The following is a 55,424-nucleotide window of genomic DNA, read 5'->3' as shown; positions in this document are numbered from 1 at the left end:
TACCTTGGCCACCTCCTCCACCACCTGTGCGCGACGCATCAGCAACTGATGGATGGTGGAATCGATCTCGTCGATCTCGCGGCGCAAATCGTCCAGGGTGGGTTTCGCAGGCATGGAGGGCCGGGCATGGTCCTTTAAGGGGCGGATAGTATTAGGCGGGATGACCACCCGAAATCAAAGGAAACATTGCCGCGCGGCGCCCGCCCGCACCCGGCCCGGCACCTCGGGCCCGGTACGGGCGGGCCGTCCGGGTTCCCGGTCACGCGCGCCTTGGGCGGATTTTCCAAACGCCGCCCCCAAAGGGGCGGGCCCGGACGATCTGTAACCCTGCTGAGGGCCGCCCGGCCCTGCGCCGGTGCGATATCGTGGCTGAGCAGCCCCTTCGTGCGCCGGCCGCGCACATCGCCTGGCGGATCGGGGATGATGGTGTGCCGCCCGGCGCCCGGCCGCATCGGTGGCCCGGCATGGGCCTGTGCGGGTCTGCCATGCGTGTCCGGGGGGCAGAGGGTGTGGCTGGCTCCACCTTGCATTGCTGCGGTGCGGCTAAGGAAATTTCGTATAGTCCATACAGAAGGTTATAAATGAACTTTTCCCCTTGTTCGCCATCCGGAATGGATGCACAGTTTTTTTACGGTTCGGTGGCGATCGGATGACAAACAGCCCCCCAGCGCATTCCCCATCCGGATTGTCGCCGGACCGGCCCTTTTCCTTGGACCCCGCGCGTTCCCTTCGGGGGCGCGCCCTGTAATGGGAGGCCGTGACGTGATCCAACCCAAACGCGCCTATGCCGAAATGGCCGGCAATCTGCGTCAGGCGCGTCAGCGCCTGGAAAGGCTGGAATATGTATCGACGGCCCTGATGGGATTGTCGCTGGCCCTGCTTGTGGGGGCGGCGATGATGTGAGGGCGGGCGGTCTCTCCGTGCCGCCCGCCCGATTGCCCTGTTCCGCGTATTTTCTGCTAACCTGTACGGCCCCGGCATCGTCCGGGGCCGTTTCTTATTCCATATCCTTGATCAGTCCTGCCATTCGAAGAACGGGAAGTGAAGCCGTGCGATACCTGTCCTGGATCCTGACCCTGCCGCTGACGGCCGTGGCCATTTCGTTCGCCGTCAGCAACATGATGCCGGTGCAGCTTGGCCTGTGGCCTTTCGTCGGCACGGTGGAGGTGCCGGCCTTCGCGCTGGTCCTGGTCACGCTGGTTGTTGGCTTCCTGGCGGGGGGGATCACGGTCTGGTTCGGCCAGCACGGCCACCGCAAGGCCGGGCGACAGCATCAGGCCCGCGCCGACCGCCTGCAAAAGGAACTGGACGCGCTGCGCGCCACGACCGGCAGCGTTCCGCCGGCCGCCAGCCTGCGCTGAACGGGCGTCGGCCCCGGCAATGCCTCGGGCGGTTGCCATCCGGCCGTCCTGCACGCACAATGCCCTGGAACAAGTGTTTGAATTTCGGTTTCTTCCGGGGAGGGGAAAGGCATGGACGAGGCGGCCGGTCGCGCGACGCTGACATTGGCGGAATATCAGGCGGCCCTGGGCACGGAAATGGGGGTGTCGGACTGGCTGGTGGTGGATCAGGGCATGATCGACCGGTTCGCCGACCTGACGGGTGACCACCAGTTCATCCATGTCGATCCGGTGCGGGCCGCGGGCACGCCGCTGGGCGGCACGGTGGCGCATGGTTTCCTGACCCTGTCGCTGCTGGGCCATTTGGGCCAGCAGATGGTGAAGCCCCTGGCCGGGGCCGCCATGATGCTGAATTACGGCTTCGACCGGCTGCGCTTCCTGGCGCCGGTCCGCAGTGGCCGGCGGATTCGCGGCCGGCTTTCCCTGCTGGGCATGGAAATGAAGGGGCCGGGCCAGTATCTGGTCCGCTATGGCGTGACGGTGGAACTGGAAGGGTCGGAAAAACCGGCGCTGGCCGCCGAATGGCTGGTCCTGATGGTGACGGGGCCGGCGGGGTAGGGCTTGCGGGGGGCTGGCTTCCGTCCCCCTGTCGCCGCTATCCTGCGCGGGCGCGAGATTTCTGCCAGGAAAGCGGCCCATGACCAGCGATTTTCCCAACCTGTCCGTCCTGAACCATCCGCTGATCCAGCACAAGCTGTCGATGATGCGGGACAGGACGCGGTCGACCATGGGGTTCCGGCAGTTGCTGCGCGAGATCGCCCTGCTGATGGGGTACGAGATCACGCGCGACCTGCCCCTGACCACCGAGCGGATCGAAACCCCGCTCTGCCCCATGGACGCCCCCGTGATCGAAGGCCGGAAGCTGGCCGTGGTGCCCATCCTGCGCGCCGGGCTGGTGATGGCCGAAGGGTTGCTGGAACTGGTGCCGGCGGCGCGGGAAGGGCATATCGGCCTTTACCGCGATCATGAAACCAAACGCCCCGTGGAATATCTGGTGAAGCTGCCCGACCCGGCCGGGCGCCTGTTCATCCTGGTCGATCCCATGCTGGCCACGGGCCATTCGGCCGTGCATGCCGTGGATGTGCTGAACCGTCACGGGGTGGATGACAGTCAGATCCGCTTCATGGCCCTGGTCTCCGCCCCGGAAGGGGTGCGCACCTTCCACGCCGCGCATCCCGACGTGCCCGTCTTCACCGCCGCCCTGGACAGCCACCTGAACGAGAATGCCTATATCGTGCCGGGCCTGGGCGATGCGGGCGACCGGCTGTTCGGAACCAAATAGGGAACCACCAGCGGGATTCGGCCCGCGAATCGATGTTCGCCTATTGTTCCGGGCGTCCGTGTCCGGCATGCTGCCGCTTCGGTTCCACCGGACAAGATGCGTATCCATGCCGCCCATCACCATGGCCCAGGCCCTGGCCTTCCGCCTGGACCGCCAGCACCTGACCCGGCCCGCCCCCGACGCGCTGGCCGCGGCGCACAGCCTGATCGGGGCGCAGGCACAGGTACAGTCGGCGGCCCTGCTGCAATTGCGGGCGCGGGCCGACGGGGGGGGCCGATGATGCGGCCATCGGCCGGGCGCTGTTCACCGACCGGACCCTGGTGAAGCTGTGGGCCCACCGGTCCACCCTGCACCTGATGCCGGCCGCGGACCTGCCCATGCTGCTGGGCGTGCGCCGGCAGCAGGTGGCCGGGTATCACAGTTGGTACGCCAAGGAGGGGTTGAGCCGGGAGCAGGTGGATATCCTGGTCGGTGCGGTCGTGGAACAGCTTGTCCAGGGGCCGCACAGCCGCATGGACCTGTCGCGCCGGCTGGTGCCGCGGCTGGGCGAATGGGCGCGGCCCATGCTGGAACATAGCTGGGGCGGCATCATCAAGCTGGCCTGCGCACTGGGCCACGTCTGTCACGGCCCGGCGGAAAAGGAACAGGGCGACGGCGCGCGCGAGGCACTGTTCGTCGGCCTGGATCATTGGCTGGGCCAGCCCCTGCCGCCGGTCGACGGGCGGCAGGCCATGGCCGATCTTCTGCGGCGATACCTTGCCGTGTTCGGCCCCGCCACGCGCGCGGATTTCCGCAAGTTCGCCGGCGGCTATGCCGAACCGGTGCATAACGCCTTTGCCGACCTGGCCGGGGAGATGGCGGTGATCGACCTGGATGGCAAGCCCGCCCATATCCTGTCCCGCGATCTGGACGCGCTGGCCGGGGCGGCACCGGCGCCCGGCCAGATCAACGTGCTGGGCCTGTTCGACCCCTATCTGCTGGCCCATAATGATACGCGGCAATATCTGGATGACCGGTTCCGGCCGGCCGTTTATCGCACGGCCGGCTGGATCAGCCCGGTCATCCTGCGCCAGGGCCGCGTGGTTGCCACCTGGACGCACCGGCGCGTGGCAGGACCCAAGGGGTGCGGCGCCTGGGAGGTGACGGTATCCCCCCTGGAAAGGGTCTATCGCAAGGAACTGCCGGCCATCACGCGCGGCCTTCGCCGCCTGTCGGGCGGGCTGCCCGTCACCGTCACCGGGGTCTGATGCAAGGGGCCATGCCCCCCATCAGGCCGCCACGCCGGGCAAGGGCAGTTCCGTCGTCTCCTTCACGGTGGAGACGGCGATCATGCTGTTGATCTCGCGCACGCCCGGCAGCTTGGACAGTTTTTCGAAGAACAGCGCCTCATAGGCTTCGATATCGCGCGTCACGATGCGCAGCAGGAAATCCACCTGCCCCATCAGCACGAAACATTCCTGCACTTCCGGGATGCGGCGGATCCGCTCGCGGAAATCATCCAGCAGGTCGCCGCTATGCGCCTCCAGCTTCACATGGCTGAAGATCAGCACGTTCAGCCCGATGGCCTTGCGGTTCAGCAGGGCCACGCGGCGGGTGATCACCTCCTCCTGCTCCAGCCGCTGGATGCGGCGCCAGCAGGGGCTCTGGCTCAACCCCACCTTCTCCGCCACCTGGGCGGCGGTGGCGGAACCGTCCTTTTGCAGGCAATCAAGAATGCGCCAATCCAAGGCATCCAGGGGCTTCTGCATTTTTCTTCTCCTGAAATCACATATCAAGCATTGATCATGCGCAGACTATGATGGGCGGGCCAAACTTGCAAAGAAATGCCCCGGTCTTTGCCCTATTGTCCGGGTGACCGCGAAAGGCGGCACCCACCCCAGACCGGAGCCACGGAGATGAGCACCCCCTACCCCGCCAGCCTGACCGTCTATCGTGACGAGGCGACCGGCGCGCAGATTGCGCTGGCCGTTCACCGGCCGGCCGGCGGGGCGATTACGCCCGTGCCGTGGCAGCGGCTGCCCGGTGCCGATCTGGAAGAGGCGGTGGACGCCGCCCTGCGCGCCGCCCGCGCCAACCGGGCCTTCGCCATGGTCGTCCCCGGTGATCGGGGGCGTGATGTCGCCGATCCCGTCGGTGTGCTGTCGCGCTGCCTTGTCCGGGCCGACCTGGACCGGCTGTCGATCGGACCGGAGATGCGCGGGGCCAGCAAGCAGACCCCCGCTCTGGCCCCCGTCCTGGCTGCGGAGTGAGCATGATGAGCGTTGTTCCCGCCCTGGCCCCGCCGCCGGCCGAAGCCCGGCCGACCGATCCCAACCGCACGGCCTGCTTCGCCGTGCTGGCCGAACCCGATCCGGCCAGCCTGCCGCGCGTGCTGGAGTTCTTTGCCAAGCGCGGGCTGGTGCCCGCCTCGGTCCAGTCGCGCCTGTTCGAGGCGGATGAAAGCCTGCATGTCGATGTGCAGGTCCGCACGCTGACGCGCGACGAGTCGGACTATATCGCCCGCTGCCTGCGGGCCATGCCGCTGGTCCGGCAGGTGCTGACGTCGGAACGCCACCGCATGGTCGAAGCCGGTGCGCTGTCCGCCTGACACCCCTCTGCCTTGATCAGAATCTGGTGTTCTGATCAAGGGCATCCCCAGGTGCCGGGCGCCGGGCCGGCAGTCGCCGGCCTAGTGTCGGGCGCCGCCATCCGGCGGCCTAGTGTTGGGCGCCGCCATCCGGCGGCTTGCGGCGCATGGGCGCCGGGCCGGCAGTCGCCAGCCTATACCAGGAGCATGAGTGATAAATTCATGCCCCTGGTATTATTCCGCATACAGCGCCAGACAGGCGGCCGGGGGTGGCGGCGGTGGTTTGGGCGGGCCCGTGGATGGGGGCGGGGGCAGGAACCAGCTTGCCAGTTCCTCCCCGCAGCCATCGCCGGGGGGCGGCTCTTCCTGCCGTTCACATTGCACGGCATCGGCGGGACAGGCCAGCCGCACATGCAGGTGGGCGGCATGGCCGAACCAGGGCCGCAGCTTGCGCAGCCATGACCGGTCGCCCGTCGCCTGTTCGCAGGCGGCCTGTTTTATGGCGGGGTTCACGAAGATGCGGGTGACCTGCGCATCCATCGCCGCCAGTTCCAGAAGCCTTTGCTGCGCCGGGCCGAAACGGGCCGGGTTCACCCGCTGGTGCCGGGTATCGACCATGCCGGGCAGGTCTTCCCGTTCCCGTTGGGCGATGGGCAGCAGAGGCAGGTCGAGAGCGAACCAGATATCGGCGTCCAGGCCCGACTGGTGGCTGGCATGCCCCGTCGCCATGCGGCCGCCGCGCGGCATGGACATGTCACCGATGGCCAGCCGGCCCATTCCGTCGGCCTCCACCCGCGCGCCCAGGCGCGTCAGATAGGCGATCAGGTCGGGATGGCCCCAGTTGCGGCGGCGCGACAGGTTCAGGACCTGGAAACCCGGCCCGTCGGCCGGCAACGCCACCGCCCCACGCACGCAGCCATTGGCATAGGCGCCGATCGGCTCGGCGGGGCCCCCTGCCGGCTGGCGCAGATGTTCGGGCCGGACAGGAGCCGGCGGCTGTTGCCCGCTCTCGTCCCCGGCGCCACCCCGGCCCCCTGGCCCCCCAGCCACGGCCGGGCAGGCGCCCAGCAGCAAGGCCAGCAGGCCCAGGAAGCCGGCACGCGGCCCCCCTTTCCCATTGCGACCCTGGTGCTGGCGGCGTGCGGTGGCCATGGAGGCTCAGGCCTGCTTGGCGTCGATGATCGACCGGCGAATGGCGCGGGTCCGCGTGAACAGGCTTTCCAGCTTCTCCCCCTCGCCCCAGCGGATGGCGCGCTGCAGGGCCGTCAGGTCCTCGGTGAAGCGCTGGATCACCTCCAGCACGGCTTCGCGGTTGTTCAGGAAGATGTCGCGCCACATTACCGGATCGCTGGCCGCGATGCGGGTGAAATCCCGGAAGCCCGAGGCGGAGAAGCGGATCACCTCCGACTTCATCTGTTCTTCCAGGTCGGTGGCCGTGCCGACGATGGTATAGGCGATCAGGTGGGGCAGATGGCTGGTGATGGCCAGCACCCGGTCGTGATGGGCCGGCTCCATCACCTCCATCTGACTGCCGCATCCGGCCCAGAAGGCCGTCAGCCGGTCCAGCGCCTCCGGGTTGGTGCCCGGCAGGGGGGTCAGGATGCACCAGCGGCCCTTGAACAGGGCGGCGAAGCCGCTGTCCGGGCCGGAATGTTCGGTGCCGGCCAGCGGGTGGCCGGGGATGAAATGCACGCCGTCGGGCACATGCGGCCCGATATCGCGGATCACCGACATCTTGACCGACCCGACATCGGTCAGGATGGTGCCTTCGCGCAGATGCGGCCCGATCAGGGCGCCCAGGTCGGCGAAGGCACCGATCGGCGTGGCCAGCACCACCAGATCGCACTCCGACACCAGGGCGGGGTCGGTGCCGGCCTTGTCGGCCAGCCCCAGTTCCAGCACCCGGTCGCAGACGGCCTGTGCCCGGTCCACGCAGGTCACGGCCCCGGCCAGCCCCGGATATTCGACCACGCAGCGGGCGATCGAGGAACCGATCAGGCCGAAGCCGACGATGGCGACACGGGCGAACAGGGGCGTGGTCATGGCAAAGGGCCTTGGGTGGAAAACGGAAGCCGGTCCCGTTCACTATCACGCGGGCAGGCGGGCGTCCAAGCCGAAGGCGGTGGAGTGCCCGAGTCGAAGGCGGTGGAGTGCCCGAGCCGGAGGGGGCGGTCGCGGCGGCAGCGCCGGGTTCTTTGCTGATCGTTTGCAATCAGGCGACGCTTGCGTACCAGCGGTTGCGGGGCGTTTGGCGCCGTCCCATACTGACCCTCTTCTTGGGGGAGGGAAGGGGAAGAACCATGTATAACGACGATGATCTGGATGCAGCGGTCGCGGCCGGCGTGCTGTCCCGCCAGAATGTGGAGGGTCTGCGCCATTTCATGGCGACCCGCCGCGCCGACCAGCAAGGGGGGGAACATGAGCGGTTCCGCCTGCTGACCGGTTTCAACGATATTTTCGTATCGGTCGGCGTGGTGCTGATCCTGGCGGCCGTGGGGTTCCTGGGCGGCCGGGTGCATGGCGCCCTGGGGGCGGCCGGAATCGCGGCGGCAAGCTGGCTGCTGGCTGAATATTTCACCCGCCGCCTGCGCCTGTCCCTGACCAGCATCGTGCTGCTGCTGGGCTTCGCCTCGGGGCTGCTGATCGCCACCCTGACCGGCCTGCTCGACCTGTTCGGGCTGAAGAATATCAGCAGCCCGCTCGATGCCACGGGCGCCGCTGCGGTGGCCGCCATCGTGGCTTGTGTCGGCGTCTGGCTGCACTGGCGGCGTTTCATGGTGCCCGTCACGGTCGCGGCCGGCACCGCCATCGGGCTGCTGGCCTTGCTGGCCCTGCTGCTGACCCTGGCGCCGTCGCTGAAGGAGATGCTGCTGGTTCTGGTTCTGGCCGCCGGGCTGGCCATGTTCGCCGTCGCCATGTATTGGGACGGCCAGGATCGCGGCCGGCAGACGCGCCGGTCCGACGTGGCTTTCTGGCTGCACCTGTCGGCAGCACCCCTGATCATCCACCCCGTCTTTTCCTGGGTCGGGGTGAACGGGGCCGTGCAGGCGGTGGACCCCGGTCTGGCGCTGGTCACCTGCATCGGCACCTATGTGGCGCTGGGGCTGGTGTCGCTGGCCATCGACCGGCGGGCCATGCTGGTGTCGGCCCTGGTCTATGTGATCTATGCGTTGATGGGCCTGTTTTCCATGGCCGGTGCCGCCAACGAGGTGACCTTCGCGCTGGCGGCCCTGGTGATCGGTTCGGGCCTGCTGCTGCTGTCGGCCCGCTGGGATGCCGCCCGCCGTCTGCTGGTCGGGCATATGCCGTCCGGGCTGCAGGGCCTGCTGCCCGTGGTGCGCTGAGGCCGGGGGTGGGGCTCAAGCGGCCGGGTTCAAGAAGGGTGGGGCGCCCGGGGGCCGCCACCCTCACCCGCAATAGTTCCCTGTCTCCCGCCGTCGTCGCCGTGCTAGGCAGGTTCCTCCAGGCCGGGCCATGTGTGGCCCGGCCTGGAGGAACCTGCCGACTCCATGGTTTGCAGATTTTCCGAGCCCGCCCATCTGTGGGCGGAGTTCGGAAAATCTGCTTAGGCACGATGCCCGGATGCATTTTGTGTGAAAGCCCGGTCTTCGGGGTCCCATCCCCCGCCAGGCATAAGGATTGATGTGATGAGCAAGCGACGTGACGGCGGCAGCCATGCCGCCAAGGGCCCCAGCCAGCGCCAGTTGCGCGTGGGCGAGGAAATCCGCCACACCCTGGCCGATATCTTCCGCCGGGGGGAATTCCGCGATCCGGAACTGATGGATCTGAACGTCACCGTGTCGGAAGTCCGGATCAGCCCGGACCTGAAGAACGCCACGGCTTTCGTCATGCCGCTGGGCGGGGCCAAGCCGGAACTGGTCGCGGCGCTGAACCGGGCCGCGGCCTTCCTGCGCACCCAGGTCGCGCATGAGATCCGGCTGCCCTATGCCCCGCGCCTGTCCTTCCAGCTTGATACCAGCTTCGATTACGCGGAGAAGATCGACCGGCTGCTGCACGACCCGCATGTCGCGCGTGACATGGGCGCGGGTGCCGCCGGCATCGCGGACGCGGACCCCGACGATGGGGATGCGCAGGACCGGGATACGCGGGAGGACGGGGCCGGGGACGATCATGGCGCGTAAGCGCAAGGGCGTTCCCCGCCATGGCTGGCTGGTGCTGGACAAGCCCGGCACCATGACCAGCACGCAGGCCATGGCCAAGGTCCGCTGGCTGATGAAGGCGGAGAAGGCGGGCCATGGCGGCACGCTGGACCCCATCGCCACGGGCATCCTGCCCATCGCCTTCGGCGAGGCGACGAAGACCGTCCAATATGCCATGGACGGACACAAGACCTATCGATTCGTCTGCAGGTTCGGGGAGGCGACGGACACCGACGACCGCGCCGGGCAGGTCATCGCCACCAGCCCCGTGCGCCCCACCGATGCGCAGATCGAAAAGGCGCTGGAGGCGTTCCAGGGTCTGATCACCCAGGTCCCCCCCCAATATTCCGCCATCAAGGTCGATGGCGAGCGCGCCTATGACCTGGCGCGGGAGGGGGAGGCCGTGGAACTGGCCGCCCGCACCGTCCGCATCGACGGTTTCCACCTCACCGGCCGGCCGGATGCCGACCATGCCGAATTCGAGGTGGAATGCGGCAAGGGCACCTATATGCGGTCACTGGCCCGCGATCTGGCCCGGGCCGTCGGCACGGTCGGTCATATCACGGTACTGCGCCGGCTGTCCGTCGGGCCCTTCAGCCTGAAGGACGCGGTCACCCTGGAACAGCTTGAACAGGTCGTGGCGGATGGCGTGCCGGACAGCCTGCTGCTGCCCGTGGCCGCCCCGCTGGACCGGCTGCCCGCCATCGACCTTACGTCCGTGGAGGCCGAACGGCTGCGCCATGGCCAGGCGGTCTCCCTGCTGCGCCGGGCCGACCTGACCCGGCTGGAAACCTTGCGCGACGGGGCGGGCGGCGACGGCGCGGCACTGGCCCTGTGCGAGGGATTGCCCGTCGCGCTTGTCCGGCTGGACGGGGCGGAAATCCGCCCGGCCCGGGTACTTAATCTCTAACCCTCCGGCTCTGACCCGGCGGTCCGCTGGCCAGGACGGGTCGGCGATATGTTATTCCCTATAATCTTTCCCTGATCGGTTGTCTCCCGTCCCCATCCATTGATGGCGGTGGATGGGAGAACCGCAGGCGGCGGGCGGTTCGGGACGGGGCCGTGCCGCGGCACAGCCCGGCGCGCCCGCCAGGATGGCCGCACCGACATGGGGGGCATGGGAAGGGCCCCCCGGTGATGCTTCTTGGTTAACAAGGCTTTCGGCCGTTTGCGCCCTTTGCCGTTCCTTGTCCCGATGCTTCCCCCGGCCCGCCGCCTGCCGCGCGCCCACGCTATCGCCGGGCTGCTGCGACGGCTATGCCCTGCCGGGCCGGCTTGTGACGGTCTTGCGGCCGGGCGATTCCAACCCTTCACCGATCGTCCCTGGTCAGTATTTTTGTGCAATTTTGGTTCCGCCGAGCGATCATTTGCGTAACTATCTGAAAAATATGGATTTGATCAGAAACCTTTCGGTTATCGACTGGTATTGATATGGGGCATAATTACTTGTATAACCATACTCACAAAACATAAACACAGGGGGGAAAGATGAATACCCGGCTTCTCGGCACTAGCCTGCTCACGATCGGCCTGCTGTCGCAGGCCCCTGCCGCCATCGCGCAGGCATCCGGCGAATTCGAACTGGAAGAAATCATTGTCACGGCCCAGCGGCGGGCCCAGGGGCTGGCGGAGGTTCCGATCTCCATCAGCGTCGTCGACGGGCAGGAGCTGGAGCGTGCCGGCATCAGCAAGGTCGAGGACCTTTACGCCATCGCGCCATCGCTGTCCTTCTCCCCGGCCCAATCCTCCTCCGGGGCGGGCCTGCGCATCCGTGGTGTCGGCAGCGCGGCGTTCGGGTCGGCGACGGAACCCAGCGTGTCGACCATCGTGGACGGCATCGTCGCGGGGCCCGGCGGATCGGCGCTGGTCGATTTCTTCGATGTCGAGCGGATCGAGGTGCTGCGCGGCCCGCAGGGCACGCTGTTCGGCAAGAACTCCTCCGCCGGTGCCATCAATATCGTCAGCCGCGCGCCGACCAATGAATTTTCCGGCTATGTGAATGCCCGATACGGCGCCAAGCTGCAGGAAACGCGGCTGGAAGGCGCCCTGAGCGGGCCGGTCAGCGAGAATGTCCGGGCGCGCATCGCCGGTTACCGGATGAACCAGGGCAAGGGACAGGTCTATAACCCCGTCCGCGACACCGACGAGAACAAGCGCGAGCGCTGGGGCATCCGCCTGCGCGGCGACATGGATGTCGGCGCCACCAGCATCCAGCTGATCGCCCAGTACGAGGAGCAGGACAATGCCTGCTGCCGGACCAGCTTCTATGGGCTGGACCCCCGCGCCTACGGGGCGCTGACCCGGCTTTATCTGCTGCCCCGGCTGGCGGCCAACGGCGTGGTGCCCGGCCCGGACAACCGTGTCTCGCTGGCCGATGGCCCGCTCAACGAGCAGACGGAAACCATGCAGTTGACCGGCACGGTCAGCCACCAGTTCACCAATGGCGTCACGCTGCGCTCCATCACGGGCTATCGGACCTGGAAGGAACTGGACACGATCGATGTCGATGGCGTCGATGTGAATATCGGCAACGACCCCCGCCAGCAGCGCGACCTGGAACTGTTCAGCGAGGAAATCCAGCTTCTGTCGCCGGACGGGGACCGGTTCGGCTGGGTGCTGGGCGCCTACTACTACCATCACACGCTGAAATCCAACACGATCACGGCCGGCGGCGGCGGCACGATCCTGGGCCAGACATCGACCCAGGGCATCGGCACGACGAAGACCAACAATTACGCCCTGTTCGCCGACGGTACCTATGATCTGGACGATCAATGGCAGATGTTCGCGGGCCTGCGCGGCCTCTACGAGGACCTGTCGGTCGACTCCTATCGCAGCGGCAACTATTTCGCCTTCACGCCCGGCACGTTCCAGGGATCGATCAAGACCGACGACACCAACTGGGTCGGCCGGGCCGGCATCCGCTTCACGCCCGAACGGCGGCAGAGCTTCTATCTCTCCGTTTCCCGCGGGTACAAGGGCCGGGCCATCGACAACAATACGGGCAATGTCTTCTTCCTGAACCCCGAGCGGGCCGTGCTGGACCCGGAAACGGTCCTGTCCTATGAACTGGGCGCCCGGACGAGCTGGTGGCAGAACCGTGTGACCTTCAACGCCACCCTGTTCTACAGCGATTTCAGCGACTATCAGGCCTCCTCCTTCGACAATGTCACCTCCTCCCAGATCCTGCGCAACGCCGGCAAGCTGCGCAGCAAGGGGGTCGAGATGGATTTCTCGGTGAAGCCCTGGGAAGGCGGCAGCCTTTCCGGCGGGGCGGCCTTCGTGGACGCCATCTTCAAGGAATATCGCGGCGCGCCCTGCACCTCGGTTCAGAACGCCACGGCCACCTGCCCGGTGGGCGGCCAGGACCTGTCGGGCCGGCCGCTCTCCAACAATCCGCGCTGGCAGTTCAGCGTGCGCGGCCAGCAGGATTTCGAACTGGGCGGCGGCCAGGAAGCCTATGTGCGGGGTGAATATAACTGGCGCGATGCCGTCGTCTATGGTGGCGACCTGAATCCGGCGACGCGCCAGGCCGCCTTCGGTGTCGCCAATTTCCGTGCGGGCGTCAGCTTCGCCGATGGCCAGTACGAACTGTCGGGCTTCGTGGAGAATGCCTTCGACAAGAGCTATGCGCTGCGCATCTATGACTCGCCGGGCTTCACAGGCTCCTATTCCGCCTTCTTCGGTCCCTCGCGGACCTGGGGTGCCGAATTGCGGGCGCGGTTCTGAACCAGGGATAAGGCAAAGAAAGGGTTTAGGGATGGAAGACAATCCGGAAATGACCCGTCGCACGTTGATGGGTGCCTCCATGGCGGCGCTGGGCCTCTCGGCGATGCCGCTGGCCGGTGCCGGCGCCGCGACCGAGCGGCCGATCCGCATCCGGCACTATGTGCTGGCCACCCATGACATGGAATTCGTGTGCGACCAGATCTATGAGGTGCTGGGCCTGCCCCCCATGCCCAGGAAGGAAGGGCCGGGCGTCACGGAGCAGTATGGTTTCTACAGCACCATGCTGAAGGTGGGGACGACCATGATCGAGGTCGTCCAGCCCATCAAGCCCGACCATCTGCTGAACCGCTGGTTCGATGAACGCGGCGGCGATGGCGGCTTCATGGTGGTGATGCAGACCTTCGACCCCGACGCGCTGAAGGCGCGCGCCGCGGCGGAGGGGCTGGCCCTGACGCGGGACATGATGTTCAAGGGGCAGCACATGCTCCAGTTCGACTACAAGCATTTCGGCACGCATTTCGAACTCTACAAATACACCCCCGAGGAGGATTGGTGGGGTGATCCGCGCAACCGCCCCTATCCCGACGCCCGCGTGGCGTCCGACGTGGTGGGCGGCGAGATCGCGGTGGAGGACCCCGAGGCCATCGCCGCGCAGACGGCCCGGCTGTTCCTGGCCCGGCAGGAGGGGACGCGCGTCCATTTCGAGGACCGGACCCTGAATTTCGTGGAGGCCAAGGGCCAGTGGCGCGGCCTGGTGGCGCTGGACCTGAAGGCGCGGGAAAAGGTGCGGGTCGGTGACTGGGCCCGCATCGGCGGCGTCAAGCTGCGCTTCGTATAAGGGAGGGACGGATGAGCGAGACCAAACCGCACGTGATCCGCCACTATGTCCTGGCCAGCCCCGACATCGATGCCGTATCGGCCCGGATACAGTCCTTCCTGAAGATCGCGCCCGGCCACCGCCACGACATGGGCGAGATTCTGGGCTTCCGCAACGAGATGATGATGATCGGCCCGACGATGTTCGAACTCGTCCAGCCGGTGAAACCCGACCACCGCCTGCATCGCTGGTTTGCCGAGAAGGGCGGGGAGGGCGGCTACATGATCGTCTTCCAGACCTTCGACGCCGAGGCCTTCCGTGAGCGGGCGGCGGCGGAGAAGCTGCGCCTGACCCGCGACATGCTGTTCCGTGGCCAGGATATGATCCAGTTCGATCCCAAGCGGTTCGGCACCTATCTGGAAACCTACAGATATTCGCTGCCGAACGGCTGGTGGGGGGACCCGGTGGGCCGTGATTATGCCCGCAGCGGTGTGGCGTCGGACATTGTGGCCGCCGATGTCGCGGTTGATGCCGCCCCCCCGGCGGAAATCGCCGCCCAGGTGGGCCGGGTGTTCCAGTCCCCCGTGGAAGGAAGCCAGGTGCATTTCCAGGGCAAGCGCGTCCGTTTCGTCCCGGCCGCGGGACGCACCGGCCTTGCCGCACTGGATTTCCAGGCCATCGACCGGTCCGCGGCCGGCACGACGGCCCGCATCTGCAACCTGGATTTCCGTCTGGTATAGTTTCGGCCCGGTCCGCCGATGGTTCTGGCCCAGGGGGGGCCGGAACCAGTCATCCCCCTTCACGCGCAAGGTATCCGTTCCTTGCGCGTGCTTTTTCATGCCTGGCGACAGGATGAAGGCTTCGGCTGCATCAATCATCCTGGAAAATTGCCTCGATCGGCTGGCCGAACAGCCGGGCGATGGCAAAGGCCAGCGGCAGGCTGGGGTCATAGCGGCCATTTTCCAGGGCATTCACGGTCTGCCGCGATACGGCGAGCTTCTCGCCGAGATCGCCCTGCGACCAGCCGCGCTCGGCCCGCAGATCCTTCAATCGGTTCTTCATGTCCCCACCCGTCAGCGATAGCGGTAGCGGGCAACGCCCTGGCCGATGACCCAGAGGCCGGCCATCAGGGGCCAGATGACGAACATCGACAGTTTCGGCAAGCCGGCACCTTCCAGGAAGCCATAGCTGAAGGTCAGCATCGCGGTGGCGGCGAAGGAAAAGGCAATCGCCTCGAACTGCAGCCGGCGCTGGAACTCGTCCATCCGGCGGATATGCCGGGTGATCGCCCACAGGATGGCCACACAGGGCAGCATGGGTAGCAGGGCCGTCGGCACCAGCCATGCATCGGGCACCATCCCCGATTTCACCGCATGGTTGGTGCCCAGCAGCATGCCGGCATAGGCGATGCCGGCGATCAGTTCGATGGCGCAGCGGCGCAAAACAAGCATTGTCCCCTCCATATGTAAAGTATGTTTTACATATGGAGAATGTCGCTCCGGCTTGTCAAGCATGCTTTACATGGAAAGTGTACTTTCCATCAATCCCCCTGTGCCGGCGGTTCCAGGGTCAGGACCCAGCGCGCCTCGCCGGGCAGGAACGGGGTCGGCCGCCCTTCCTGCCAGTCGGCATGACCCGCCAGATAATAGGGGGAGAGCGGGTGGCCGCTCTGGCTGCCGGGCATATGGAAATAGCCGTCGGCCTCGTGGCCGGGGGACACGGCGAATCGCTCGCTGGCCCCGAAGCCCGGTCCCTGGACGCGGGGCATCAGGGTGTCGCCGGGCAGGCTGCGTTCCGGGGGATCGGTCAACCAGCCCACGGGTGGCAGGATGCGGGCCAGCGGATGCTGCACGGCCGACACGTTGCGCTGGCCCCAGGTGAAGCGGTCCAGACCGCCGGCCGTTGCGACCTCCGTCTCCATCCGGGCCAGGGCGGCGTCGATCAGGGCATCCCAGTCATCATATCCCGGCGGCACCAGGCCGGCCGGCCGTTCCACCAGCAGCCGGCGCAGCGGCGCCTCCTGCTGACGGGCCGCCCGGTTGCGGGGCGCTTCCTTTTCCAGCCCCAGATAGGCGCCATAGGTGGTCCCCGCCAGGGCGGAACGGAAGGCCCGCACCAGGCGGTAGCCCGTGCTGTCCGGTATGGCCCGTCCGCCCCAGTTCTCCACGGCTGCCTGCCATCCCGCCAGGCCGGGCCGGTCCTGGCGCGCCCGCAGCGCGGCCAGCAATTGCGCCTGCCAGAAATCCAGGGTGGCGGCGCGGTCGTCCAGTTGGATGGCCAGCATGTCGGTGGGCAGGAAACGGTCACGCGCGAACAGCGCGTCGCGGATCTGTCCCTGGCGTCCGCCCATGTCATAGCCGCCATCGCCCAGCAGGGCATAGGCCTCGCCCCCCACGATGCGGGCATTGGCGGTCCAGATACGGCCATCTTCCGGATTGGCGATGACGGGCACCTGTTCGGGCGGCAGCAAGCCGTGCCAGCCGCGCGTGCCGTCGGCCCAGCTTTCCGGTTGCTGCCCATCGGTGCCGAACCGGGCCGGCACGGCCCCCATGATGGTCCAGGCGACATTGCCGTCCGCATCGCCCACGATCAGGTTCTGCTGCGGCTGCCGGGCGGCGTGGGCCTGGATGATGGCATCGGGGACCGACGCGGCGCGCTCCAGCCCCAGCATGCCGGTCATGTTGATGGCATCCGGTTCATGCGCCGTCCAGCGCAGGGCGATGCGGGTTCCGTCCTCCCGCGTTTCCACCACGGGGCCCCAGATCGTCTCCTCGATCACCATCGGTTCGCAATCGCCCCAGGCGGGGCAGATTTCCTCCGTCACGCGGGTCAGCGGCTTGGGCCCGCCGGGCGTGCGGTACTGGTCCGGCGCGCCGTCCACGGGTTCCAGCACGATGGCGTCGGCCGTGTCGATATAGGAATTGGTGTAGCCCCAGGCCACCTTGCCATTGCTGCCCGCCACCACCAGCGGCATGCCGGGCAGGGTGACGCCCGTGACGTCCAGCGGCTCCGGCCCTGTCTGGCGCAGGCGGGCGCGGTACCAGATGCCCGGCACGGTGACGCCCAGATGCATGTCATTGGCCACCAGCGCCGCCCCGGTGGCGGTCAGCGCCCCGCCCACGGCCCAGCCGTTGCTGCCGGGGCTGGGACCTTCGGCGGGCCAGGGGGTACGGGTGCGTGCCTGGCGCAGATGGTCGGGCAGGCCGGCCGGCATGTCGGGTTGCGGCAGGGCGCTGCCATCCAGGGCGGAATCCAGCGGCGTGCCGCCCGGATAAAGGAACGCCGCCAGCTCGGGCCCCAGCCTTTCCCACACCTGGGCGCGGATGCGGTCGCCCAGTGCCTTGTCGTCCTGAAGGTCCAGATACATGGAATAGACGGCCAGGATGCTGTCTTCCACCTGCCAGGGCCGGGGAGAGGACAGCAGCAGCGTATATTCGAAGGGCCGCCCGCCCAGCGCGGCAAGCCCCTGGTTGACGCCATCGGCATAGGCTTCCAGCAGGCGGCGATGTTCCGGGGTGGCGGTGGCCAGCGCCTGCTGGGCGCGATGGCGGAACCGGTGCAGCCGGCGCTGCCGGTCGATATTCTTCACCACCTCCACCGGGCCCAGCAGGGCCGACAGCTCGCCGGCCGAGGACCGGCGGATCAGGTCCATCTGAAAGAACCGTTCCTGGCCATGCAGGAAGCCCAGCGCCCGGGCCAGGTCGTCGCGGCTGCCGGCTTCCAGCACGGGCACGCCCTGGGCATCGCGGCCGATGGCGACGGCGCCCGTCAGGCCCTGAACCGGATGCGCGCCCTCCAGCAAGGGTCGGGAAGCGTAAAGATTGATGGTGAAGGCCCCGGCCGTCAGGGCCACGACGCCCATAAGCCCCACGACACCATAGCCCAGGCCACGCACCCAGCCGCGTCCCCGTCCCCGTCTCCTTGCACGCGCCACCATCGCCCCCGTTGCGGTTCCGTCGTCGGTGAAGGGCGCAGTTTCCATTTTGGTTAAGGGCTCGGCAAGGAATTAAGGCGTCCTGCCCATGAATGTATCCATCACCCATTTTTGCGATTGATTCTCATTTCCATATTCATTATGCAATTAAGAACTGTTCGCAAATGAGCGCGGAGTGGGAAGTGAAGCGGTTGACGATGACGGCGCTGCCCGTGGTGATGGCGGCCATGACGATGCCGGCCTGGGGCCAGGCGACGGAAGTGGCGATGGCGGGCGCCGATATGCAGGTCAGTGAGATCACGGTGATCGCCACCCGCACGCCCAAGGAAACGGTGGACGCTCCGGCCACGGTCAGCGTCATCGGCGAGGAGAAGGTGAAGGACCGGCTGGTCACCGACATCAAGGACCTGGTCCGCTACGAACCCGGCGTGTCCGTGCGTTCCTCCCCCGCCCGGTTCACGGCGGCCGGTGCCAGCACGGGCCGCGACGGCAACAGCGGCTTCAACATCCGCGGCCTGGAAGGCAACCGCGTGCTGATCCAGACAGACGGCATCCGCGCACCCGACGCCTTCGCTTTCGGCGGCCAGTCGGTGGGGCGCGGCGACTATGTTGATCTGGATCTGCTGAAGTCGGTGGAAATCCTGCGTGGCCCCGCCTCTGCGCTTTACGGATCGGACGGGCTGGCCGGTGCCGTCAGCTTCGTCACCAAGGACCCGGAAGATCTGATCCGGGACGGCAAGGCCTATGGCGGCGAGGTGAAGGTCGGCTACAGCGATGCGGACCGGAGCTGGGGCAAGGGCTTTGTCCTGGCGGGCCGGGCCGGCCAATGGTCGGCGATGCTGGCCTATAACCGCCGCGACGGCAAGGAGACGGAGAACCAGGGCACGATCCGCACGGGCGACAGCACCCGCACGGCGGCCAATCCGCAGGATATCGGCGACAATTCGGCGCTGGCCAAGCTGGTCTGGCGGCCCAATGCCGACCATGTGCTGCGCCTGACCTATGAATTGTTCGACCATGACATGACGGCCGACGTGCTGACGGCCGTGGCGCCCGTGCCGACGGCATCGACAAGCACCCTGTCATTGCAGGCCCATGACACGGCCCGGCGCGACCGGGTCAGCCTGGACCATCGCTATGACCCGGCCGATGGCGGCTTCATCGACAGCCTGCACTGGACGCTTTACCGCCAGGACAGCGAGACGCGCCAATATTCGGCCGAAGACCGCTACACGGCGGCCGACCGGCTGCGCATCAACACTTTCGACAACAAGGTCACGGGCATCAATGCCGATGCCACGACGCGCTTCACAGGCGGCGGCATCAGCCACCTTCTGGTCTATGGCGGCGATTATTCGCTGACCCGGCAGGTGGGAACGCGCGACGGCACCATCCCGCCGGCCGGCGAGACCTATCCCACGCGCGCCTTCCCGACCACCGACCATGTCCTGGCCGGTCTGTTCATCCAGGATGAGATCAGCCTCCTGAACGGCTCCCTGTCACTGTATCCGGCCCTGCGCTACGATTATTACAAGATCGACCCCAAGAATGATCCGCTGTTCATCGGCACCCCGACGGGGCAGAGCGACGACCATTTCTCCCCGAAATTCGCCGCCCTCTACTGGCTTTCCGACGGGGCCGGGCTGTTCGCCAATTATGCGGAAGGCTTCAAGGCCCCCGCGCCCAGCCAGGTGAATAACGGTTTCAGCAATCCCATCCAGAACTATCGCTCCATCTCCAATCCCGACCTGAAGCCGGAAAGCAGCCGGACGGTGGAACTGGGCGTGCGCCTGCGGGGCGGCGGCTGGCAGGCTTCCGTCACGGGCTTCAAGGGCTGGTACGATGATTTCATCGAACAGATCTTCGTGTCCGGGAACTTCACGGCCGCCAACCCCGCCACCTATCAGTATGTCAACCTCAGCAAGGTCACGATCCGCGGGGTCGAGGGCAAGGCGACGGTGGAACTGGGGGAGGGTTTCGGCCTGCTGGCCGCCGCCTCCTATGCCAAGGGCGACCAGACATCGGGCGGGGTGAAGGCGCCGCTGGACAGTATCGACCCCGTGAAGGTCACGATGGGCGTAAGCTGGGAGGAGCCGGAGGAAGGCCGCTTCGGCGGCGAAATCTCGGCCGTCTATTCGGCATCCAAATCGGCGGGGCGCATCGCGGCGGCCTGCACCCCCTCCTGCTTCACGCCCGGCGATTTCATCGTGCTGGATGCCACGGCCCGCTGGCGCATCGGCGAGGCGGCGACCCTGCGGGCCGGCATCTTCAACATCACGGACCGCAAATACTGGTGGTGGAGCGATGTGCGCGGCCTGTCCTCCACCTCCGCCGTGCGCGACAGCTATACCCAGCCTGGCCGCAACGCCAGCGTCTCGCTGACCATCAAGATCTGACCGACCGGCCGAGCGATAAGGACGACCCCCGATGAAGACCCGTTTCAAATATGGATTGGCGGCTTTGGTGCTGCTGGCGGCGGCACCGGCCTTCGGCCAGACGGCCGTGGATTGCGGCAAGGCGGACTGCACCGCCTTCAACGCCGACCGTGCCGCCATTCTGGGCATGGCCGGCACCTACCGCGTGAAGTTCGACTTCCGCGAGACCGTGGCCTTCGTGCCCGATTACGAGCCGATCGAGCCCAAGCGCAGCGGCGGGTTCGAGGCCGTGCGTGTCATCGAGGATACCGGCCGCGTCATCCGCCTGCAGCACCTGCTGGTCGTGAAGGACGAGGAGGACAAGCCCTTCATCATCAAGCATTGGCGCCAGGACTGGACCTATGAGCCGGAAACGGTGCTGACCTATGAAGGGCCGGACCAGTGGAAGCTGACGCCAGTGCCCGCGGCCGACCGTGCCGACGCCTGGGCGCAGACTGTCTGGCAGACCGACGACAGCCCGCGCTATGGCGGTGTCGGCCAATGGAAGCACGACCGGGGGGAGCATCGCTGGATCAGCGGGGAGACGGCCCGGCCGCTGGCCCGCCGCGATGCGATCCGCAAGCCGATCTATGACCGCTATGTCGGCACCAACCGCCATGCCCTGACCCATGCCGGCTGGGTGCATGAGCAGGATAATGCCAAGGTCGGGACGCGCGGCGGCACGCTGGCGACCATCGTGCATGAGGTCGTGCTGAACAGCTATGTCCCGTCCACGGATTTCGATTTCGGGGCGGCCGACGATTATATGCGGAAGACGGCCGGCTTCTGGGCCGCCGTGCGCCGGCAATGGGACGACGTGGCTCTGCGCGATGGCGGCATCCATCTGATGCAGGAGGCGGAAAACGGCTCCAGCACGGGCAAGCAGCTTATGGAACTGGCCGACAGGCTGGCCAAGGAGGAGGTGACGCTGGGCGACGCCGTGTCCCGGGCCCGCTTCCTGATCGACGGTTCCACGAAACCGGCCGCCGCCACGGCCGGCGCGTCGCGGGGGTGACGCGCACCCGGCGGGGATGCCGACAAAGCGGGCCGGCATCCCCGCCGGGCAGATTTCCGAACAGGGCGGATGGTGAAATTCAGGCGCCATCCCGCCCTTCGGGGCCGGTTCCCATTGGGGCCGGCCCCCCAGGACCGGCCGCCGCCACGGCCGGCGCGTCGCGGGGGTGACGCGCAAGCGGCAGGGGGATGCCGACAAAGCGGGCCGGCATCCCCCTGCCGCCAGAACAGGGAAAAGGCCTTTCCGGTTGCCCGGAAAGGCCTTTCCTCATGCATGCCGCTTTTTCATGCATGCCGGTGTGGCACGGTGCGGCGGCCGGTCAGTCGGCCGCCAGCACGCCGCGTTCCACCTGGTCACGCTCGATGCTTTCGAACAGGGCGCGGAAATTGCCCTCGCCGAAGCCTTCATCCCCCTTGCGCTGGATGATCTCGAAGAAGATCGGTCCGATGACGGTGGAGGTGAAAATCTGCAAAAGCAGGCCGCCGCCCGGCGCCCCGTCCAGCAGGATGCCGCGCCGGCGCAGTTCCTCGGTCGGCTGGCCATGGCCGGGCAGCCTTTCCTCCAGCATGTCGTAATAGGTGCCCGGCGGCGGGGTCATGAAGACCACGCCGTTTTCCTTCAGCGCGTCGAAGGTCTTGATGATGTCGTTGGTGGAAAGGGCGATATGCTGGATGCCCTCGCCCTTGTATTCGCGCAGATATTCCTCGATCTGGTCGACCCGGCCCTCGGCGCCGGCGCTCTCGTTGATCGGGATGCGGATCCTGCCGCACGGCGCGGTCAGCGCCCGGCTTTTCAGGCCGGTCAGCTTGCCTTCGATGTCGAAATAGCGGATCTGCCGGAAATTGAACAGCTTGGCATAGAAATCATACCAATTGTCCATCCGGCCGCGGAAGACATTGTGCGTCAGGTGGTCCACCTCCACCAGGCCGCAGCCGGCCGGGTTCTGGTCCACCCCGTCCACGGGCACGAAATCGATGTCGTAGATGGAGGCCGGCGACTTGTACCGGTCCACCAGATAGATCAGGCTGCCGCCGATCCCCTCGATGGCGGGGATGTTCAATTCCATCGGGCCGACCGTGCCCTTGACATCCGTGGCCCCCAGTTCCAGGGCGCGCCGGTGTGCGGCGGCGGCATCCTTCACGCGGAAGGCCATGGCACAGGCACTGGGCCCGTGATCGCGGGCGAACTGCCGGGCCAGGCTGTCGGGCTCGCCATTGACGATGAAGTTGATATTGCCCTGGCGGTAGAGGCTGACATTCTTTGACCGGTGCCGGGCCACCTTCGTGAAGCCCAGGATCGTGAACAGCGCGTCGAGCTGTCCGACATCGGGGGCGGTATATTCGACGAATTCGAAACCGTCGGTCCCCATGGGGTTGTCCCACAGGTCGCCCACCAACTGCCCGTTTTCCACGCGCGCCGCGCCGCCGTCCGCCATCGTCAACTCCATCATTCATCGGATTGGTTGGGGAATGGTTCGATGATAGGGCCGAAGGGCGGGGCATGTCCTTGCGAACTGTCGCCGGAATCTGGCAGTGTCTGGTGAGAAATTGCGCGATATTTTGAATAAGGGGCAGATAATGAGTGCTAGCGGTTTGGATGCAGCAGATATCCGCATACTTGCTGCGTTGCAGCGCAACGGCCGGCTATCCAATGTCGACCTTGCCGACCAGGTGGGCCTGTCGCCCAGCCCCTGCCTGCGCCGGGTGCGCGACCTGGAGGAAAAGGGCTTCATCCAGGGCTATACGGCCATCCTGGACCGGCGCCGGCTGGGTATGGGGGTCGTCGCCTTCGTGGAGGTCAAGATCGACCAGAACGCGGAAGGCGATGTGGATTTCCGGCGGGGCATCCTGTTGCTGCCGGAGGTCGTGTCCTGCTTCGTCATGACCGGCGCCATGGATTACCTGCTGCAGGTGGTGGTGGAGGATCTGGACAGCTTCGCCGATCTGTCCATGCGCAAGCTTCTGTCCATCAAGGGCGTGAAGGAGGTGCGATCCAGCTTCGTGCTGGATGTGGTCAAACATTCCACCAACCTTCCATTGCCCAAACCGACATGATCGGGGCATGATATGCCCTAATTTGCCGAAACGGCAGTTTGAATATTGCGGGAGTCCCTTTCCGGTTTTTAACTGCGCAAGGAAATGCCCCCGGTTCGGCGCTATCATCCCTTCCAGGAAATCCGGCTTGCGGGAAGGGGAACGGCATGTGCGACCAGAACCGGGATGTGGCCATCCTTGTCACCGGTGGTGATGGCCAGGGTGCGGCACTACGCGGCGATTATGCCCGTTCCGGGGCCGGCTTCATGGTCGATCAGGGGTGGGACGGGTACAAGGCGGCCGATCACGCCCTGTGGCGCGCGCTTTACGACCGCCAGTCGGCGCTGATGGCGCGCTATGCCGCGCCGGCATTCATCGACGGGCTGAAACGGCTGGACGCACGCGACGGCATCCCCGATTTCCGCCGCACCAGCGAGGTGCTGCACCGGGCCATGGGCTGGACGCTGGTGGCGGTGCCCGGCCTGATCCCGGAGAAGGATTTCTTCGACCATCTGGCGGCACGGCGCTTTCCCGTCACCAACTGGCTGCGCCGGCCGGAGGAGATGGATTATCTGGTGGAACCGGATGTGTTCCATGATTTCTTCGGTCATGTGCCGCTGCTGACCCACCGTGTCTTTGCCGACTATCTGGCCGCCTATGGCGCCAAGGGGGCGCAGGCCATCGCCCTGGGCGGGCAGGAGGCGTTGGCGCGGCTTTACTGGTACATGGTGGAATTCGGGCTGATCGCCACGCCGGACGGCCTGCGGGCCTATGGTGCCGGCATGCTGTCGTCGCGCGGGGAAACGCGCTTCTGTCTCGACAGTCCCGAACCCCATCGCATTGGCTTTGACCTGGAACGGGTGATGCGCACCCGGTACCGCATCGATGATTACCAGCGGACCTATTTCGTCCTGGACAGCTATGACCAGCTTTTCCAGGCGACCGGGGCGGATTTCGCCCCGGTCTATGCCCGCCTGAAGGGCCTGCCCGATATCGCTCCGACCACGCTGCTGCCGACCGACCGCGTCTTCACCCGCGGCCGGCAGGTGGGCTGCCCCCGCGCCGCGTGACCAGGCCGGGGCGATCCGGATCAGCCGGCCCGGACCTTGGCCACAAACTGGGCGACCTGACGGTTCAGCGCCTGGCTCTCCCCGACCAGATCATTGGCCGCGCTCAACACGTCGCCCGCCATGCTGCCCGTTTCCGCGGCCGCGCGTGTCACCTCGCCGATGGTGGCGCTGACATTCTGCGTGCCCGTGGCGGCCTGGGCCACGGAACTGGCGATTTCCCGCGTGGCTGCCCCCTGTTCCTCCACCGCCGTGGCGATGGTGGCGACGATGCCGCTGATCCGGCCGATGGTGCCCCCCACGCCGCGGATGGCATCGGCGGCGTTGCCTGCGGCCGACTGCATGGCGGCGATCTGGTTGCCGATCTCGTCCGTGGCGCGGGCCGTCTGGGTGGCAAGCTGCTTCACCTCGCTGGCGACGACGGCGAAGCCCTTGCCCGCATCACCGGCGCGTGCCGCCTCGATCGTGGCATTCAGCGCCAGCAGGTTGGTCTGGCTGGCGATGTCACCGATCAGGCGCACGATTTCCCCGATCCGCTGGGCGGCATCGACCAGCCCCGCCACGGTGCTGTTCGACCGGTCCGCCTCGGCCACGGCATCGCGCGCGATGCCGGCGCTTTCACTGACGCGGCGGGAAATCTCGTTGATGGAAGCGGTCAGTTGCTCTGCCGCCGCCGCGACGGTGTTCACATTCTCCGCCGCCTGCTCGGCTGCGGTGGCCACGGCCTCGGACTGGCGGTTCGTCTCGTCGGCGACGCTGTTCAGCCCCTGGGCCGTGCCGCGCATGCGGTTGGCGGCCCCGCCCACGGCGCTGACCACGGCGTTCATGCCGCTTTCGAAATCGTCGGCCAGACGGACCAGTGCCTCGCGCTTCTCCATTTCGACCCGTTCCTCCATCGCGTCCTGCTCCTGGCGCATGCGTTCGGCGTCGCGCATGCCCTGCTGGAACACGGCCAGGGCGCGGGCCGTGGCCCCGATCTCGTCGCGCCGGTCGCCCCCGCGGACGGCGACGGACAGGTCGCCATCGGCCAGCCGGGTCATGGTCGCCACGATGCGCCGCAGGGGCAGGGAGATGCCGGCCATGCCCATGGCGATGCCAAGGCCCAGCACGACCGCCGTCCCCGTCAGGCCGACGATCAGCGTGACGGCCAGCGCCTGGTCGTACCGGTCCTGTGCGGCCTCCTTCCCGGCATTCATGGCGGTCTGCACGTCGGTGGTCGTGACCTCCAGCCGGTCCAGCACGTCGGTCAGCTTGATGTCGAACCGGTCGACCAGGACGGAGGCCGCCTGCTCGCCCTTGCCGTCCATGGCCAGGCGCCGGGCCTGTTCCACGATCTCCAGCATGCGGTGGCTGTCCTCGCGCACCTGGTCGATATCGGCCTTGCGCTCCGGCAGCAGCCGTTCGACCTGGGCCAGGAAGTCCAGCAACTGGTCGCGCTTCAGCGCCACCTCGTCTTCCATGCTTTCCAGGATGAAGCTGTCGGTCTCCGCCACCATCGTGTAGCCCAGCCGGCCCAGATCGGTCGCTGCCTCCCGCGCCATCAGGATGGCCTTGCTGCGTTCCGACCGGTCCAGCATGGCGCGGTAATCACCGCCCACCACTTCCATCTGCGACAGGGCGTAAAGCGAAGTGCCGATGGTCAGGCCGCCCATGAGCAGCAAGGGCAGGATCAGCTTCCACACGATGGGAAGATTCTTCAAAGCGCGCATATGCCCTCCCAAGCATTTCAATGGCCCCGTCGTTATCTTGCGGGGCCTTGGCTTTTCGTCAGGATGCAAGGATGCTATCAGTAAACTGACGGCTTTCCTAATCTGGAAGACGAAGGATTCTTACGTTTCTCAGGGGATGTGACAGAGATGTTTCGCTTTTTGTTGGTGCTGATTTTAGGTATGTCGAGAAAATGAAATTTATTGATTGGGTATAATTTGAAAATTACGATCATAATATCTAGTGATATTGATGCTTATCTAAGTCAATATTGCTCTTCGGGTAAGAAATTTTTCGACCTCCCTTAATGAAAGAAGGAGGATTTGATACGTTTTGTCGCAGGTGAACTGACCTTACGTAATCGTCAAGTAAGTGTGACGACTGCGGAAACCGGGGGTTTTAACCTGCAATTCGCGCATGGATGGATTGAAAATAAAAGGGGCGCCGCCATTGGCGACGCCCCGTTCGACCCGGTCGGATGATGCCCCCGCCAGGGGCCGCGGCTCAACTGCGCAGGGATGCGCCCGTGGCCTTGGCCACAGCGGCCACGACCTTGGCGGCGACGGCGTCGATTTCCGTGTCCGTCAGGGTCTTGCCGGTGGGTTGCAGGGTGACCGACAGGGCAACGGACTTGAAGCCCGGTTCCACGCCCTTGCCCTCATACACATCGAACAGGCTGACATCGCTGATCAGGGTCTTGTCCGCACCCCTGGCGGCCTTCACCAGCTTGTCGCTGTCGGTCGTGCTGGCCACCAGGAAGGCGAAGTCGCGGTCCACGGGCTGGAATGCCGACAGGACCAGCAGCGGCTTGGCCGTGCCGCCCTTCTTCTTGGGCGCGGGGATGGCGTCCAGGAAAAGTTCGAAGGCCACCACGGGGCCGGCAACATCCAGTACGGCCAGCAGGGCCGGATGCACCTCGCCGAAACGGCCCAGGATGGTGGGACCCAGGCGCAGCACGCCCGACCGGCCCGGATGGTACCAGCCCGGCGCATCGCGCGTGACCTGCAGGTTGGCCGTCGGTGCCCCGGCGGCTTCCAGGATGGCCATCGCGTCCCCTTTGGCATCGAAGGCATCGACGGGGCGCTCGCCCTTCGCCCAGTTGCGGGGCACCGCCGCACCGGCCCGCACGCCGGCCACCATCAGGTCCTGGCCCTTTTCCGATCCATCGCGGAAGGCGGGGCCGACCTCGAACAGGCCGACATCCTTGAATCCCTTGGCGGCATTGCGGCCGGCCGCGGGGATCAGGGTGCCCAGCAGCGACGGGCGCATGACGGCCAGATCGGCGCTTATCGGGTTCAACAGGCGCAATTCGTCCTTGTCGCCATCGAACAGGGCCGCGACCTTGGGATCGACGAAGGACCAGGTCACCGATTCGAGCAGGCCGCGCTCCGCCGCTGCACGGCGGGCGTTGAAGCGGCGGCGCTGGTCGGCGGTCAGGGCCGGGACGGGCGTGCCCACCGCACGCGGCAGCGGCGTGGCCGGAATCTTGTCGAAACCGGTGACGCGCAGCACCTCTTCCACCAGATCGGCCTCACCCTCCACGTCGCGGCGCCAGGACGGGACGTCTGCCGCCAGCACGCCGTCGTCGCGGCGGGCGACGGTAAAGCCCAGGGCGGTCAGGATACGGACCTGTTCATCGACCGCGACATCGACACCGCCCAGGGCGGCCACGCGGGCCGGTCGCAGGGTCAGCGTGCGTTGCCATGCGGGTTCGGCGCCGGTCAGGCTGACGGCACCGGCGGAACCGCCGCACAGGTCCAGGATCAGGGCCGTGGCCAGTTCGACCTTTTCCACGATGTTGGCGGGATCGACCCCACGCTCGAACCGGTAGCGGGCATCGCTGTCCAGTTGCAGGGCGCGGCCCGCCTCGGCGATGCGCACCGGCTCGAACGTGGCGACCTCCAGCACGACATCGGTCGTGTCGGCGGTGACGCCCGTCGTCTCCCCACCCATGACGCCGGCCATGGAGATCATGTGCGCATCGTCATAGATGCCGATCAGGCCGGCGGGCGGGGCATATTCCTTGCCGTTCAGGGCCAGCAGCGTGTCGCCCTCTGCCGTGGGGCGCAGGGTGATGCCGCCGGTCAGCCGGCCCGCGTCGAACACATGCAGCGGGCGGCACAGGTCCAGACTGAAATAGTTGGTGATGTCAACCAGGGCGCTGATCGGGCGCAGGCCCACGGCCAGCAGCCGGTCGGCCAGCCATTTCGGGCTGGGGCCGTTCTTCACGCCCCGGATCAGGCGGAAGGCGATCTGCGGGCAGCCGGGATGATCCAGCGTCACCTTCAGCGGATTGTCGAAGGCGGGGGCCACGGGCGTGGCGGCCAGCGGCTTCAGCGTGCCAAGGCCGGCGGCCGCCAGATCACGGGCCACGCCGCGCACGCCGGCGCAATCCACGCGGTCGGGCGTCAGCGCGATTTCGATCACCGGGTCGGACAGACCGCGCCAGTCGGCGAAGGAGCCGCCGACCGGGGCATCCTCCGGCAGCTCGATGATGCCGTTATGTTCGTCCGACAGCAGCAATTCGCGCTCCGAACACATCATGCCCCGGCTTTCCACACCCCGGATGGTGCCGATGGACAGGGTGTCGCCTGACACGGGGATGACGGTGCCGGGCGATGCGAAAACCACCTTGATGCCGGCCCGCGCATTGGGCGCGCCGCAGACCACCTGCACCGGGTCCCCCGCGCCGGTATCGACCATGCACAGGCGCAGCTTGTCGGCGTTCGGGTGCTTTTCGGCCGACACGACATGGGCGATGCGGAAGGCGGCCAGGGCGGCGCCGCGATCCTCGACCCCCTCCACCTCCAGCCCCAGGGCTGTCAGCGCGTCGGTGATCTGGTCCAGCGTGGCATCGGTGTCGAGATGCGTCTTCAGCCAGGAAAGGGTGAACTTCATTTGAACGTCCTTGGTATCCGGTCGTGGCTGATCAGCGGGAAAGGCCCTGGGCCAGGTTCGGCTGGTCCAGCGGCACGAAGCCGTAATGGCGCAGCCAGCGCAGGTCGGCATCGAAGAAGGAGCGCAGGTCGGGGATGCCGTATTTCAGCATCGCCACGCGCTCGATCCCCATGCCGAAGGCGAAGCCCTGGTACTTGCTGCTGTCGATGCCGCAATTCTCCAGCACCTTGGGGTGGACCATGCCCGAGCCCATGATCTCCAGCCAGTCGCCATGATTGCCCAGCTTCAACTCGCCCCCCTTGCGCGAACAGCCGATATCCACCTCGGCCGACGGCTCGGTGAAGGGGAAGAAGCTGGGGCGGAAGCGGATGGGCAGGTCATCGATCTGGAAGAAGGCGCGGCAGAATTCCAGGATGCAGCCCTTCAGATGGCCCATATGGATATCCTCGCCGATCACCAGGCCTTCGATCTGGTGGAAGACGGGCGTGTGCGTCTGGTCATAGTCGGAACGATAGGTGCGGCCGGGCGCGATGATGCGGATCGGCGGCTTCTCCTTCAGCATGGTGCGGATCTGCACCGGGCTGGTATGGGTGCGCAGCACGCGCGCCGCCCCTTCCGCCGACGGCGGCAGGTAGAAGGTGTCGTGCATCTGGCGCGCCGGATGCTCCGGCGGGATGTTCAGCGCCGTGAAATTGTTGAAGTCCGTCTCGATATCCGGACCTTCCGCGACCGTGAAGCCCATGGCGGCGAAGATGGCGACCATCTCGTCAACCGTCTGGCTGATCGGGTGGATGCGGCCCTGGGTCTCGGGTCGGACGGGCAGCGTGACATCGATGCGCTCGGCGGCCAGCCGCCTTTCCAGTTCGATGCCCTTCAGTTCCGCCCGGCGGCCTTCGATCGCGGCCTCCACGGCGGTCTTCACCGCGTTCAGGGCGGCACCACGGGCCTTGCGCTCGTCCGGCGTCAGGGACCGCATGTCGCCCATCAGCGCCGTGATGGAGCCCTTCTTGCCCAGGACGGCGACCCGCACCTCTTCCAGGGCGGCGCTGTCGGTGGCAGAGGCGATGGTGGCCAGCGTTTCGGCCTTGAGCGTATCGAGCGTGTCCATGATGGTCCTGGTTGGATCAGGCAGGGGAGGGGGCGGAAGCGCCCGGTTGGAATTCGGTGAGTGACGTGACGAGGCTGGCCCAGGGCGGGCGGGGAGTGATCTGCCTGACCTTTTCTGAGAGCCGCCGATCCGCGGTGATCAACGGTGCCGAAAGTTCCTGTGCCAGGGCGACATAGAACATGTCGTAAGCGGGATGCCCCGCCGTCCGGGCCAGCCATGCCGCATCCGTCAGAAGTACCTTCGACGGTGTGATGGACACTCTCAATTGGCCAATGACATCAAGTGCTTGAGCGGCAATGGCGTCTGTCAGTTCCTCACGGGCCAGCTTCTTCCACAGGATGTTGGCCACCTCGGCATACAAGAGATCGGGTGCATGAAGTTCTGCACGCAGCAAGGGTTCGGCCAGATGAGAATCCGGCTCCGCAATGGCCAGTTTGATGGCAACGGAAGCGTCCAGCTCGTATTTCATCGATGCTCGCCATCGCGGTCTTCCCGAAGCAGCACTTCCGAGGGGGTGCGGCACATGCCATGCGTGGCGGCACGCAGAGAGGCGAGACGGGCGATCAAATCTGGTGACTGGCCACCGCTGCCGACCTGTGCCGCAAGCACGGCAGCCGCCTCTTCCTCAATGGTGCGACCGGAACGCATTGCGCGGTCGCGCAGGCCCTGCAGCAGGCTGTCGTCAAGATTGCGGATGGTGAGCGAACCCATGGCGTCCTCCGGTCCCGGTGCGGTCCCGATGATAGCACAGATGGCAGACGCACAAGCAAAAGGGGGAGCGGGCCCGCCGGGCCTGCTCCCCCTTTCAACTTGCAACCGTTCTGAAATCCGTTACCGGAAATCAGGCGGCCTTGAGAGCAGCCTGGGCCTGATCGCACAGGCTCTTAAAGCTCTCCGGCTCGCGGGCGGCCAGATCGGACAGGACCTTGCGGTCCAGCTCGATGCCGGCGCGCTTCAGGCCGTGGATCAGGGTGCTGTACTTCAGCCCGTGCAGGCGCGCACCGGCGTTGATACGCTGAATCCACAGACCGCGGAAATCGCGCTTCTTGTTGCGACGGTCGCGATAGGCGTAACGAAGCGCCTTCTCGACCTTCTCGATCGCAACGCGATAGCACGTGGAACCGCGGCCGCGATAGCCCTTGGCCAGCTTCAGGATCTTCTTGTGACGGGCGTGGGTGGTGACGCCCCGCTTAACGCGTGCCATTGGTCAGCCTCCTCACTTAACCCGCAGGAAGTTTTCGGCGATCTTCTCGCCATCCGCCTTGAACATGACGAAGGTGCCGCGCGCGTTGCGCTTCATCTTGTTCGGACGCTTGCTCATGCCGTGGCGCTTGCCGGCGGCCTGGGCCTTGACCTTGCCCGACGCGGTAAACTTGAACCGCTTCTTCGAGCCGGAGTGGTTTTTCAACTTGGGCATTTTCGGTCCTTCTAACATATGAACGGCGGGCATGCCCCGGGCATCTCGCCCGGCCTCGCCGTTCGATAGAGCGGGTGTGTATAGTGGACCGGCCCCGGAATGACAAGGCTGAACAAGGGCGCCAGGCACGCAACGCCGGCATGGCCGCCCGGCAGGAGACCAGGACATGACATTGTTCACCATCGGGTACGAGGGTGCATCGCAGGGCGCGGTCATCGCGGCGCTGAAGGCGGCCGGGGTCCGGCTTCTGCTGGACGTGCGCGAACTGCCATCCTCCCGTCGGGCCGGCTTTTCCAAGTCCCCCTTGCGTGCCGGGCTGGAGGCGGAGGGGATCGGCTATCTGCACCTGAAGAAGCTGGGCACGCCGAAGGAGGGGCGGATCGCCAACCGGGCCGGGCGGATGGCGGCATTCTGGTCGATTGTGGAGGACGGGCTGGCCCGCGGAGAGGCGCAGTATGAACTGGCGCTGGCCGGCAGTCTGGCCCTGGAACAGCCGGCCTGCCTGCTGTGCTTCGAGGCGGATCACACCCATTGTCACCGGCTGGCCGTGGCCGACCGGCTGGTGGCCGCCCACGGGCTGGATGTCGTCCACCTGCGGCCCGACCCCGGATTCTGATCCCGCCGCCGCCTTTTCCACTGCGCCGGCGCCGGTTGGCGGGGCCTACTGTGCCGGCGCCGGCCGGCGGGGATAATCCAGGCGCGGCGGCAGCCGGTGATGCAGCATGGCGTACAGCGTCATGGCCAGCGACCCGGCCATGGCGATGGCCAGCAGTTCCAGTGCCGGCATGGCCGATCCCGCCACCACGACGGGCATGGCACCGGCCGGCGGATGCGTCAGGCGCAGCAGCGACATGGCGGTGATGGACAGGCCCACCGCCAGCCCCACGGCCCACCAGTCCGCAGGCAGCAGCAGATGCAGCGCCAGCGTCACCAGCCCGGCCAGCAGATAGCCGCCCACCACATTGACGGGCTGGGCCAGGGGGCTGGTGCCCTGCGCGAACAGCAGGACGGCGCTGGCCCCGAACGGCGCCAGCAGCAGGGGCAGATGCGTGACCCCCGCCAGCCAGCCGGCCGCCGCGATGGCCAGGGCAGCACCCAGGCCGGCCTTCAGATGGGCGGCCAGGCGGGGGTGGGGCTGTTCGTGACGGGTCAGCAGATGGCGGGGCATGGGGAATCCTGTGCGTTGGATGCCGGTTTTTCTTGCCGCTGGCTGCGCATTTTGCAATCAGCCTCTGCGATGGTGCCCGGTTGACGCCGATGCATGGCTTGCGACAAATTTCCATCGATTTCGGAATACATGCATAGTCGGATTTGTTTGGGCCGGTGCAGGAGTGGTGATGATGATGCGGGTAGTGATCTGCGGCCTTCTGGTGATGGGCACGTTGCTGGGCATGGCCGGCATCGACCTGATCCTGCCGGCCGTGCCCGCCATCGCCCAATGGCCGGGTGCCGGCCCGGCCCCGGCCCAGCTTGTCATCGCCGCCTATATCGGCGGGACGGTGCTGGGCCTGCCGCTGTTTGCCATGCTCAGCCAGCGCTTCGACCGGCGCTGGCTGCTGGTGCTGTCGCTGGCGGGCACCGCATTGCTGTCGGCGGCGGCGACCTGGCGGCAGGACATATGGATGCTGGTGGCCATCCGCTTTGTCCAGGGGGTGGTGGCATCGGCCCCGGCCGTCTTCGCCCCCGGCATCATCCGCCGCCTGTTCGACGAGATCGGGGCCATGCGGGCGCTGGCGGCGCTGGGCAGTATCGAGGCCATCGTGCCGGGTGCCGCCCCCATCGCCGGTGCTGCCCTGCTGGTCTGGGGCGGATGGCAGGCGCCGTTCCTGGTGACGGCCGTGCTGGCCGTCTTCGTGCTGGCCTGCCTGCTGGCCGGTTTCCGCGTGCTGCCGGCCGGCGGTGCGGAGGCCCGGCCGGATGGCAGCTACCGGCGCCTGCTGACCGATCCCGTGTTCCTGCGCTATGCCCTGTCGCAATCCTGCGTGCTGGGCGGGTTGCTGATCTTCGTGTTCGGCGCCCCCCTCACCATCACGGCCACCATGGGTGGGGAGATGCGGGACTTCATCATCATGCAGGCCATTGGCGTCACCCTGTTCGCCGTCACCGCCAATCTGGCGGGCGGGCTGGCGCGCCGCTGGGGGATCGAACGGATGATCAGCATCGGCACGGCGCTGGCGCTGTTCTCGTCGCTGTTGCTGCTGGGCGCGGCGTTGGCCGGCCTGGCGGAAGTCTGGATGCTGCCCCTGCTGATCGCGCCCCTGAATATCGGCCTGGGCCTGCGTGGCCCGCCGGGCTTCCTGCGCGCCATCATGGCCGGGCGCGGCGATGATGACCGGGCCTCGGCGCTGGTCATCCTGTTCATCACGGGCATGGCGTCGGGCGGCACGGCGCTGCTGGCGCCTTTCATCATGATGGGCCTGCCCGTTCTGGCTGCTGCCGTGTTGTTGATGCAGGTGCTTGGAATGGTCTGCCTGCTGACACTGCCGCGGCTGAAGGCGTGAGGCTTGTGCCTGCCGTGGCTTTGGCCCACGCTGGCGGGCGAGAGCAATGTTTCCGGTCAGCGGAAATACGCTGGAAAGCGCCGGCGCCGCATCCGCGGCGTGGGTTTCACGCGGCACGGGTCGCGCGGCGGCAGACCGCACGGGCTGCGCGGCGGCAGACCGAAGGATCGGAGTGGCGGGCGCATGGCCTGGAGCATGGGATTGGCGGGACGGTTGGCGGACTGGCGGCAGGCGGGCCTGATCGATGCCGATCAGGCCGGGCGCATTGCCGCGTTTGAAGCCGCCCGCGGCCGGCCGCGTCTGGCCATGGCCCTGGGTGTGCTGGGCGCCTTCACGGTGGCGGTCGGCATCATCGCCATCGTCGCGGCCAATTGGGATGCCATCCCTATCGTCCCGCGCCTGGCCGTCCATGTCCTGGCCAACCTGGCCCTGGGGCTGGTGGTCTGGTCCTGGGCGGGGCGGGGCGGGTCCGACATGCGGGTCGAAGGCGGGGTGCTGGTCCTGTCCCTGTCCACCCTGGCGCTGATCGCCCATGTCGGGCAGAGCTTCCAGTTGCAGGGCAGTGCCGCCGGCCTGATGGGCGGCTGGCTGCTGCTGGCCACGCCCTTCACCTTCCTTTGCGCCCGCGACGGCTTGAACCGCTGGGTCTGGGCGGCCGGGCTGTTCACGTGGATGGGGCTGCTGCTGGGCGACCATTGGCGCTGGCTGCACGAACATCGCCTGTCGGCCACGGCCGTCATGCTGTTCCTGGCACTGGTCTATGCGGCGCGGGCGGCTGCCCCCCCGCTGCCGCCCGTCTGGGCCCGCCATCTGGGCCTTGTGGCGGCCGGCAGTGTCGTGGCCTGCCTGACGGTGCTGCTGCTGATCCTGCGCCCGCTGTTCGACGGCACGCCCGACGGGGCCACCATGACCGATGCCGCCATCGGCGGCGGCGTCGGGCTGCTGGCCCTGGGCGTGGCGCATCTGCTGGTGCCGGCCGACCGGCGCGGCGCGCGGGCCGGTTTCGGCCTGATGCTGGCCTTGTCGCCGCCGCTGGCCGTGCTGCCCTTTCTGCTCGACGGCACCTGGGCCGCCATCGTCACCGGTGTGCTGTTCTGCCTCTACTGGATCATTCTGGCGCGCCTGGCCCTGCTGGCGGAAAGGACGGGCTGGTTCCGCCTGGCCGTGGCGCTGATCGCCATCCGTGTCTTCGTCGCCTATCTGGATGCCACGGGCGGCCTGCTGGCCACCGGCTTCGGGCTGGTGCTGGCGGGCCTGCTGCTGCTGGGGCTGGCGCTGGCCGCCCGGCGCGTCATGGAATGGGGCACGGCCCGCCGGTCCGCGAAGGAGGGGATGTGATGAAGGCGTCCTGGCTGCGTGCCGTCCTGCTGCTGGTCCCCACGCTGGTTCTGGCCGGCTGGGCCCTGTCCATTCCCGTGTTGCGGGCCGGCGATCCCGTCATGCGCATCCGCCTGCTGGGCTATGATCCGCGCGATTTGCTGCGGGGCCATTACCTGTTGGCCCGGCTGGATATTGACGGGCTGGTGCCCGGCCGGCACGGGCCGGCGGATTGCGTCTGTGTGACCGCCCGCCCGGCCGATCCCGGCCGTCCGGGTTTCACGCCCCTGCCATCCTGCCGGCCGGCGGACCTGGCCGCCTGCCCCACGCCGCTGGCCGATCCGGGGCGTGAATTGCGGCTGTACCAGCCACAGGCCCGCGCCCTGCGGCTGGAACAGTTGCTGCGTGATGATGGGGTCGCGGTGGATATCGGTGTGCGGTTCGATGGCCGCGGCGGCATCGCGCTGGAGGATATCCGGGTCGATGGCCGGCCTGTGACGGATTGAAGACAGTATAAAATCACAAGGGGAACAGTGACATGGCGCGACAGGGCAAGTTGATCCGGGTGGAGGTGGCCCCCACCCATCTGGCGGATTTCCTGCGGCATTTCGGTGACAACATGCGCCACAGCCGGCAGGAACCGGGCTGCGTGCAGTTCCACGCGGCCCGCAGCCCGACGGAGGAGAAGCCCGGCGGCCCCGCCATCTTCCATGTGTGGGAGGAATTTGCAGACGAAGCGGCGGTGCAGGCCCATCATGACAGCCCGCATTTTCAGCGCTGGAGCCGGTGGCGCGCCGATCAGGGCGACGCCGTGGTCAGGGTCGGTCTGGCGACGGTGCCGCTGGATCCGGGTTGAGGGCGACCGCATCCTCCCCCGCCCAGCCGCAGGCCGTCAGGGCGGCGCGCATGTGCGGTGGCACGGGGGCCGTCACCGTCACGGGCGGCTTGGTCGCCTGGATGGGCAGGGTGACGGCGCGGGAATGCAGGTGCAACGCATCCCCGGCCCGGCCCGCCGCCCCGGCCGGCAGATAGATCGGGTCGCCCAGCAGCGGATGCCCCAGATGCTGCATATGCACGCGGATCTGATGCGTCCGGCCCGTCTTGGGGTTCAGCTCCATGAAGGCGACGGGGCCGATGCCGGGCAGTTCCCCCCGGCCACGCACGCGCCACAGCGTGACGGAAGGCTGGCCGTTCTCCTTGTCCACCACCATGCGCCAGCCCCGCCGGGCATCGCTGATCTTGGTCAGCCCGGCATCGACCTTGCCCGTATTGTCGGCCGGATGGCCCAGCACGATGGCCCAATAGGTCTTGGCCACCCGCCCTTCCTGGAACAGGATGCCCAGCCGGCGCAACGCCTTGGGATGCCGGCCCAGGATCAGGCAGCCCGACGTGTCGCGGTCCAGGCGATGGGCCAGCGACGGTGGCCTGGGAAAGCCGAAGCGCAGCGCATCGAAATGCCGTTCCAGATTGTCCCCGCGGCCCCGGCCCGTGTCGGGCCCCGCATGCACGGCGATGCCGGCAGGCTTGTCCAGCACCAGCATCAGCCCGTCACGGTAAAGGATGCGGGACAGGAGATCGTCGGGGGTCATCTTGGGCGGCGGCCTTGGGCGCAAAAGCTACAGGAACAGCGTCAGGACGCCTGTATAGCCATAAAGCCGGGCGTTGGATATTTCCCCGCCGGCAAAAAAGCCCGTCAGCGGAAAATCCCCCAGATGGTCGCGGATCAGCGCGGTTTCCGTTCCTTCCTCCCCGAACATCCGGGCCCCGCGCGCCACACAGGTGACATAGAGGCCGGCCTTCGGCGGCCCGGACAGCCGGCGCTTCAGCCCCTCCAGCATGCGCACCATGTCGGCATGGGCGGCATCGGCATCGCGGCGGCAGAACTGGACGGGCTGGCCATCGGCGACAGTCTCGCCAATGGCGATCCAGCCGCGTTCCAGATCGATGGCCGTCAGATCGCGCATCAGGCGGTCGCCGCGATCATCGCCGGCCACGGGCAGGCCGGCCTTGATCAGCCCGCCCGCGCGGCGCAGGTCTGCCGACAGTTCGGGGCCGATATCGGCCTTCAGCGCCGCCAGTGCGGGCTCGCCGTCGATCTCCATCACGACATGGGCGTCGGCGCGGGTGATGGTGCGCACCGGCCCGATGGGGGTGCAGCCCTGGGTCAGGCCGGTGGCCACGGGCAGGTCGGCATCGAACATGACGCCCGACAGGCCGGGCCCGTCCGCATGCCCGCACAGCACGGCCTGTTCGCCGCGTGATGCCGTCAGCCCGCCGACGAGAAAGCCCCCCGTGCGCCCGGCCACGTCGGTCAGCAGCCCGTCGATGCGCGCATGCCGGGGGTCGCCATGCATCAGCATCAGCAGCGGCGCATGGTCGCGCAGCCAGGGCTGCACGGCGTCCAGCGGCGCCAGCCCGTCTGCCAGCGGCCCCAGCAGGCAGAAGCCGTCATCGGGCAGGCGCGCGGTCAGGACGGAGACGGCGGGCCGGTCGTACAGCTCCACGCCCGTGCCGATCACGCCCAGCCCCACGGTGCCCACCCAGTGGGTAATGCCGGTCACCCCCCGCAGCAGGGTGGCGATGCTGCCCAACTGGTCCGCCAGATGGTCGGTGACGTAGAGCATGCCGAAATTGGCGCCGGGCAGCGGGGTCAGCGCGTCCAGGCAGGCCTTGGCCGCCCCCGACCAGTCCGCCCCGGTCCCTGTGGCGCTGGCGAAGGCGGGTGTGGGGGCAGGGATGCCGGTGCCGGTCATCACGGCGTCCCGGCCTTGATACGGTCCAGCGCCTGCGTGATGGTGGGCAGGATGCGGGTGACGATCACGGCCACCCCCTCGGCCGTGGGGTGCATCCCGTCTTCCTGGTTCAGCTTGGGGTCCATGGCCACGCCGTCCAGGAAGAAGGGATAAAGCGGAACATCATGCTTTTCAGCCAGTTCGGGATAGATGGCGTCGAACACCCGGCCATATTCCTGGCCCAGGTTGCGGGGTGCCATCATGCCGGCCAGCACCGCGGGGATGCCGGCTTCCTTCAACCTCATCAGGATACGGTCCAGATTCTCCCGCGTGCGGGCCGGGTCGATGCCGCGCAGCCCGTCATTGGCCCCCAGTTCCACGATCATCAGCGACGGCTTGTCGGCGAGCAGCCAGTCCAGCCGCGACAGGCCGCCCGTCGTGGTTTCCCCCGACACGCCCGTGTTGGGAACGGCGACATCATAGCCTTCCGCCTTCAGCGCGGTTTCAAGCTGGCTGGTGAACGCCGCCTCGCGCGGCAGCTTGTAGCCGGCCGACAGGCTGTCCCCCAGCACGATGATCTTCAGCGGGCCGTTTTTCTGCCCGTCTGTGACCTGCGCCACGGCGAAGGACGGCGTGCCAAGGCAGAAAAGCAGCAGGATCAATGCCCCGATTCGGTTGAAAGCCGTTCTCCAGGGGCCATATCCGTCCAGGTCCCCCCTGCTGAAAGAGTTCGTCATGGCGATGCCCATTGTCCCGGCCGATCCCGTTGTCCAGTTGCGCGATATCCATCTTAAGCTGGAGAGTGAGGCGGGCAGCGTCAACATCCTGAAAGGGATTGATCTGCAGGTCGGGCGCGGGGAGAAGGTGGGCGTGGTCGGTCCCAGCGGGTCGGGCAAGTCCTCCATGATGATGATCCTGGGCGGGTTGCAGCCGCCCACCACGGGATCCGTGAAGGTCAAGGGACACGAACTGACGCGCGTGAACGAGGATGCGCTGGCCCGCTTCCGCCGGGACGAGGTGGGGATCGTCTTCCAGTCCTTCCACCTGATCCCGACCATGACGGCGCTGGAGAATGTGGCCATTCCGCTTGAATTCGCCGGTGCGCCCGATGCGTTCGACCGTGCCCGCAAGGGGCTGGAGGCTGTCGGCCTGGGCCATCGCCTGACCCATTATCCGGGCCAGCTTTCCGGCGGGGAACAGCAGCGCGTGGCCCTGGCCCGCGCCTTCGCGCCCGAACCGTCCCTGCTGCTGGCCGACGAGCCGACGGGCAATCTGGACGGCGACACGGGCAAGCGCATCATCGAACTGATGTTCACCATGGCCGACCGGGTGGGGACGACCATCGTGCTGATCACCCATGATCCGGCACTGGCACGGCAATGCGACCGTGTCATCCGGCTGGTCGACGGGCTGATCGTCGATGATGCCCGCGGCGATGCCCGCATCCAGGCGGCGGCGGGGCGGTGATGACGGCGACGACCCTGTCGGGCCCGGCCCGCACGCCCGCCCCCGTCAATGGCGGCTGGCTGTCACAATGGAAGCTGGCCTTCACCATCGCACGGCGTGAATTGCGCGGCGGCCTGTCCGGCTTCCGCATCTTCATCGCCTGCCTGGCCATCGGCGTGGGCGCCATCGCCACGGTGCAGTCCATTTCCAGCGGCATCGAAGATGCGATGCGCAATGACGGGCGCGCCATCCTGGGCGGCGACGTCGCGGCGCGCATCCTTTACCGCGAGGCCACGCCCGAGCAGTTCGCCTTTCTGGCCGCGCGCGGCGAGGTGATGACCTCGGCCGAGATGCGCGCCATGGCCCGCGACCCCGAGGATGAGGGGTCCAGCACGCTGGTCGAACTGAAATCGGTCGGGCCGAACTATCCGCTCTATGGCACGTTCGCCATCCAGGGGCCGGACGGCCAGCCGCAGGCTGTGGATGTACAGACCCTGCTGGCCGAGCGTGACGGCCGTTTCGGCACCGTCATCGAGGATACGCTGGCCACGCGGCTGGGGCTGACGGTGGGACAGCCCGTCAGCATCGGCGGCATCCATCTGGAGGTGCGCGGCCTGATCGCGGCGGAACCGGACAAGGCCGGGTCCGGCAGCTTCACGCTGGGCCCGCGCCTGATGATGTCGGACGCCGCCCTGGCCACCACCGAACTGGTGCAGCCCGGCAGCCTGATCACCTGGTCCTATCAGGTGAAGCTCAATCCCGGCCTGACCATCGAGGAATTCCGCGAGCAGGCGAAGTCGGCGGTGGCCGACGCCCCGTGGCGCCTGCGCGACTACACCAACGCCGCGCCGCAGCTTTCCCGCTTCATCGACCGGATGACCCTGTTCCTGACGCTTGTGGGCCTGACGGCGCTGCTGGTGGGTGGTGTCGGCGTGGGCAATGCCGTGCGGGCCTATCTGGACACCAAGTCCAATACGATCGCCACGCTGAAATGCGTGGGGGCCGCCGGGTCGCTGATCTTCAAGGTCTATCTCATCCAGATCCTGGCGCTGGCTGCCATCGGCATCGCCATCGGGCTGGCCGTCGGCGCGGCCGGACCGCTGGCCGCCGGCAAGGCGCTGGCCGATCTTCTCCCCATCACGGCGCGCATCGGCGTCTATCCCTCCGCCCTGGCCATTGCGGCCGGGTTCGGCTTCCTGACGGCGCTGGCCTTCTCGCTCTGGCCGCTGGGCCATGCGCGGGAGGTGCCGGCCGTGGCCCTGTTCCGCGAACGGGTGCAGAAAGCCAGCGGCCGGCCGGCCGCCGCCTATCTGCTGGGCATCGCCGCTTCCGGGCTGGCACTGGCCGGGCTGGCCGTGGCCACGGCGCAGGAACGGGGCTTCGCCATCGCCTTTGTCGTCGGTGCCGTGGCCGTGCTGGGCCTGTTCTGGCTGGCCGGGCTGGGGGTGACGGCCCTGGCGCGGCGTGCCGGCCGGCCGCGACAGCCCGTGCTGCGTCTGGCCCTGGCCAATATCCACCGGCCCGGCAACCCGACCAGCGCCGTCGTGCTGTCGCTGGGCCTGGGCCTGACCGTACTGGTGGCCATCGCCCTGATCGAGGCCAATTTCCAGAAGGAGGTGGAGGACCGGCTGCCCGTCAACGCGCCCGCCTTCTTCTTCGTGGATATCCAGCCCGATCAGGTGGAGGATTTCCGCCAGACGGTGCTGTCCGTTCCCGGCACGTCGGACCTGCAGCTCGTGCCCAACCTGCGGGCGCGCATCGTCGCCATCGACGGGGTGGAAGCGGAAAAGGCGCTGAAGACCCGCGAATATTCCTGGGTTCTGAACGGCGACCGCGGCATCACCTACCGCGCCGACCGGCCGGAGAACGACAAGGTGCTGGCGGGCGAATGGTGGCCGGCCGATTACCAGGGCCCGCCCCGGCTGGCCGTGTCGAAGGAGGTGGCGGACAGCTTCGGCATCGGGCCGGGCAATGTCATCACCGTCAATGTGCTGGGCCGTGACATCGATGGCGAGGTGGCCGTGGTGCGCGACCTGGACTGGGACACGATCACCATCAATTTCACGCTGGTCTTCTCCCCCGGCGTGCTGGACGGCGCACCGCAGACCTTCCTGGCCACCGTGCGTGCCGAACCGTCGGCCGAAGCGGCCGTGCAGCGCAACGTTGCCGTGCGGTTCAGCAATATCAGTGCGGTGCGGGTGAAGGATGCACTGGATACCGTGTCGGCCATCATGGTCAATATCGGCGTGGCCGTGCGCCTGACGGCCGCCGTGACGCTGGTGGCGGGCACGCTGGTGCTGGCCGGCGCCGTCGCGGCGGGCCATCGCCGCCGCGTCTATGACGCTGTGGTGCTGAAGGTGCTGGGGGCCACCCGCACGACGGTGCTGCGGGCCTTCCTTTTGGAATATGGCCTGCTGGGCCTGATCACGGCGGCCGTGGCCGGCATGTTGGGCACCGTCGTGGCCTGGGTCGTGATCCGCGAGGTGATGGATTTCGACTTTGTTTTCATACCGCAAGCGGTATTCGCGACCACCCTTCTCTGCACCGCGATTACGCTGACCTTGGGTTTCATTGGAACCTGGCGTGCGCTGGGCCAGCCGGCGGCACCTGTCCTTCGGATCGATTGACGGGGACTGCCGGTTGCTGGTCTAAAATACCCCTGACCTTTGCGGCACGCGCCTTATCACGTGTGGGCAACGGATCGCAGGCATGTTCAGCCGATATTTTCAGCGAACATGTCCAGGGGGTGCATTGGAAACCGGACGGGGCGGCGGATGCGGGCGGCGATGAAGGAACCGGTGCAAGGAACGGGCGGTGATGGCCCCGAACCCGACGAGGCCCTGAACGCCAAGCTGCTGGCCTGCTGGCAGGCCGCCCTGAACACCGATGATCCCCAGGAAAGCCAGCGATGGGTGGAGATGGCCGAATGGCTGGCCCGTCGCGGTGGCGGGTTGCCGCCGGTTGCTGGTGGTGGGGTTCTGCCGGCTGGTCGGGATGGCGCGCCCGCTTCCGGCACCCCGGCGGCTGGGCCGGGCCCCGATCGCCGGCGGTTCCCGCGCGTGCCCCTGCGTAGCCCGGCCCTGCTCTCCCTTGGCGACCGGGTGATGCGGGGGGAGACCGTGAACCTGTCGCGCACGGGCGCCTGTTTCGCCTGTGTCGGCCCCGTGGGGTTGAGCCTGGGGGACACGGGCAGCTTTTCCGTCCGCGGCTGGGTGGAGGACAGGCCCGCCCGCATCGTCGGGCTGGAACCCGGACAGATCCGGCTGGCCTTCGGCTGATACAACCCCACCCCTTGCTGCTATTGGCTGCGTGCCAGCATGGCCCGGAACTGCGACAGCGCGGCGGACAGGAACAACCCGCCCAGCGCCGCCAGCACCAGCATCTGCGGCCAGACCAGATCCAGCCCCGCCCCCCTGTAAAGCACGGCCTGGGCCAGCTTCACGAAATGCATGGTGGGTGAGGCCTGGATCAGCCATTGCATGAATGGCGGCATGCTTTCCAGGGGCGATGTGGCGCCGGACAGCATGTTCAGCACCATGAAGACGGGAATGGCGATCAGCGAGAATTGCGGCATGGACCGTGTGACCGTGGCCAGCAGGATGCCCAGCGATGTGGTGGCGAACAGGTAGAGTGCCACACCGGCCAGGAACAACGCCAGCGACCCCTGCACTGGCACCTGCAGCCACAGTTCCACGACGAATTTCAAGGACAGGCCGGATGCGACCAGGATGACCAGGCCATTGGCCCAGATTTTCGCGGCGGCGATTTCAGACGCACCCAGCGGCATGACCAGCAGATGTTCGATGGTGCCGTGCTCGCGCTCCCGGATCACGGCGGCCCCGACCAGCAGCACGGACAGGATCGTGATATACTGGATCACGGCCATCACGGCCTGGAACCACATGCCTTCCAGATTGGGGTTGAAGAAGGTGCGCGACACCAGGGTGACGGGCGCCGGGCTTTCCCCGCGCGGGTCCAGCATGCCTGCCACCTCCTGCGCGATGATCTGTTGGATATAGGCGCTGCCGATGCCGGCCTGGGTCATGGCCGTGGCGTCGATATTGAGCTGGACGGTGGGGGAATGGCCGCGGCGCAGGTCCGCCTCCATTTCCGGCGGCAGGTCCAGCACGAAGGTGTATTCGCCCCGGTCCATGGCGCCATCCACCGCCCCCCGGTCCAGCCGGTCGGGCGGGCGGAAATAGGGCGGCAGCAGCGCATCGCCGATACGGTGGGACAAGGCCGACCGGTCATTATCCACGATGGCCACCCGCGCCTTGTCCACATCGGTCTTCACACCCGTGGCGACCGTGTGGACCGACAGGGTGAAACTGTACAGGATCAGGGCCAGCAGCACCTTGTCGGCCAGCAGGCTCGACAGTTCCTTGCGGCCCAGATACCAGACATTGGCCAGCCAGTGCCGCATCCTACACCTCCTGCTTGCGCAGAAGCGCGCAGGCCGCCGCCATGAAGCCCAGGGCGAACAGGGCCAGCATGATGAATTCCAGGTGGAAGGCGGAAAAGGCGCGGGCCTTGGCGAAGCTGCCCAGGCTGATGGTCTGGAACCACAGGGCGGGGAAGGACAGGCCGAACAGGCGGGCCCCGCCTTCCAGCGAGGCGGCGGGATAGAAGAAGCCGGAGAAGTTGATTGCCGGCACGGTGCAGACGATGGCCGTCACCACGATGGCGGCGACCTGCGTCTTCACGAAGGTGGAAACCAGAAGGCCCAGGCCCGTGCCCGCGAAGACATAAAGCAGCGCGCCCAGACACAGCGCCGCCAGCGACCCCTTGACCGGCACGCCGAACAGCAGCCAGGCTACGGTTGTCATGATCAGGAAGCTGATGAAGCCGACCAGCACATAGGGCGCCTGCTTGCCCAGCAGGAATTCCCCCACGCTGGCCGGCGAGGCGTAGAGATTGGCGATGGAGCCGATTTCCCGCTCCCGCACGACGCCGATGGCCGTCAGCATGGGCGGGATCATGATCAGCAGCACCATGATGACACCGGGCAGAATGGCCGGCGCGCTGCGGAATTGCTGATTGTAGCGGAAGCGCGGCTCCACATCGACCGTGGGGGTAACCGTTTCCGCCGCCCGCGACCGCCGCGTCAGGTCCTGGACATAGGCCAGCGCGATGCCCTGGACATAGCCCTTGGCCGTTTCGGCCCGGAACGGCATGGCCCCGTCCAGATAGACGGCCAGTTCCGGCTGCCGCCCCTGCAGAAGATCGCGCCCGAAGGATGGCGGGATGGACAGGACCAGCCGCAATTCGCCCGATTTCAGGCGCCGCTCGATCTCCGCTTCCGTATGGACGGGGGGACGTTCGGTGAAATAGCGCGAGCCCGTCAGGTTCTCCACCAATTGCCGGCTTTCCAGCGTCTGGTCGCGGTCATGCACGGCGAAGGGCAGTTCCTCCACATCGAAGGTGATGCCATAGCCGAAGGTCAGCAGCAGGACCAGCGGCCCCAGCAGGGCAAAGGTCAGGCGCACGGGGTCGCGCAGCACCTCCACCATCTCCCGCCGGGCGAAGGCCCAGATGCGGCCCAGGGAGGTGCGCAGGCCGGTGCGGTGCGCCGGCCCCGCTCCCGTGATCTCTCCCGCGCCCGCTTCCCCGTTTCCGGCCCGGGGGGCGGGTGTGGCGGGTGCCGCATCCTCCGTCAGGCCGCTGGCCTGTTTCAGCACATCGATGAAGGCGTCCTCCAGCGTGTCGGCCCCGCGTTCCCGGCGCAGATCGTCCGGCCGGCCCACGGCCAGCACCTTGCCGGCATGCATCAGGGAGATGCGGTCGCAGCGCTCCGCCTCATTCATGAAATGGGTGGACACGAAGATGGTCACACCGTCGCGGCGCGACAGATCGGCCAGATGGCGCCAGAAAAGGTCGCGCGCGCCGGGGTCCACCCCCGATGTCGGCTCATCCAGGATCAGCATTTCCGGCTTGTGCAGGCAGGCGGCGGCAAGCTGCAGGCGCTGGCGGATACCCAGCGGCAGGGCCGATGGCAGCGCCTCGGCCACCTCTACCAGCCCGAAATCGGCCAGGGATCGCCGGGTCCGCTCCTCCACCTCCGCCGCCGGGATGCGGTAGAGGCGGGCATGCAGCAGCAGGTTGGCGCGGACCGTCAGTTCCTCGTAAAGCGAGAAGCCCTGCGACATGTAGCCGACGCGCAGCCGGGTGGCCATGTCGGCCCGCCCCACCGGCCGGCCCAGCAGGGTGGCCGTGCCCGATGTGGCCGGCAGCAGGCCGGTCAGCATCTTCATGGTGGTGGTCTTGCCGCAGCCGTTGGACCCCAGGAAGCCGAATATCTCCCCACGGCGGATGCGGAAGCTGACATCATCCACGGCCGTGAAATCGCCGAACCGGCGGGTCAGCCCGTCTGCCACGATGGCATCGGGGCCGTCGCGCTCCACGAAGGCCGGCATGACCATTGGGGCGCCCCTGCCGGTATCCCCCGCCTGAAGGGCGGCATAGGCCTGTTCGGGGGTCGCCGCACCGGCCGCCGCCAGCACCTCGGCCTGCGTGCCGGCGGCCAGGATGCGGCCGCCATCCATGGCGACCAGATGGCCGAACCGCCCGGCCTCCTCCATATAGGCTGTGGCCACCACCAGGGTCATGCCGGGGCGCTCGGCGCGGATCGTGTCGATCAGGGTCCAGAACTGCCGGCGCGACAGCGGGTCCACACCCGTCGTCGGCTCATCCAGGATCAGCAGGTCGGGATCGTGGATCAGCGCGCAGCAGAGCGACAATTTCTGCTTCATGCCGCCCGACAGCTTGCCCGCCGGCCGGTCGGGGAACGGGTCCAGGCCCGTGGCGTGCAGCAGCCGGTCGATCCGCGCCCGCCGTTCCGTGGCGGACTGCCCGTACAGCCGGCCGAAGAAATCGATATTCTCCACCACGGACAGGGTGGGGTAAAGGTTGCGGCCCAGCCCCTGGGGCATGTAGGCGATGCGTGGCGAGACCGCCTCGCGGTGGCCGGCATCCCCCATGTCGCCGCCCAGCACCCGCACATGGCCCGTTTGCAGCCGGCGGACCCCGGCCATCAGGCCCAGCAGGGTGGATTTGCCCACCCCGTCCGGCCCGATCAGGGCGACGGTGGCGCCGGCCGGGACCGACAGGCCGACATCGTCCAGGGCGGGCTTGCCGCCATAGAGATGGCGCACGCCTTCCAGCAGGATGGCCGGTTCCGGCGCGGGCGCGTCAGCGGCCGGCATCGCTGGGCGCCGCCGGCAGTTTCGGGGCCAGCCGGTCCGGCCACGGCACCGCCGGGTCCAGCCGCACATAGGCCTGACCCGTCAGGCCGGCCCGCACATAGTCGCGATAGGTCGTCAGCAGGGCGGGGTCGATGGACAGTTTCACCCGGTACATCAGCTTTTCCCGCTCGTCGGCCGTTTCCACGGCCTTGGGCGTGAACTGCGCCTCGGCCGCCACGAAGCTGACCGTGGCGGGGACGACAAAGTCCGGGGCCGCGTCCAGCACGATGCGCGCGTCCGACCCGTGGGCCACCCGGCCCGTCTGCCCCGTGGGCAGGAACACGGTCATATAGACGTCCGACAGGTCCAGCAGCGTCGCCACGCGACCGCCGGCGGCCAGCACCTCTCCCGGATGGGCCAGGCGGTATTCGATCCGCCCGGCGACGGGACTGGTCAGATCGGTTTCCGCCAGATTGGTGTCGACCTGCAGCAACTGCGCCTTCGCCGCCTCCAGCGCGGCCTGGGCATCGCCCACGCTGGCGCGTGCGGCCTGCAGCGTGGCTCGGTCCACGTCATTCTGGGCGCGGCGGCGGTCCACCTCGCTGGCCGGCACGGCGTTGGTGCGGGCCAGGTCCATGCCGCGTTTCAGTTCCACGCCCGACAGCCGGAACGTGGCCTCATGCACGCTCACCTGCGCCTCGGCCTGCAGGATGGCCTGTTCCGCCCGGCGTACCGATGCCGCCGCCGCCGCGCGCTGGGCCAGCAACTCGGCCTTGTCCATGCGGGCGACGATGGCGCCGGCCGCCACATGGTGCCCCTCCCGCACGCCGATTTCCAGCATGCGACCCGGCAGCTTGGTGGCGATGTCGATCCGCTCCACCTCGATACGGCCATTGGCGCTGGCCAGGCCCGGCGGCAGCTGGCGGGCCTGGGCGTTCCACCAGTAAAGGCCAAGGCCGACACCGACGATGGCAATGGCCGCCAGGGCGAACAGAGGGGGCGCGCGCATGGGTTCAACTCCGCCTTTCCCGCGATGATGCGGTCACCATACCGTGTGGAAACGGCATTGGCATTGCGGCATGTCAATGCCGCAGGTGCGAACAGGCGGTTTCCCTTTTCAGCCCTTGCCCGTCAGCCCCTTGAACAGGCCTTCCGGCGTGTCGGTGAACACCCCCGCCACCCCCCACTGGAAAAGCTGCCGTGCCTGCTGTGCGTCATTAACGGTATAGGCCAGGACGGGCCGTCCCGTGGCGCGGAAGGCGGCGATGCTGCCGGCCGACTGGCGCCTGGCATCGATGTTGATGGTGGCGGCGTCCAGCCGGTCGGCGATGGCGGCCCAGTCGGCGGGCTCCTCCTCCATCAGATAGCCGCGCGGCCAATGGGGGGCGACCGTCCTGGCCATGGCCAGCGCCTCGGTGGAAAAGCTGGAGACCAGCGGCGGCGGCCGGTCGGCCGGCCACAGGTTCAGCGCCATGGACAGCGCGATGCCGGCCGTCTGCTCCTCGCGCCCCGGACAGGGCTTGATCTCCAGGTTCAGGTTGATATCCAGGAAACGTGCGGCCTCGATCGCTTCTGCCAGCGTGGGCACCCGTTCCCCCCGGAAATCGGGACCGAACCAGGACCCGGCATCCAGTGCGCGGACTTGCGTGAAATCCATGTCCGCCACCAGGCCATGGCCGTTGGTGGTGCGGTCCACCTTATCGTCATGCATCAGGATGGGTACGCCGTCGCGCGTGATCTTCACATCCACCTCCACCCACAGCGCCCCCTGCAAGGCACCGGTGCGCATGCCGGAAAGCGTGTTTTCCGGGGCATGGCGGGCGGCACCGCGATGGCCGATCAGGCGGGGGATGGACAGGGTCATGGGACAGGGCCTCGGGCTTTCTGGACAGATGCCGACGATAGCGTATTTCCGCCCCTGGGGCATGTCCGGCAGGGATACCCGCATGTTCCATGTGCGCTGCTGTGACATCGGGGATGCCGACCGGGTCCATGTCTGTCAGGCTGGGGGGCCCTTGCCTTTGGCAGGAAATCCCCAACCTATTTCCAATGTCCATCATGTCCATGCCTCCGCAAACAGCCCCGACCCGCCTGCGCCTGTCCGTTCTGGCGCATCTGGCGGGCTGCGTGGCCGGCGTGGCGCTGGGCGCCTGGGCCGTGATGCAGCATCAGGAATGGCCGGAAACCTATATTGCAGCCTGTCTGGTGGCCTTGCTGCCGGTCGCCTGGCTGGCACTGACGCGCCTGCAGGGACACGGGCATGGTGCCTGGGGCCATGCCAATCGCGTAACCCTGCTGCGCGCCGGGTTGCTGGCGCTGCTGGCCGGGATGCTGCCTTTCACGCCGGCCATCGCGGCCGATGCCCTCTGGCTTCCGGCCCTGATCGCTGTCGCGGCCCTGGGGCTGGACGGGGTGGATGGCTGGCTGGCCCGGCGCCAGGGGCTGGCCAGTGCCTATGGCGCGCGGTTCGATATGGAGGTCGATACGCTGGCCATCCTGGTCCTGGCCCTGCTGCTCTGGCGGACGGGGGAGGTGGGGGCCTGGGTGCTGGCCCTGGCATTGCCCCGGCCGCTATTCGTGCTGGCGGCCCGCATCCGGCCCTGGCTGTCGGCGCCGCTTCCCCCTTCGCAGCGCCGCCGCGTCATCTGCATGCTGCAGGTCGCGGTGCTGGCCTTCTGCCTGACGCCCGTTGTCGGCCCACCGCTGACCGGCTTTGCGGTAGGTGCAGCGCTTGCGCTTTTGCTTTTCTCCTTCGCGGTCGATACGGTTTGGCTGGAAAGCCGCCGCGATAACGCCGGTGGAACGAATAATGGATAACATGGTTCTGGAATACGCCTCCGACGACCTCGCCACCCCGCTGGACCATGCGGCCCAACGTGCCGTCGATCGCGCCTTGTCCGACCTGCGGCGCGGCGAGGCGGTGGTGATTGCCGGTGCCAATGGGCGCGCGCTCCTGGCCATGGCGGCGGAGGCGGTGACCACCCGGACGCTGAACCAGCTTGCCGCCCTGGCCGGAACGCCCGTGGCCCTGGTGCTGACGGGGCAGCGGGGCCGGGCCCTGGGCCTGGAGGTGCCGGCCGACCAGCCCGTGCGTATCGATCCGCCCGCCGGCCTGTCGGCCGATCTGGTCCGCGACCTGTCCGACCCCACGCGCCCGGCCCGTGCCGGCCGTCCCGCCGGTGCCGCCAGCCTGGGCGGTGGTGCCGGGCCGGAAGGTGCGGCCACCATCCTGGCCAAGATCGCCCGCCTGCTGCCGGCGGCCATCGTGGCTGACCTGCCTGCGGCGCGCGGCGGCGCAGATGCCGCCGGCTTTGCCCGCCGGCACGATCTTCTGTGTGTGCGTGCCGCCGATATCGTGGATTACCGCCGCCGTTCGGCCCGCAGCCTGGCGCGCGTGGCCGAAGCCGCGGTTCCGCTGGAGGATGCGGAGCGGACCCGCATCGTGGCCTTCCGCCCCAGCGATGGCGGCCCGGAGCATCTGGCCATCATCATCGGCGACCCGGCCCCCGGCCAGCCCGTCCTGGCCCGCCTGCATTCGGAATGTTTCACGGGCGACCTGCTGGGCAGCCTGCGCTGTGATTGCGGCCCCCAGCTTCGCGGCGCCATCCGGGAAATCGCGTCGGCCGGGCAGGGCATCGTGCTGTATCTGGCCCAGGAAGGGCGCGGCATCGGCCTGATGAACAAGCTGCGGGCCTATCGCCTTCAGGATGGCGGGCTGGACACGGTGGATGCCAATACCGTGCTGGGCTTCGATGCGGACGAGCGTGTCTATCTGCCCGCGGCCGGCATGCTGCGGCAGATGGGGTACGGCCAGGTGCGGCTGATGACCAACAATCCCGACAAGATGGCCCAGCTTGCCGCCTGCGGGGTGGAGGTGGTGGAGCGCGTGCCCCACATCTTCCCCGCCAATGGCCATAATGAGGCTTATCTGCGGACCAAGGCGGAGAAGTCGGGCCACCTGTTCTGACCGGTGCGGATCGGCCCGCCAGCCACCCGGCAAAATTGGCCGCCTTTCCGCCCGAGAGGCTTGGCACGGTGCCTGCATATTCCCTGACGAACCAGGGAGGACCGTCATGCCGCCGAGCGCCATCCATATGGACCATGTCCGCAGCCAGCATCGCCATCACCAGATGGCGGCCCTGGAACGCCATGGCATGGAGGCATCCGGAGCGGCCCGCGAAACCCCGGAAACCGGGGCTTCCCGGCCGGCTGCGGCAGAGGGGGACACGGGCGGGGGCATGTCCTTCTGGGATGTGCTGGATGTCATCAACCCGTTGCAGCACATCCCCGTCGTCAACAAGATCTATCAGGCCGTGACGGGCGACACGATCGGCACCCCGGCGAAAATTGCCGGGGCCGCCCTGTTCTTCGGCCCTGTCGGCGTGGCGCTGGCCAGTGCCGATGCCGTGGTGGAAAAGACCACGGGCAAGGACACGCTGGGCCAGGTCGCCGACCTTCTGGGACTGGACACGGACAAGCCGGCGGCAGCCCCGGCCGGGGAAGATGATCCGTTCACCGTCACGGCCCCGCGGCCCCGGCGGACGGCCGATGCGGAAGGGGTTCCCGCTGCCCCGGTTGCCGGTGCCCCCGCCACCCAGCCCGTTCTCGAACTGACCGATGGGCAGGCCGCCCTGCTGGAAAGCCTGATGGCGCAGCAGGGGGCCGCCGTGACGGCCGCGTCGGGCGCCACGCCATCCACCGGCAGCGCGCCTGCCGGCGCCCTGTCCGCCAGCGCCACGTCCGCCAGCGCCACCTCTCCGGCCGCCGGCGGGATCGCCACGGCCGGGCAGTTGAAGAAGCTGGAATCCACGCCCGGCGCCGATGCCGCCCTGGCCGCGGCGCGCGGTGTGGGCCTGACGGGTGTGGTGGCCAGCCTGCCGACGCCGGGAGCGCCCGCCTCCGGCAGCAACCTGCTGACCGCGATGAGCCAGGAGCAGCAATCGGCCCAGCCCGCCCGGACCGGCCGCAGCCTGGCCGATTACCGGGCCAACGCCGTCCATTCCGGCAGCATGGTGCCCAAGCCGATGCTGACCTCCCGGTCTGAACAGATGGTTCGCAACATGGGCGGCGGCATGCCCGGCGCCGCCTTCACCCCGGCCGCCGCCGCCGCGCCCAAGCCGCCGGCCGCATCGCAGGATGGCGGGACCGCCACCCGGCAGGCGGCGGCCTGGCCGCCCGAAGGGCCGGCAGCACTGCCCAAGGAACTGATCGCCGACATGATGGCCCAGGCCATGAACAAATATGAAAGCCAGGCCCGCCGCCGCGCCGACGCGGCCGCCGCCGGCACAGGCGGGACGACGGTCCACTGATGGCGGGCCGCTGATGGCAGGGGCGCGCCCCTGTCGCCGGCGGATGCCGGTCCGTTCAGGCGCTCAGGCGCTTGGCGGCCAGGTCGATGGGGGTCGGCGGCGGGGGCGCCGGGAGGTCCCCGGTCGCCGCCAGGGGTGCCTTGGCGGGGAACCGGGCCGTGAAGCAGGTGCCCTGGCCGGGCGTGCTGGCCACGCTCATGCTGCCGCCCAGCTTCTGCACGACCTGGCTGTAGGCGAGGTACAGGCCCAGCCCGCTGCCGCCCCGGTCGCGGCGGGTGGTGAAGAAGGGCTCGAACACGCGATGCATCTGGTCCGGGGCGATGCCGCTTCCATTGTCGCTGATGCGCAGTTCGACCCAGCCCTGCTCGTCGCCGCGCAGGTCCAGTTCCACCCGCCCCGCCCGGCCGTCGGGAAAGGCGTGGGTCACGGCGTTCACGACCAGATTGGTGACCAGTTGCGCCACGGCACCGGGATAGGTATCCACCGTCAGCCGGCTGGCCCCGGTCAGCGCGATGGCATGCGGCGTCTTGCGGGTCTGGGGGCGCAGGGAGATGACGATCTCCTCCAGATATCCGGCAAGGTCGAAGCGCCGCCGGTCCTGCCGCGTGCGGTCCACGGCCACATGCTTGAAGCTTTCGATCAGCCGGGCTGCCCGTTCCATGTTGGATTGCAGGATACGGGCGGCCAGCGAGGTGCCGTCGATATAGTCGTTCATCTGTTCCCGGCGCAGCGTGGCGCCGGCCAGGGCCTGTTCGATGCCGCGCGTGTCGTTGGCCAGCCGCGTGGCGGCCGACAGGGCGGTGCCCACGGGCGTGGCGATCTCATGCGCGATGCCGGCGACCAGCCGGCCGAGTGAAGCCATCTTTTCCGCCTGCACCAGATCGTCCTGCGTCTGCCGCAGGCGGGTCAGGGCCTGTTCGGCCTGCTGTCGGGCCTCCCGCTCGGACAGGATGGCGCGGCGCAGTGTGGCCATCGTGGTGGCCAGGATCAGGCCGGCCACGGCCAGCACGGCCAGCGCCGCCAGCAGCGTGGCGAAACTGGTGTGGTAGCTGTCGCTGGCGAAGGGGCCGGCGCGCTGCGCCGTCATCGCGGTCAGCCCGGCGGCGACCAGCAGGGTGTAAGTGGAGGTGCCCAGCAGCCCCAGCCGCAGCCCCGCGCCCAGCGTCAGGCAGAAAAGCGCCAGACGCCCGGCCTCGTGCAGCCAGACCGCCTGCGGCAGGGACAGGCCCCACAGCAGCAGGCCGGCGGCCAGGACGAGCGCCAGCGCTTCCCGCCAGCGGCGGCGGATCAGCGACAGGGCACCGGGTGCCGTGGCCAGGATCAGCGGCGGCGCCACCAGCAGCACACCCATGGCATCGCCCAGCCACCAGCTTGTCCAGCCGCTGGCCACGCTTTCGCCCAGACCCGTGCCGCCCGCCAGTGCCGCCAGGATGCCCACGCTGGCGCTCAGCATCGGGGCCAGCAGCACGGGAAGGATCAGGAAGGCGACCAGGCCGCGGACGCCATCAAACAGCGGACGGTGCCCGCGCAGCCGGCGCAGCAGCGCCCAGGCGACCAGGGCGGGCAACCCATTGCCGACACCCACGGCCAGCGCGAAAAGCGGATCGCCGAAATTCAGATAATTCAGGCCCGCCGCCGCCAGCATGATCCCCGGCAGCAGGGCGGGACCACCGCACCATAAGGCGGCGAATGCGATGCCGCTGGGCGGCCATACCAGGGTTACGGCCTCTCCCGAGAACGGAACCAGCAATCCAAGTTGACCACTGCCGGCATAGGCCAGGCCCAATGCCAGGTTCGCCATCACCAGCCTGAGGCTGTACGCCATCAGCCACCCCCGTGAAGCCATGCCTTGCAAGCATGGACTGTTCACCCCGCATTCACATACTGGCTGAAGTCGGTCCCGGAATGGAAGTCTTCTATTACGGGCGGATCGTGTTCGTTGCGCCGCACCATGTGATGTAAATGTTACATCCATTTCAAATGACGGGCCGGGCGGATGTTCCGGGCTGGCGTGGGGCGATGTTTCGCGTATTGTCCGCCGTGCCGTGTGGCGTTCGGTTCAACCGCGCCACACCGGGATGAACCCTGGACGTGTCTCGCCGATCCGGGGATGATCATCTACAGCCGGCGTGCAAGGCACAGCCGGCTTTTCTTTTGCCTGCATCCTTTTTGTCCCACATCCCTTTTGCTTCGCATCGCCCGTCCGCAATTGCGCTATGCTGGCTGCATGTACAGCGATGTCCTCGACCTGCGTGAATTCTACCGCGGCAGCACGGGCCAGATGGTCCGCCGGCTGATCCGCCGCCGCATCCGTGCCATGTGGCCCGATATGCGCGGGCAGCGGGTGCTGGGCATCGGCTATGCCACGCCCTATCTGGGCATGTTCGCGGAGGAGGCGGAGCGGGTATTGTCCGTGATGCCGGCCAGCCAGGGCGTGGTCTTCTGGCCGCCGGAGGGGCCGGGCCGCGTCACCCTGGCCGACGAGGCGGAACTGCCCTTTCCCGACATGTCGGTCGACCGCGTGCTGCTGGTTCATGGGCTGGAATGCACGGAAGAACTGCGCCCCCTGATGCGGGAGATGTGGCGCGTCCTGGCTGGCGGCGGCCGGCTGATCGCCGTGACACCGAATCGCTCGGGCATCTGGGCAAGATCGGACCGCACCCCGTTCGGCCTCGGCAGCCCCTTCTCCCCCTCCCAGCTTCGCCGCACCCTGAAGGACAATATGTTCGTGCCGGAGCGGGAGGATTGCGCCCTGTTCCTGCCCCCCACACAGCGGCGTTTCCTGCTGGCCTCCGCGCCGGCCGTGGAGGAGGTGGGGCGCCGTTGGTTCCGCGCCTTCGCCGGCGTCAACATGGTGGAGGCATCCAAGCAGATCTATGCCAGCGCCGCACGGGCCAAGGGCCGGGAGCGGTCGCGTGCCCTGTCGCCGCAGGCCCAGCCCGTGTTCGGTCGCATGGCCGCCGAACGCCGCCGCTCCACGGAGCCCTGATCCATAAATCCCTGTTGCGGGGTCCCGGACCGCCCCCCCGGCAGTACGGCTTCCGCCAGTACCTATCAGGCGATGTCGCCTGCCAGGTTCGCCGGATGGGCGGCATCATGGCAGGTCAGGCACCAGATATGGCCGGCGCCGGCATGGCTCCTGTCCCGGCCGGCCCCCCCTATCGTCGGGCTTCCGCTGTCGCATGGATGGCCGGAATAAATCAAATCTGGCCGTTCTACGGACCAGACAGGGCTTTTCCCGAAGGATGCGGGTGAAAATGACTGTATCCACGCCCTGTGGTGGTGGTGGATTCCTGCCCCGGACTGACCTTCTTCGGCGATGGGACTTGGCACGGCGGAAAGGCCTGCCGCTACCGCACCCCATACAAAGGGTTAGGTTGTGCTGGTGGCA

General features: G+C 67.7%; 54 protein-coding genes (1 of these 54 running past the window's edge). 30 read left to right on the top strand and 24 right to left on the bottom strand.

What is annotated here, in order from left to right; all coding sequences use genetic code 11:
- Positions 1–114: the beginning of a chorismate mutase gene (locus ACM9LZ_RS18055; RefSeq protein ID WP_416620902.1), read on the bottom strand. The gene continues 753 nt to the left of window position 1, outside the view; 114 of the gene's 867 nt are visible here — the first part of the coding sequence; the start codon lies at positions 112–114; its stop codon lies beyond the left edge, outside the window.
- A 648-nt stretch (positions 115–762) separates the two neighbouring features.
- Between ACM9LZ_RS18055 and ACM9LZ_RS18050 the strand changes: the two genes are divergently transcribed.
- The 6 genes from ACM9LZ_RS18050 to ACM9LZ_RS18025 all read left to right on the top strand — a co-directional run bounded on the left by ACM9LZ_RS18050 (position 763) and on the right by ACM9LZ_RS18025 (position 3,929).
- Positions 763–903 carry a hypothetical protein gene (locus tag ACM9LZ_RS18050; protein WP_416620901.1) on the top strand — a complete coding sequence of 47 codons (141 nt, stop codon included), beginning with the start codon at positions 763–765 and terminating at the stop codon, positions 901–903.
- Positions 904–1,049: 146 nt separating this feature from the next.
- The gene (locus tag ACM9LZ_RS18045; RefSeq protein ID WP_416620900.1) at positions 1,050–1,361 is read left to right on the top strand and encodes a LapA family protein; all 312 of its coding nucleotides are present in this window, start codon (positions 1,050–1,052) and stop codon (positions 1,359–1,361) included.
- Positions 1,362–1,472: 111 nt separating this feature from the next.
- Positions 1,473–1,958 carry a MaoC family dehydratase gene (locus tag ACM9LZ_RS18040; RefSeq protein WP_416620899.1) on the top strand — a complete coding sequence of 162 codons (486 nt, stop codon included), beginning with the start codon at positions 1,473–1,475 and terminating at the stop codon, positions 1,956–1,958.
- A gap of 79 nt (positions 1,959–2,037) precedes the next feature.
- A complete protein-coding gene (upp, locus tag ACM9LZ_RS18035) occupies positions 2,038–2,682 on the top strand; it encodes a uracil phosphoribosyltransferase (RefSeq protein ID WP_416620898.1) in 645 nt (214 codons plus the stop codon).
- Between the two features lie 106 nt (positions 2,683–2,788).
- On the top strand, positions 2,789–2,962 hold the full coding sequence (locus tag ACM9LZ_RS18030) for a hypothetical protein (RefSeq protein ID WP_416620897.1): 174 nt from the start codon (positions 2,789–2,791) through the stop codon (positions 2,960–2,962).
- Between the two features lie 40 nt (positions 2,963–3,002).
- Positions 3,003–3,929 (top strand): DNA glycosylase AlkZ-like family protein, encoded by a 927-nt coding sequence (locus tag ACM9LZ_RS18025; RefSeq protein ID WP_416620896.1) that lies wholly within the window; start codon positions 3,003–3,005, stop codon positions 3,927–3,929.
- Positions 3,930–3,950: 21 nt separating this feature from the next.
- On the opposite strand, the gene ACM9LZ_RS18020 is transcribed toward ACM9LZ_RS18025, so the two are convergent.
- A complete protein-coding gene (locus tag ACM9LZ_RS18020; protein ID WP_416620895.1) occupies positions 3,951–4,430 on the bottom strand; it encodes an Lrp/AsnC family transcriptional regulator in 480 nt (159 codons plus the stop codon).
- Between the two features lie 147 nt (positions 4,431–4,577).
- On the opposite strand from ACM9LZ_RS18020, the gene ACM9LZ_RS18015 reads away from it, so the two are divergent.
- Together ACM9LZ_RS18015 and ACM9LZ_RS18010 are read left to right on the top strand one after the other, a co-directional pair.
- On the top strand, positions 4,578–4,931 hold the full coding sequence (locus ACM9LZ_RS18015) for a hypothetical protein (protein WP_416620894.1): 354 nt from the start codon (positions 4,578–4,580) through the stop codon (positions 4,929–4,931).
- A gap of 2 nt (positions 4,932–4,933) precedes the next feature.
- The gene (locus ACM9LZ_RS18010) at positions 4,934–5,269 is read left to right on the top strand and encodes a hypothetical protein (RefSeq protein ID WP_416620893.1); all 336 of its coding nucleotides are present in this window, start codon (positions 4,934–4,936) and stop codon (positions 5,267–5,269) included.
- Positions 5,270–5,482: 213 nt separating this feature from the next.
- On the opposite strand, the gene mepA is transcribed toward ACM9LZ_RS18010, so the two are convergent.
- Both mepA and ACM9LZ_RS18000 read right to left on the bottom strand, forming a co-directional pair.
- Positions 5,483–6,400: a penicillin-insensitive murein endopeptidase gene (gene mepA, locus ACM9LZ_RS18005; RefSeq protein WP_416620892.1), complete on the bottom strand. Its 918-nt coding sequence runs from the start codon at positions 6,398–6,400 to the stop codon at positions 5,483–5,485.
- Positions 6,401–6,406: 6 nt separating this feature from the next.
- Complete coding sequence (locus ACM9LZ_RS18000) at positions 6,407–7,291, bottom strand: prephenate/arogenate dehydrogenase family protein (RefSeq protein ID WP_416620891.1); 885 nt, start codon at positions 7,289–7,291, stop codon at positions 6,407–6,409.
- A gap of 257 nt (positions 7,292–7,548) precedes the next feature.
- Between ACM9LZ_RS18000 and ACM9LZ_RS17995 the strand changes: the two genes are divergently transcribed.
- The 6 genes from ACM9LZ_RS17995 to ACM9LZ_RS17970 all read left to right on the top strand — a co-directional run bounded on the left by ACM9LZ_RS17995 (position 7,549) and on the right by ACM9LZ_RS17970 (position 14,694).
- Positions 7,549–8,592 (top strand): hypothetical protein, encoded by a 1,044-nt coding sequence (locus ACM9LZ_RS17995; protein ID WP_416620890.1) that lies wholly within the window; start codon positions 7,549–7,551, stop codon positions 8,590–8,592.
- Between the two features lie 303 nt (positions 8,593–8,895).
- Positions 8,896–9,390: a 30S ribosome-binding factor RbfA gene (gene rbfA, locus ACM9LZ_RS17990; RefSeq protein ID WP_416620889.1), complete on the top strand. Its 495-nt coding sequence runs from the start codon at positions 8,896–8,898 to the stop codon at positions 9,388–9,390.
- Positions 9,380–10,318, top strand: a complete 939-nt coding sequence (gene truB / locus ACM9LZ_RS17985; RefSeq protein ID WP_416620888.1) for a tRNA pseudouridine(55) synthase TruB — start codon at positions 9,380–9,382, stop codon at positions 10,316–10,318. The genes rbfA and truB overlap by 11 nt, the downstream gene beginning before the upstream one ends.
- 578 nt (positions 10,319–10,896) lie before the next feature.
- On the top strand, positions 10,897–13,137 hold the full coding sequence (locus tag ACM9LZ_RS17980; protein WP_416620887.1) for a TonB-dependent receptor: 2,241 nt from the start codon (positions 10,897–10,899) through the stop codon (positions 13,135–13,137).
- A 49-nt stretch (positions 13,138–13,186) separates the two neighbouring features.
- Positions 13,187–13,975, top strand: coding sequence for a VOC family protein (locus tag ACM9LZ_RS17975; RefSeq protein WP_416620886.1), 789 nt, complete (start codon positions 13,187–13,189; stop codon positions 13,973–13,975).
- An 11-nt stretch (positions 13,976–13,986) separates the two neighbouring features.
- Positions 13,987–14,694 (top strand): VOC family protein, encoded by a 708-nt coding sequence (locus ACM9LZ_RS17970; protein WP_416620885.1) that lies wholly within the window; start codon positions 13,987–13,989, stop codon positions 14,692–14,694.
- Positions 14,695–14,824: 130 nt separating this feature from the next.
- Here the strand turns inward: ACM9LZ_RS17970 and ACM9LZ_RS17965 are convergent, their stop codons facing one another.
- The 3 genes from ACM9LZ_RS17965 to ACM9LZ_RS17955 form a co-directional block, all read right to left on the bottom strand.
- Positions 14,825–15,016, bottom strand: coding sequence for a helix-turn-helix transcriptional regulator (locus ACM9LZ_RS17965; protein ID WP_416620884.1), 192 nt, complete (start codon positions 15,014–15,016; stop codon positions 14,825–14,827).
- A gap of 11 nt (positions 15,017–15,027) precedes the next feature.
- The gene (locus ACM9LZ_RS17960; protein WP_416620883.1) at positions 15,028–15,405 is read right to left on the bottom strand and encodes a hypothetical protein; all 378 of its coding nucleotides are present in this window, start codon (positions 15,403–15,405) and stop codon (positions 15,028–15,030) included.
- A gap of 89 nt (positions 15,406–15,494) precedes the next feature.
- Positions 15,495–17,936 (bottom strand): penicillin acylase family protein, encoded by a 2,442-nt coding sequence (locus tag ACM9LZ_RS17955; protein WP_416620882.1) that lies wholly within the window; start codon positions 17,934–17,936, stop codon positions 15,495–15,497.
- A 116-nt stretch (positions 17,937–18,052) separates the two neighbouring features.
- On the opposite strand from ACM9LZ_RS17955, the gene ACM9LZ_RS17950 reads away from it, so the two are divergent.
- Together ACM9LZ_RS17950 and ACM9LZ_RS17945 are read left to right on the top strand one after the other, a co-directional pair.
- Entirely contained in the window at positions 18,053–20,284 is a 2,232-nt protein-coding gene (locus tag ACM9LZ_RS17950; RefSeq protein WP_416620881.1) for a TonB-dependent hemoglobin/transferrin/lactoferrin family receptor, read from the top strand.
- Between the two features lie 31 nt (positions 20,285–20,315).
- On the top strand, positions 20,316–21,317 hold the full coding sequence (locus ACM9LZ_RS17945; RefSeq protein WP_416620880.1) for a DUF6607 family protein: 1,002 nt from the start codon (positions 20,316–20,318) through the stop codon (positions 21,315–21,317).
- Between the two features lie 319 nt (positions 21,318–21,636).
- Here the strand turns inward: ACM9LZ_RS17945 and hppD are convergent, their stop codons facing one another.
- Positions 21,637–22,752: a 4-hydroxyphenylpyruvate dioxygenase gene (gene hppD / locus ACM9LZ_RS17940; RefSeq protein ID WP_416620879.1), complete on the bottom strand. Its 1,116-nt coding sequence runs from the start codon at positions 22,750–22,752 to the stop codon at positions 21,637–21,639.
- A gap of 142 nt (positions 22,753–22,894) precedes the next feature.
- Between hppD and ACM9LZ_RS17935 the strand changes: the two genes are divergently transcribed.
- Positions 22,895–23,371: an Lrp/AsnC family transcriptional regulator gene (locus ACM9LZ_RS17935; protein ID WP_416620878.1), complete on the top strand. Its 477-nt coding sequence runs from the start codon at positions 22,895–22,897 to the stop codon at positions 23,369–23,371.
- A 146-nt stretch (positions 23,372–23,517) separates the two neighbouring features.
- Positions 23,518–24,420 (top strand): phenylalanine 4-monooxygenase, encoded by a 903-nt coding sequence (phhA, locus tag ACM9LZ_RS17930; protein ID WP_416620877.1) that lies wholly within the window; start codon positions 23,518–23,520, stop codon positions 24,418–24,420.
- Between the two features lie 20 nt (positions 24,421–24,440).
- Here phhA and ACM9LZ_RS17925 read toward each other — a convergent pair whose 3' ends face one another.
- The 7 genes from ACM9LZ_RS17925 to rpmI form a co-directional block, all read right to left on the bottom strand.
- On the bottom strand, positions 24,441–26,126 hold the full coding sequence (locus tag ACM9LZ_RS17925) for a methyl-accepting chemotaxis protein (RefSeq protein WP_416620876.1): 1,686 nt from the start codon (positions 26,124–26,126) through the stop codon (positions 24,441–24,443).
- Positions 26,127–26,628: 502 nt separating this feature from the next.
- Entirely contained in the window at positions 26,629–29,022 is a 2,394-nt protein-coding gene (pheT, locus tag ACM9LZ_RS17920) for a phenylalanine--tRNA ligase subunit beta (RefSeq protein ID WP_416620875.1), read from the bottom strand.
- 31 nt (positions 29,023–29,053) lie between these two features.
- Positions 29,054–30,130, bottom strand: coding sequence for a phenylalanine--tRNA ligase subunit alpha (gene pheS / locus ACM9LZ_RS17915; protein WP_416620874.1), 1,077 nt, complete (start codon positions 30,128–30,130; stop codon positions 29,054–29,056).
- A gap of 16 nt (positions 30,131–30,146) precedes the next feature.
- The gene (locus ACM9LZ_RS17910; RefSeq protein ID WP_416620873.1) at positions 30,147–30,599 is read right to left on the bottom strand and encodes a type II toxin-antitoxin system VapC family toxin; all 453 of its coding nucleotides are present in this window, start codon (positions 30,597–30,599) and stop codon (positions 30,147–30,149) included.
- Entirely contained in the window at positions 30,596–30,841 is a 246-nt protein-coding gene (locus ACM9LZ_RS17905) for a FitA-like ribbon-helix-helix domain-containing protein (RefSeq protein ID WP_416620872.1), read from the bottom strand. Before ACM9LZ_RS17905 ends, ACM9LZ_RS17910 begins: the two co-directional genes overlap by 4 nt.
- A 130-nt stretch (positions 30,842–30,971) precedes the next feature.
- Positions 30,972–31,334 (bottom strand): 50S ribosomal protein L20, encoded by a 363-nt coding sequence (rplT, locus tag ACM9LZ_RS17900; RefSeq protein WP_416620871.1) that lies wholly within the window; start codon positions 31,332–31,334, stop codon positions 30,972–30,974.
- Positions 31,335–31,346: 12 nt separating this feature from the next.
- Positions 31,347–31,547 (bottom strand): 50S ribosomal protein L35, encoded by a 201-nt coding sequence (gene rpmI, locus ACM9LZ_RS17895; RefSeq protein WP_416620870.1) that lies wholly within the window; start codon positions 31,545–31,547, stop codon positions 31,347–31,349.
- 166 nt (positions 31,548–31,713) lie between these two features.
- Between rpmI and ACM9LZ_RS17890 the strand changes: the two genes are divergently transcribed.
- Entirely contained in the window at positions 31,714–32,163 is a 450-nt protein-coding gene (locus ACM9LZ_RS17890; RefSeq protein WP_416620869.1) for a DUF488 domain-containing protein, read from the top strand.
- Positions 32,164–32,208: 45 nt separating this feature from the next.
- Here ACM9LZ_RS17890 and ACM9LZ_RS17885 read toward each other — a convergent pair whose 3' ends face one another.
- Positions 32,209–32,715, bottom strand: coding sequence for an HPP family protein (locus ACM9LZ_RS17885; protein WP_416620868.1), 507 nt, complete (start codon positions 32,713–32,715; stop codon positions 32,209–32,211).
- 169 nt (positions 32,716–32,884) lie between these two features.
- Between ACM9LZ_RS17885 and ACM9LZ_RS17880 the strand changes: the two genes are divergently transcribed.
- The 4 genes from ACM9LZ_RS17880 to ACM9LZ_RS17865 all read left to right on the top strand — a co-directional run bounded on the left by ACM9LZ_RS17880 (position 32,885) and on the right by ACM9LZ_RS17865 (position 36,221).
- Positions 32,885–34,048, top strand: coding sequence for an MFS transporter (locus ACM9LZ_RS17880; RefSeq protein ID WP_416620867.1), 1,164 nt, complete (start codon positions 32,885–32,887; stop codon positions 34,046–34,048).
- 183 nt (positions 34,049–34,231) lie between these two features.
- Entirely contained in the window at positions 34,232–35,386 is a 1,155-nt protein-coding gene (locus ACM9LZ_RS17875) for a DUF2157 domain-containing protein (RefSeq protein ID WP_416620866.1), read from the top strand.
- Entirely contained in the window at positions 35,386–35,871 is a 486-nt protein-coding gene (locus ACM9LZ_RS17870; protein WP_416620865.1) for a hypothetical protein, read from the top strand. The genes ACM9LZ_RS17875 and ACM9LZ_RS17870 overlap by 1 nt, the downstream gene beginning before the upstream one ends.
- Positions 35,872–35,903: 32 nt before the next feature.
- Complete coding sequence (locus ACM9LZ_RS17865; protein WP_416620864.1) at positions 35,904–36,221, top strand: putative quinol monooxygenase; 318 nt, start codon at positions 35,904–35,906, stop codon at positions 36,219–36,221.
- Here the strand turns inward: ACM9LZ_RS17865 and ACM9LZ_RS17860 are convergent.
- Genes ACM9LZ_RS17860 through ACM9LZ_RS17850 form a run of 3 tightly spaced genes read right to left on the bottom strand, consistent with a single transcriptional unit; the run spans position 36,181 to position 38,759 of the window.
- Positions 36,181–36,954: an RluA family pseudouridine synthase gene (locus tag ACM9LZ_RS17860; protein ID WP_416620863.1), complete on the bottom strand. Its 774-nt coding sequence runs from the start codon at positions 36,952–36,954 to the stop codon at positions 36,181–36,183. The two genes, ACM9LZ_RS17865 and ACM9LZ_RS17860, sit on opposite strands and share 41 nt — an antisense overlap.
- 27 nt (positions 36,955–36,981) lie before the next feature.
- Positions 36,982–38,118, bottom strand: coding sequence for an FIST signal transduction protein (locus tag ACM9LZ_RS17855; protein WP_416620862.1), 1,137 nt, complete (start codon positions 38,116–38,118; stop codon positions 36,982–36,984).
- Positions 38,118–38,759 carry an arylesterase gene (locus ACM9LZ_RS17850; RefSeq protein WP_416620861.1) on the bottom strand — a complete coding sequence of 214 codons (642 nt, stop codon included), beginning with the start codon at positions 38,757–38,759 and terminating at the stop codon, positions 38,118–38,120. The genes ACM9LZ_RS17855 and ACM9LZ_RS17850 overlap by 1 nt, the downstream gene beginning before the upstream one ends.
- A gap of 73 nt (positions 38,760–38,832) precedes the next feature.
- Here ACM9LZ_RS17850 and ACM9LZ_RS17845 point away from each other — a divergent pair, with 73 nt between their 5' ends.
- The 3 genes from ACM9LZ_RS17845 (at position 38,833) to ACM9LZ_RS17835 (ending at position 42,821) form a co-directional block, all read left to right on the top strand.
- The gene (locus tag ACM9LZ_RS17845) at positions 38,833–39,564 is read left to right on the top strand and encodes an ABC transporter ATP-binding protein (protein ID WP_416620860.1); all 732 of its coding nucleotides are present in this window, start codon (positions 38,833–38,835) and stop codon (positions 39,562–39,564) included.
- Positions 39,564–42,170 carry an ABC transporter permease gene (locus ACM9LZ_RS17840; RefSeq protein WP_416620859.1) on the top strand — a complete coding sequence of 869 codons (2,607 nt, stop codon included), beginning with the start codon at positions 39,564–39,566 and terminating at the stop codon, positions 42,168–42,170. Before ACM9LZ_RS17845 ends, ACM9LZ_RS17840 begins: the two co-directional genes overlap by 1 nt.
- Before the next feature lie 159 nt (positions 42,171–42,329).
- On the top strand, positions 42,330–42,821 hold the full coding sequence (locus ACM9LZ_RS17835; protein WP_416620858.1) for a PilZ domain-containing protein: 492 nt from the start codon (positions 42,330–42,332) through the stop codon (positions 42,819–42,821).
- A 20-nt stretch (positions 42,822–42,841) separates the two neighbouring features.
- Here ACM9LZ_RS17835 and ACM9LZ_RS17830 read toward each other — a convergent pair whose 3' ends face one another.
- From ACM9LZ_RS17830 to ugpQ, 4 genes are all read right to left on the bottom strand, one after another.
- Complete coding sequence (locus tag ACM9LZ_RS17830; RefSeq protein WP_416620857.1) at positions 42,842–43,966, bottom strand: ABC transporter permease; 1,125 nt, start codon at positions 43,964–43,966, stop codon at positions 42,842–42,844.
- 1 nt (position 43,967) lies between these two features.
- A complete protein-coding gene (gene rbbA / locus ACM9LZ_RS17825; RefSeq protein ID WP_416620856.1) occupies positions 43,968–46,745 on the bottom strand; it encodes a ribosome-associated ATPase/putative transporter RbbA in 2,778 nt (925 codons plus the stop codon).
- Positions 46,732–47,733, bottom strand: coding sequence for an HlyD family secretion protein (locus ACM9LZ_RS17820; protein WP_416620855.1), 1,002 nt, complete (start codon positions 47,731–47,733; stop codon positions 46,732–46,734). The genes rbbA and ACM9LZ_RS17820 overlap by 14 nt, the downstream gene beginning before the upstream one ends.
- A gap of 108 nt (positions 47,734–47,841) precedes the next feature.
- Positions 47,842–48,588, bottom strand: a complete 747-nt coding sequence (gene ugpQ, locus ACM9LZ_RS17815; protein WP_416620854.1) for a glycerophosphodiester phosphodiesterase — start codon at positions 48,586–48,588, stop codon at positions 47,842–47,844.
- Between the two features lie 194 nt (positions 48,589–48,782).
- On the opposite strand from ugpQ, the gene ACM9LZ_RS17810 reads away from it, so the two are divergent.
- The 3 genes from ACM9LZ_RS17810 to ACM9LZ_RS17800 all read left to right on the top strand — a co-directional run bounded on the left by ACM9LZ_RS17810 (position 48,783) and on the right by ACM9LZ_RS17800 (position 52,033).
- Positions 48,783–49,541, top strand: a complete 759-nt coding sequence (locus ACM9LZ_RS17810) for a CDP-alcohol phosphatidyltransferase family protein (protein WP_416620853.1) — start codon at positions 48,783–48,785, stop codon at positions 49,539–49,541.
- A gap of 1 nt (position 49,542) precedes the next feature.
- The gene (gene ribA, locus ACM9LZ_RS17805; protein WP_416620924.1) at positions 49,543–50,691 is read left to right on the top strand and encodes a GTP cyclohydrolase II; all 1,149 of its coding nucleotides are present in this window, start codon (positions 49,543–49,545) and stop codon (positions 50,689–50,691) included.
- Between the two features lie 106 nt (positions 50,692–50,797).
- Positions 50,798–52,033, top strand: a complete 1,236-nt coding sequence (locus ACM9LZ_RS17800; protein WP_416620852.1) for a hypothetical protein — start codon at positions 50,798–50,800, stop codon at positions 52,031–52,033.
- 55 nt (positions 52,034–52,088) lie between these two features.
- On the opposite strand, the gene ACM9LZ_RS17795 is transcribed toward ACM9LZ_RS17800, so the two are convergent.
- The gene (locus tag ACM9LZ_RS17795) at positions 52,089–53,858 is read right to left on the bottom strand and encodes an MASE1 domain-containing protein (protein WP_416620851.1); all 1,770 of its coding nucleotides are present in this window, start codon (positions 53,856–53,858) and stop codon (positions 52,089–52,091) included.
- A gap of 402 nt (positions 53,859–54,260) precedes the next feature.
- On the opposite strand from ACM9LZ_RS17795, the gene ACM9LZ_RS17790 reads away from it, so the two are divergent.
- Positions 54,261–55,022, top strand: a complete 762-nt coding sequence (locus tag ACM9LZ_RS17790) for a class I SAM-dependent methyltransferase (protein WP_416620850.1) — start codon at positions 54,261–54,263, stop codon at positions 55,020–55,022.
- The last annotated feature ends 402 nt before the right edge of the window (positions 55,023–55,424 follow it).

The sequence above is a fragment of the Niveispirillum fermenti genome, from assembly GCF_048066175.1.
Lineage (GTDB): Bacteria > Pseudomonadota > Alphaproteobacteria > Azospirillales > Azospirillaceae > Niveispirillum > Niveispirillum fermenti.
Note: the sequence above shows the minus strand (reverse complement) of the source record. Positions and strands in the feature narration are given on the sequence as shown.

Coding starts and splice junctions, on each gene's coding strand:
- ACM9LZ_RS17860 (WP_416620863.1), bottom strand. CDS start 36,954: ATGACCCCCGACGATCTCCTGTCCCGCATCCTTTACCGTGACGGGCTG.
- ACM9LZ_RS18015 (WP_416620894.1), top strand. CDS start 4,578: ATGAGCACCCCCTACCCCGCCAGCCTGACCGTCTATCGTGACGAGGCG.
- ACM9LZ_RS18030 (WP_416620897.1), top strand. CDS start 2,789: ATGCCGCCCATCACCATGGCCCAGGCCCTGGCCTTCCGCCTGGACCGC.
- ACM9LZ_RS17890 (WP_416620869.1), top strand. CDS start 31,714: ATGACATTGTTCACCATCGGGTACGAGGGTGCATCGCAGGGCGCGGTC.
- ACM9LZ_RS17910 (WP_416620873.1), bottom strand. CDS start 30,599: ATGAAATACGAGCTGGACGCTTCCGTTGCCATCAAACTGGCCATTGCG.
- rbfA (WP_416620889.1), top strand. CDS start 8,896: ATGAGCAAGCGACGTGACGGCGGCAGCCATGCCGCCAAGGGCCCCAGC.
- ACM9LZ_RS17795 (WP_416620851.1), bottom strand. CDS start 53,858: ATGGCGTACAGCCTCAGGCTGGTGATGGCGAACCTGGCATTGGGCCTG.
- ACM9LZ_RS17845 (WP_416620860.1), top strand. CDS start 38,833: ATGGCGATGCCCATTGTCCCGGCCGATCCCGTTGTCCAGTTGCGCGAT.
- ACM9LZ_RS17995 (WP_416620890.1), top strand. CDS start 7,549: ATGTATAACGACGATGATCTGGATGCAGCGGTCGCGGCCGGCGTGCTG.
- ACM9LZ_RS17835 (WP_416620858.1), top strand. CDS start 42,330: ATGAAGGAACCGGTGCAAGGAACGGGCGGTGATGGCCCCGAACCCGAC.
- ACM9LZ_RS17790 (WP_416620850.1), top strand. CDS start 54,261: ATGTACAGCGATGTCCTCGACCTGCGTGAATTCTACCGCGGCAGCACG.
- ACM9LZ_RS17820 (WP_416620855.1), bottom strand. CDS start 47,733: ATGCGCGCGCCCCCTCTGTTCGCCCTGGCGGCCATTGCCATCGTCGGT.
- ACM9LZ_RS18000 (WP_416620891.1), bottom strand. CDS start 7,291: ATGACCACGCCCCTGTTCGCCCGTGTCGCCATCGTCGGCTTCGGCCTG.
- ACM9LZ_RS17945 (WP_416620880.1), top strand. CDS start 20,316: ATGAAGACCCGTTTCAAATATGGATTGGCGGCTTTGGTGCTGCTGGCG.
- ACM9LZ_RS17925 (WP_416620876.1), bottom strand. CDS start 26,126: ATGCGCGCTTTGAAGAATCTTCCCATCGTGTGGAAGCTGATCCTGCCC.
- ACM9LZ_RS17950 (WP_416620881.1), top strand. CDS start 18,053: ATGAGCGCGGAGTGGGAAGTGAAGCGGTTGACGATGACGGCGCTGCCC.
- truB (WP_416620888.1), top strand. CDS start 9,380: ATGGCGCGTAAGCGCAAGGGCGTTCCCCGCCATGGCTGGCTGGTGCTG.
- ACM9LZ_RS18010 (WP_416620893.1), top strand. CDS start 4,934: ATGATGAGCGTTGTTCCCGCCCTGGCCCCGCCGCCGGCCGAAGCCCGG.
- ACM9LZ_RS17885 (WP_416620868.1), bottom strand. CDS start 32,715: ATGCCCCGCCATCTGCTGACCCGTCACGAACAGCCCCACCCCCGCCTG.
- ribA (WP_416620924.1), top strand. CDS start 49,543: ATGGTTCTGGAATACGCCTCCGACGACCTCGCCACCCCGCTGGACCAT.
- phhA (WP_416620877.1), top strand. CDS start 23,518: ATGTGCGACCAGAACCGGGATGTGGCCATCCTTGTCACCGGTGGTGAT.
- ACM9LZ_RS17800 (WP_416620852.1), top strand. CDS start 50,798: ATGCCGCCGAGCGCCATCCATATGGACCATGTCCGCAGCCAGCATCGC.
- ACM9LZ_RS17905 (WP_416620872.1), bottom strand. CDS start 30,841: ATGGGTTCGCTCACCATCCGCAATCTTGACGACAGCCTGCTGCAGGGC.
- ACM9LZ_RS17955 (WP_416620882.1), bottom strand. CDS start 17,936: ATGGAAACTGCGCCCTTCACCGACGACGGAACCGCAACGGGGGCGATG.
- ACM9LZ_RS17975 (WP_416620886.1), top strand. CDS start 13,187: ATGACCCGTCGCACGTTGATGGGTGCCTCCATGGCGGCGCTGGGCCTC.
- ACM9LZ_RS17965 (WP_416620884.1), bottom strand. CDS start 15,016: ATGAAGAACCGATTGAAGGATCTGCGGGCCGAGCGCGGCTGGTCGCAG.
- ACM9LZ_RS17980 (WP_416620887.1), top strand. CDS start 10,897: ATGAATACCCGGCTTCTCGGCACTAGCCTGCTCACGATCGGCCTGCTG.
- ACM9LZ_RS18040 (WP_416620899.1), top strand. CDS start 1,473: ATGGACGAGGCGGCCGGTCGCGCGACGCTGACATTGGCGGAATATCAG.
- rbbA (WP_416620856.1), bottom strand. CDS start 46,745: ATGCCGGCCGCTGACGCGCCCGCGCCGGAACCGGCCATCCTGCTGGAA.
- hppD (WP_416620879.1), bottom strand. CDS start 22,752: ATGGCGGACGGCGGCGCGGCGCGCGTGGAAAACGGGCAGTTGGTGGGC.
- rpmI (WP_416620870.1), bottom strand. CDS start 31,547: ATGCCCAAGTTGAAAAACCACTCCGGCTCGAAGAAGCGGTTCAAGTTT.
- ACM9LZ_RS17855 (WP_416620862.1), bottom strand. CDS start 38,118: ATGACCGGCACCGGCATCCCTGCCCCCACACCCGCCTTCGCCAGCGCC.
- upp (WP_416620898.1), top strand. CDS start 2,038: ATGACCAGCGATTTTCCCAACCTGTCCGTCCTGAACCATCCGCTGATC.
- ACM9LZ_RS17935 (WP_416620878.1), top strand. CDS start 22,895: ATGAGTGCTAGCGGTTTGGATGCAGCAGATATCCGCATACTTGCTGCG.
- ACM9LZ_RS17875 (WP_416620866.1), top strand. CDS start 34,232: ATGGCCTGGAGCATGGGATTGGCGGGACGGTTGGCGGACTGGCGGCAG.
- ACM9LZ_RS17960 (WP_416620883.1), bottom strand. CDS start 15,405: ATGCTTGTTTTGCGCCGCTGCGCCATCGAACTGATCGCCGGCATCGCC.
- rplT (WP_416620871.1), bottom strand. CDS start 31,334: ATGGCACGCGTTAAGCGGGGCGTCACCACCCACGCCCGTCACAAGAAG.
- pheS (WP_416620874.1), bottom strand. CDS start 30,130: ATGGACACGCTCGATACGCTCAAGGCCGAAACGCTGGCCACCATCGCC.
- mepA (WP_416620892.1), bottom strand. CDS start 6,400: ATGGCCACCGCACGCCGCCAGCACCAGGGTCGCAATGGGAAAGGGGGG.
- pheT (WP_416620875.1), bottom strand. CDS start 29,022: ATGAAGTTCACCCTTTCCTGGCTGAAGACGCATCTCGACACCGATGCC.
- ACM9LZ_RS17830 (WP_416620857.1), bottom strand. CDS start 43,966: ATGCGGCACTGGCTGGCCAATGTCTGGTATCTGGGCCGCAAGGAACTG.
- ACM9LZ_RS17810 (WP_416620853.1), top strand. CDS start 48,783: ATGTCCATGCCTCCGCAAACAGCCCCGACCCGCCTGCGCCTGTCCGTT.
- ACM9LZ_RS17870 (WP_416620865.1), top strand. CDS start 35,386: ATGAAGGCGTCCTGGCTGCGTGCCGTCCTGCTGCTGGTCCCCACGCTG.
- ACM9LZ_RS17880 (WP_416620867.1), top strand. CDS start 32,885: ATGATGATGCGGGTAGTGATCTGCGGCCTTCTGGTGATGGGCACGTTG.
- ACM9LZ_RS17865 (WP_416620864.1), top strand. CDS start 35,904: ATGGCGCGACAGGGCAAGTTGATCCGGGTGGAGGTGGCCCCCACCCAT.
- ACM9LZ_RS17840 (WP_416620859.1), top strand. CDS start 39,564: ATGACGGCGACGACCCTGTCGGGCCCGGCCCGCACGCCCGCCCCCGTC.
- ugpQ (WP_416620854.1), bottom strand. CDS start 48,588: ATGACCCTGTCCATCCCCCGCCTGATCGGCCATCGCGGTGCCGCCCGC.
- ACM9LZ_RS17970 (WP_416620885.1), top strand. CDS start 13,987: ATGAGCGAGACCAAACCGCACGTGATCCGCCACTATGTCCTGGCCAGC.
- ACM9LZ_RS18020 (WP_416620895.1), bottom strand. CDS start 4,430: ATGCAGAAGCCCCTGGATGCCTTGGATTGGCGCATTCTTGATTGCCTG.